The organism is Candidatus Amarolinea dominans (assembly GCF_016704685.1).
GTDB classification, from domain to species: Bacteria; Chloroflexota; Anaerolineae; order SSC4; family Amarolineaceae; genus Amarolinea; species Amarolinea dominans.
On record NZ_JADIZS010000020.1, the window covers coordinates 1 to 57,671 of the forward strand.

Sequence of the window (57,671 nt, forward strand, 5' to 3'; positions counted from 1 at the left end):
CCTCGTGCAGACCGATCTCCAACGCCGCGCCGCTGGCCGGCTCACCCGTGCGCGGGATCAGGATGAGGCGGTCGCCCTCCAACAGGTGCAGGGTGCAATCGCTGTAGCTCAATGCCGGGCCGGTCATGATCTGCGCGATGCGGTCGCCAATCTGCTGGCGGTCCGGGGTGCGGCTGAGCAGTTCGTTGACCTCGAAGATGCTGGTCAGGCGCTGGGTCTGGCGCAGGTTGGAAATGGCGGTCGCCACCTGGCTGGCAATGGTGGAGAGCAGGTCGCGATCATCATCGCTGAAGCCAGCCTGGTCCAGCGCGCCCTCTGGCGTCAGTTTGTTGAGCACACGCAGCACGCCAAAGGTGTGGTAGGCGTCATCCAGCGGCACAGCGATCAAGTGCTGCGCCTGGCCGCTGCGCAAGATGTCGCGATAGCGCCGGCGATGCGCCTCGATCACCAGCGGGCAGTCGTTCACCTGATTGCAGGCCACGGCCTGGCCAAAACGTGTCCCACGCTCCTGGTTGGCCTCGGCAGTCAGGTCATGTGGATCGCGGCTGGCCGCCGGCGGCTGACCGCCCTGGGCATGGCAAGGGCAATTGTCCGGATGCACAGGCGGCTGGGCGCAGCTCGCCAGGCCGGTCAGCCCTTCACCCACGCGGTAGATTTCGTCTGGAAACAGGCCGTCATCCTGGCCATCGCTGTCCTGGCGGCGCAGGACGCCGTCCTTGAGCAGGAAGATCGAAGCTGTTTCAGCCCGCAACCGCGCCCGTGAGGTGACCACGGCGTGGTGCAGGACGGTCTGCAGGTCAAGCTCGCGATTGAGCGACCGGCTCAGCTCGTGCAAGAGGGCCAGGCGCTCCTTGCGCTCTTCCGCCTGCTGCCGCACCTGTTCGTACAACTCAGCGGTCTTCAGCGCCAGCGCGGCCTCGTGCGCGACGGTCTGCAGAAAGGTCTGGTCGGTCGGACGAAAGCGCTCGGCCAGCGACGACTGCACGCTGATCAGGCCGATGACGGCGTGCTCATACTGGATGGGCACGATCAGCGCGGCGCGCATGACGCGGCTGCCCGCGGGCGCAGCGGCCGGCGGCGGCAGGTTGTTATGCAGGCCGGCGACCCCGCTGCTCCACACGCCGCGTTCCAGGTCTGCCAGCGCCTGGGTGACGGTCTCCCGCGCATGGGTACTGCCCGCCTGCACCGGCTGCTCATGCACCAGGCGCAGGCGCGTCTGCACCTGACCCACAGTCAGATGCAAGGTTTTCAGCGCGGCCTCAAGCGTGGTCTGGCAGACGGTTTCCAGCGAAACCGGGTGGGTGGTGGTCTGGCCGATCTCACGCACCGCATCCATCTCAAGCTGGCGGCGGTAGTAGAGATCAGACTGATAGAGCGTCAGGGCCAGGCGATCGGCGAACTGCTGCACGACCTGCGCGTCGGCTGTGGGCAGACGCAGCGGTCCGCAGCGCAGCGTGGAGAGCTTGAGCAACCCCCACACCGTGTCGTTGTGGACCAGGGGCACGGCGAGGATGCCACCCTCCGGCGAGCAGGGTGCAACCGGCGCCACCGGGGTTTGCGCCTCCGCCGGATGATCCTTGCCTTCCGGCCGCCAGGGCAGTTCTCCGTAGGCCAGGGCCTGCGCCAGCCAGGATGCCGTTTCGCCCTGCCAGGGATCGCCGGCGCTGGCGCGCTGATATTCGATGGGTCTGACCGGCGCGCTGTGTATCCCGGCCAGGCGTTGTGCGAGACCCGGTTCCAGGTTGATGGCACGCGGAGAGGGCAGGCGCCACGCTTCCACCGCGGGCTGCACCAATTCCCGGCGCACGATCAGGCGGTTATTCTCACGGTCGAGGACGATCACGGCGGCGCTGTGATCGTATTTAATGAAGCGCTGCAGTTCATCCAGCAAGAAGCTATAGAGGTCAATCGGGTTCTCTTTGCGGTTGGCCTGTTCCATGATGCGCATCAGCAAACGCAGGCGGTGCGCATTCTGTTCATGCGCCAGCAGAACGCCAACCCGCCGCAGCCAGCGCTGTTCGCGGCCGGAGAACATGACGCCAGGCCGCAGCAGCGCCAGCACGCCGCTGGGCGCCTGGCCGCTAACGGCCGCCGGCAGGCCCAGGACCCCGCCGGGCAGTTGGGTGTTACCACCGGTCATGACCCGCGGCCATAGCTCGGCCGGCCACACGCAGCGGCCCAGCCGGTAGGTCAGATCGAAACGGTTGCTGAAAGGGTCGGCCAGCGCCAGGCAGATGGCCTCGGCGCCAAAGAAGGTTTGCACGCGGCGCAGGCCGGCCAGGCGGGCCTTGTGCGCATTGTCGGGCGCGGCCCACAGCTCGCCCAGTTCGAGCAGGAGCTGATGGGCGTCACTCGTGGAATGGGCCTGCGGATCGGGCGGCTCCGCAGCGAGATCGTCAGATTGAGTCGGCGGCAGGGGTGTCATGGTGTGCCTCGATGACAACCCCTGCGCGCCAGGCTGGCGCGCAGGGGTCTTGCAACAACGGGCGATCAGCTGACCGGGGGTGGATTACGGACTTCAGGCGTTGACGCCGGCGCCGGGGCGCGCAGGTTGGCCAGGCCCAGGGCGGTGGCGCGGGTGTTTTCTTCCGTGGCGATGAGCAACGTCAGCACGCCGCCGGCCGCATAGAGGATGACGAAGTAAAACAGGCCGCAGACGACGGGCAGCAATGCAGCAATCCACAGGGCAGCGGTCGGAATGGTCAGCTTGAAGCCGAGCACATTCTGATAGTTGCCGCCGAGAATGAGCGCCAGGCCGGCGGCCAAGCCCAGGAGCAGGCAGATGGCGGCAAACAGGCGCAGCATGAAGCTGGTGAAGCGCAAGAACCCGAAACGCTTTTGCATGACGAGCCTCCTGTTACTTGCTCGTTGCGGGCTGGATCTTTTCGGCGCCCTTGGCCAGCGGGAACTCCATGTAGATGGTCAGGTCAAGGTTGGCGATGAACGGGGCAAACTTCGCCACCAGGTCGAGCGCGGCCGGGTCTACGCTGCCTGTGCCTTTGGCCAGTTCCAGCGCGTTGGCCAACTCGGCCTCGCCCCAGCCAATCAGAGGCAGAGGGTCGTTGTTGACCGAGACCTGCAGACCGGCGCTGCTGGACTGAATCGTGATGAATTGAACGTTGGAGCGCATCAGGGACTGGATAGTGTCCGGCGTCAGGTAGATGGGCAGGTTGGTCAGCCCCATCTGCGCCAGGGCAGCGGCATCCGGGCGGAACATCTGGCCGCCACGGCCAATGACCTGCGGCGCGCCGGCGGCATCGTAGACGATGGGCAACTGTACGACGGCCGCGGCCGGGAGCTGCGCGCCGTCGGCCGCGGGCGCGGGTGGTTCCTGGTCTTCGGGGCGCACTTCGATCTTGGTGGCGCCGGCCTTGACGGGGATCATGAAGACCAGGTCAAGCCCGACGCTGCGCACCATGGGCAGAAGGGAAGGGATCCACTCAGCCAGGTGCATACCGTTGACTTGCGGATCGAACGTCTGCAGCATCTTGGCTGCATTTTGCAGTGTGTTCTGGTCCCATTTTACATATGGCAGCGCCTTCGAATTTACAAAGAGGTAAAGGCCATCGCCCCGATGCAGCAGTTCGATGTGCTGGATGTTGTTGGCCTGGAACTGGGTGACCTGCTCTGGGGTGAGCTGCAGCGGCGCCATGGGACTGCCGGTTAGCTTGGCAAGGTCGGCGAGCGACATGCCCATGACGGTGGGCGTGCCCTGTTCATCAATGTTGACGGTGATGCGGGGCAGTTCGATGAGGAACTCCTGGGGGCTGGTCTTTTCGCCTTGCGAGGTTGAAGGAACGGGACGTGTGCCACAGGCCGTGAGCACAAGCACTGTGACGAGCAACAGAGAGACAATCCATCCGAATCGCTTTGACACCATAGTCAATTCTCCTGGTCAGGTATGTTGGCGCCCGAGCTGCGCCGGCTTGAGGTTGTGCGGGGGAAGTGAGTTTGTTGTGGACAAGCACGCCGGGGAACGAGGCCGCCGAATGAATTCGGGGCGAAAGGGCGTTCCGCCGCCAGGTCGGCCTGCGCCGACCGCAGCTTGGCGGAGATGAATGGGGCGAGTGGGACTCGAACCCACACGGACGGTTAGTCCTTCGGTTTTTAAGACCGATGCGTCTGCCTGTTCCGCCATCACCCCAAGAACTGGCGCTGATCTGTTGTCAGGTTTATTCTACACGCACTGACAAAAAATGTAAAATGGCGACCACAAGGGGACACGTTGGACGGAGCGAACCGGGGGGGCACGTCACGCCGGCGGACACGGCTACGGAAAGCTTCGCGTCCTGGCGTTAAGATATCTTCACGTCAACACCCTGATCTGGTTCGCCTGCGGTCCCTTGGCCGTGTGCTCGATGCCGTATTCGAGCAGCAAGTTCGGTTCGATCGCGCCGGCGTCCGCGGGCAGGGCGTCGCGATGAAAGAAGAGGTCCTCGCCCGTGGAGCGGCTGATGAAGCCATAGCCGCGGCGCAAGTTGTACCATTTGACCAGGCCGCGCTCGCGACTGACCGCGGGCAGCAGTTGCGCACAGGCCGGGCACAGCCGTCGCGTCGGTTCGATGCCGCCCGCGGCGCGCTGCTCGCCGGCCGTCCAAATGAAGGGGATGCCGCAGCGTTGACATTCGCTGGTGCGATCTCTGTATTCGTGCATGAAGGTCTCCTGGGGGGTTGAACCGCCAAACTCCGTTTGACAGATACCCGGTTCTGGGCTAAAATTGGCGCGTGGTTGGCGACGTAGCCAAGTGGCAAGGCAGGGGTCTGCAAAACCCCGATCGCCGGTTCAAATCCGGCCGTCGCCTCTCAACCGGCTTCCGGGATTCTCAGTCCCGGAAGTTTCTTTTTGCGCAGCGACTCAGGCTGCCAGGAATACAGACAGGATTTACAGGATTGACAGGATGTTTGGCTCTCCTTGCCGATTGTTTTGCCCACCGCAGGGCGAAAATCCTGTTCGTCCTGTCAATCCTGTCCAAGTTGGTGCGCCATGCGTTTTCGGAAAAAACCGCAGAGATGAGCAGTTACCTTTTTCCTGTGATTGAACTTGTGCGGCCGGACGAATGGGCTGCGGGGGTATTTTAGCCTATTTCGGTGGTATGGTACAATCGGTCGCCGGCGACGCCAGCAATTCCTAATGTAACACACACTTGACCACAAGGAACGCATAGAACACAAAGAAACGGCAGAAGATGCGCGGATTGGCGGGGTCTTTGTGCTCTTTGTGTTCTATGTGGTTGAAAGATCGCTCAAACTTGGAATTCCTGCGGCGACGCACGCATGACAAACCGGCGCCGTGAGCGGATGCGCTGGTGGGGAAACTGCTCCGAATCCTGGAAACGATAGTGCGCGAGGAAGATCAATGATGGTGATGCAACGCATACGGTTTACGTATACGAAGGGTGAGCCGCTGAAGTGGATTGGGCACCTCGACCTGGCGCGCGTGTGGGAGCGGGTGCTGCGACGCACGCAGCTGCCGGTGGCGTACACGAAGGGCTTCAATCCGCAACTGCGCATTCAGTTTGCCTCGGCGCTGCCGGTGGGCTGCCGTGGTCGCGCGGAGCTGGCCGATTTGTGGCTGAATGAGCCGGTAGCGCCGGCCCAGTTTGCGGCCGAGTTGCAGCCCAAGCTGCCGCCGGGCATCGAGATTCGCGATATCCACGAAGTTGATCTGCACGCGCCCACGTTACAGGCGTTGATGTGGGCCGCGGATTATGTGGTTCAGATTTTGCCCGAAGGCGCGGTGGATGTGGCGCAGGCGGTCGGCCGCTTCACAGCCGCGGCGCAGGTACTCAAACAGCGCGCCCGCGACGGCAAGACCTACGACTTGCGGCCGCTGATCGAAGACCTGCGCGTGGAGGGTACGGATGACGAGGGCTGGGTCCACCTGGCGCTGCGCGTCAGCAGCCGACCAGGCGCCACCGGCCGCCCCGATGAACTGCTGGAGGTCCTCGGACTGACCGATTGCGCACGCCGCATCGAGCGCACGCAGCTCATCCTGGCCGCGGAACCTGACAAATCCGCCGGCGCACCGCGTGACGCAGACGCCGCGCTGGCCTTCGACGCGGACAGCGAGCGGGAACCCATCGCCAAAGTCCTGCCCGCGCGCCTGACCCGCACAGGCTGGGGCGGCTTCGACTAATAGAAATTGTCAAAAACCGCAAATTGGGTATTGACAAGTCGCTGACCGTGTGCTATACTCCGATCAGTTAAACGCTTAAATGACCGTGTGCCGCCGAATGAATTGCGGCACTATTTTTTACACAAGGAGTTAAACGTTTAACATGGCGGGCACGACGACTATTCGCGATGTGGCCCGGGAGGCTCATGTCTCCATCGCCACGGTTTCTTATGTGCTGAACGACTCCCGGCGCGTCACCGAAGAGACGCGCCAGCGCGTGCTCGGCGCCGTGACCCGACTGGGCTACCGCGCCAACATCACCGCTCGCAATCTGCAGGCCAACGAGACCCGCCTCTTTGCCTATACCTGGCAACCCAGCCCGCCCGACCAGTTCAATCCCATCCTCGACAGCTTTCTGCAGGCCGCAGTCGCGGCCGCCGCCCGCCGCGGCTATCGCTTCCTGGTTTTTCCCACGGCGACTATCGCCGATGAACTGGCCACCTATCAGGCGTTGATCCTGGAAGGCCAGGTGGACGGCTTCGTCCTGTCCAACACGCATCTGGAGGATGAGCGGGTGCGCTGCCTGTTGGATGCAGGCTTTCCATTCGTGGCCTTTGGCCGCTCGAACCCGGGCTGGGATTTCTCCTGGGTGGACGTGGATGGCACGGCCGGCGTGCGCATGGCTGTCGAACACCTGCTTGCACAGGGGCACCGGCGTATCAGTTGCCTGTCCTGGCCGGCGCCTTCGTTAGCGGGCCAACATCGGCTGAATGGTTTTCTCGCCGCCATGCAAAAGGCGGGGCTGGCAATAGATCCGGCCTGGATCGAGCGCGCGGAAAACACGTACGCGGACGCTTACGCCAGCACCCGACGTCTGCTGGCGCTCCCGCCAGATCGTCGCCCAACGGCCATTGTGACGATGTCTGACCTGATGGCGATCGGTGTCATCAACGCGGCCTGGGATGCCGGCGCTGAGCCGGGGCGTGAGCTGGCGGTCATCGGGTTCGACGATGCGCCCGTTGCGCGCTTCCTGCGACCGTCGCTGACCAGCCTGCGCCAGCCAATCGCCGAGGTGGGGGAGCGCCTGGTAGGCATGCTGGTTGACCTGTGCCGCGCACAGCGCAGCACGGAACACGAGGTACTCTTGCAGCCGGAACTCATTGTGCGGGCATCGAGCGACTTCCATGTGGAGAGCTAAGCAACTGTGAAACTTGAAGCGATCATCTTCGATCTCGACGGCGTGATTACCGACACCGCCGAATATCACTACCGGGCGTGGCAGCGACTGGCCGATGAAGAGGGATTGCCCTTCAACCGGCAGATCAACGAACATCTGCGCGGGGTCTCGCGCCGCAGCTCGCTGGAGATCATCCTGGCGGGCCGGCCGGCGACTGAGGCCGAGATCGCCGAACTGACCGAGCGCAAGAACCGCTATTATGTCGCCATGCTCGCCGGGGTCACGCCCGCCGACCTGCTGCCTGGCGCGGTGGATCTGCTGCGGGAGTTACGCGCGGCCGGCGTCAAGGTGGGTATCGGCTCTGTCAGCAAGAACGCGCACACCGTCCTGGATCGCCTCGGCATCTGCGATCTGTTGGACGCCATCGCCGACGGCTTCAGCGCCGAACGCAGCAAGCCCGCGCCTGACCTCTTCTTGAAGGCCGCCGAGATGCTGGGCGTGCGCCCAGCCTTCTGCGCGGTGGTAGAAGATGCCGCGGTGGGGGTTGATGCGGCGCTGGCCGCGGGCATGTGGGCGATCGGCCTGGGGCCGGCGTCGCGGGTGGGTCATGCGCACGCTCGCTTCGAGAGCCTGGCGGGGGTGACGTTGGCCGCCATTCGCACGGCCCTGCAGGACGCCGCGTGGACGATTGCGGAGCCGATCTTCGTACCGGACTCGCAGAGCCACATGGAAACCGTGTTCACCATCGGCAATGGCGCCATGTGCAGCCGCGGGGTTTTCGAAGAGGGGTATCCGGGCGCTATGCCGGCCTGCTTCGTCCACCGCGTGTGGGACGACATGCCCGTCAACTACACCGAATTGGCGAACATCCCTGCATGGTGGGGCGTGGACATCTGGGCCGATGGCGAGCATTTCCGGCTCGATCGCGGCCAGGTTCTGGGTTACCGTCGCCAGCTCGACCTGCGCACCGGCGCGCTTTCACGGCAGGTGCGCTGGCAGCCGCGGGAGGGCGGGCCAGTGCTGGAACTGGACTTCGAACGCTTCATCAACCTGGCCGATCCCCACGGCGCGGCGCTGCAGGTGACGATCACGCTGGCCGAGGGACAAACGGCGCTGCGCGTGCGCACCGGGGTGAACGCGCATGTGGAGAACACCGGGCTGCTGCATTGGAATCTGGTAGATCAGGTCGCGGGCCTGGACACGGCAGCCGTGCAGGTGCGCACCCGCGCCACCCAAACCGATCTGGCGGTCGCCATGGCGGTCAAGCTGTCAAGCGCCGGGCCGTGGCAGTCCAGCCGCTGCGACGCGGAGGGTCAGCCCGCGACCGAGTATCACATGACTCTGACCGCGGGCGCAAGCGCAACGCTGCACAAGTTCGTGGCGGTGGTCAGCAGTCACGATGCCCCCGACCCGCTGGCGATCGCCCAGGCGACAGTGCAGGCCGGCCAGGCTGCCGGGTATCGTGCCTGGCGGGCGGCTAACGATGCAGCCTGGGCCGAAATGTGGGCGGCCTCGGATGTGCAGATCGAAGGGGACAACGAGGCCCAGATCGCGCTGCGCTTCAACCTGTTCCAGCTGCTCATCGCAGCGCCGCAGCACACCGACCGCGCCAGTATCGGCGCCAAGACGCTCAGCGGTTTCGGCTACCGGCACCACTCCTTCTGGGACACCGAAATTTTCATGCTGCCCCTCTTCACCTTCACGCAGCCGGCCCTGGCGCGCCACATGCTGATGTACCGCTGGCACAACCTGCCGGCCGCACGCGCCAAGGCAACGGCGAACGGTTTTGCGGGCGCGCAGTTTCCCTGGGAAAGCGCTGACGACGGCCGCGAAGTGACTCCCACCTGGGTGCCCCACGCCGCCGATCGCAAGCAGCTCATCCGCATCTGGACGGGCGACATCGAGATTCACATCACGGCCGACATTGCCTACGCGATCATGCAATACTGGCAAGTGACCGGCGACGACGCCTTCATGCGTGATTACGGCGCCGAGATGGTGCTGGACGGCGCGACGTTTTGGGCCAGCGCGGCGCAACTCGAAGCGGATGGCAAATACCACTATCGCAATGTGATCGGCCCGGACGAATATCATGATCGGGTTGACGACAACGCCTACACCAACACCCTTGCCCAGTGGCACCTGGAGACGGCGTTCAACCTGCTGGCCTGGCTGAAACGCCAACACCCGACCCGGCACGCCGAACTGGTCGCGGCGCTCGACCTGACCGAGGCCCGCCTGCGGCACTGGGATGACGTGCGTCGGCGCATCGTCCTGCCCGGCGATCCTGCCAGCGGCCTGATCGAGCAGTTTGCCGGTTTCTTCAGCCTGCGCGATGCAGACCTGGCGATGCTGCGCGACCCTGGCCGCAGCCGGTCCATGCAAGGGCTGTTGGGCATCGAGGGGTGTGCTGCCACTCAAAACCTGAAGCAGCCCGACGTGTTGATGCTGCAATACCTGCTGCCCGAGCGCTTCTCGCCCGCGCAGGTGCGCGTCAACTGGGAATACTACGACCCGCGCACCGACCATGAGCTTGGCTCCAGCCTCGGCCCCAGCATCAGCGCGGTGATGGCGTGCCGCATGGGTGAGCACGAGCGGGGACACCAACATTTCCTGCGGGCGGCCCGGGCTGATCTATTGGACGTGCGCGGTAACGCGGAGGATGGCATCCATGGCGCCAGCGCGGGAGGGCTATGGCAGGCAGTGGTCTGCGGATTTGCCGGCCTGCGGCTGACGGAAAGCGGATGGGAGATCGCGCCCAGCCTGCCTGATGGCTGGACGCGCCTCGCGTTCAAGTTCTACTACCGAGGCCGGTTGGAGAGCGTGGAGATCACGTGTTGAGAACCCGAGCCGCCTCAAGGTCCTGGCAGACGGGGAGGCGACTCGGCAGCAGCAAGCCTACGCAAGCGTAGGCCCGGCGCCGGGGCCTATTCTAAGCATAGAACCGGCGCCGGTCAAAACGGATACAGGAGTCGTTGAAAAAGATACAAAAGGAGGTGCAAGAAGGCACAAGAAAGGGTACGCCAAACAAGATTTTGCAAGCTATTCGCTGATTTCTCTCCAGGAGGAGAACCATGAAAACGTATCGTTATAGAACACTGTTGATCGTGATCGTGCTGGCGCTGATCGTGGCGGGCTGCGGGCCCCAGGCCACCCCGGCGCCGACCACGGCCCCGGTTGTTGAAGCGACCAAAGCCCCGGTTGCCCCGGTTACCCCGGTTGTTGAACCGACCAAAGCCCCGGCATCCACCTACGGCCTGAAGGCCTTCGAGGTGGAAGCGGCGCGAAGATCGTCTTCTCAGGCTGGGGTGATGAGACCGAGCAGAAGATCTACCGAGATTCCATCGCACGCTTCGCCGCAGTCTATCCTGACGTCACGGTGGATTTCCAGCCGATTCCGGCGGACTTCCAGACGAAGGTAAAGGCGATGATGGCCGGCGGCACCGCGCCGGACGTGCTCTACGTGGACGACCAGTTGATGACAGCCTTCGGCGCCAGCGGCCAGCTTCTGGCCCTGGACGAGGCCATGGCCCAGGCCGGTACGACACGTGACGACTTCATCGGCGCCCTGCTGACCATCTTCACGCTGGATGGCAAGACCTACGCCCTGCCCAAGGACTGGGGCACGTTGGGCCTGGTTTACCTGCCCGAGGCCTTCAAGGCTGCCGGCATCGCCGAGCCGACCGAGACCTGGGGCTGGACTGAGCTGAAGGCTGCGGCCGAGGCGATTCAGAAGACCGGCAAGTTCGGCGGCTTCTGCATGGGCCCTGACTGGGCGCGCTTCGCCCCCTTCGCCTTCGGCAACGGCGGCGCCTACGCCAACGCGGACAACAGCGCTCCCACCCTCGACACGGCTGAGATCAAGGACGCGGCGAAGTTCGTGACCGACCTGAAGACGGCCGGGACGATCGTGACCGCGGCCGATGTCGGCGCGGGCTGGTGCGGTGAGGCCATCGGCAAGAAGCTCGTGGGCATGACCTACGAGGGCGGCTGGATGGTCAACTTCATGCGCCAGAACTACGCAGACGTGACGTGGAAGGCCGCGCCGCTGCCGACCGGGTCGAAGGGCAAGGCCGATGTGATCTTCACCAACGGCATCGGCGTCAACAAGGCCACCAAGTTCCCCAAGGCCGCGACCGCTCTCGCCATCTTCCTGACCAGCCGCGACAACCAGGCGGAGATCGTCAAGACCGGTTTCGCCTACAGCACCCACCCCGACCAGCTCGACATGGTGGTTGACGCCAACGACAAGGCCATCGCCCAGGGCGGCACCTTCAAGCTGACCCGCGTGGCCTACTGGGGTCCCAACACCGGCAAGGTGAATGATGCCGTCTCCAAGGCCCTGGAGCGCATCTACCTGGGCGACCAGACCGTGGATGAGTCGTTCAAGCAAGCCCAGAAAGAGGCTGCTGAATTCCTGACCGGCGGCGGCGCGGGCAGCGGCCCGATTGCACCACCGGCTGCGACCCTCAAGAAACTCGACGTGGAAGCGGGCGCGAAGATCGTCTTCTCAGGCTGGGGTGATGAGACCGAGCAGAAGATCTACCGCGATTCCATCGCACGCTTTGCCGCAGTCTATCCTGACGTCGCGGTAGATTTCCAGCCGATTCCGGCGGACTTCCAGACGAAGATGAAGGCGATGATGGCCGGCGGCGCCGCGCCGGACGTGTTCTACGTGGACGACCAGTTGATGACGGCCTTCGGCGCCAGCGGCCAACTTCTGGCCCTGGACGAGGCCATGGCCCAGGCCGGCACGACACGTGACGACTTCATCGGCGCCCTGCTCACCATCTTCACGCTGGATGGCAAGACCTACGCCCTGCCCAAGGACTGGGGCACGTTGGGCCTGGTTTACCTGCCCGAGGCCTTCGAGGCTGCCGGCATCGCCGAGCCAACCGAAGCCTGGGGCTGGACTGAGCTGAAGGCTGCGGCCGAGGCGATTCAGAAGACCGGCAAGTTCGGCGGCTTCTGCATGGGCCCTGACTGGGCGCGCTTCGCCCCCTTCGCCTTCGGCAACGGCGGCGCCTACGCCTCCGACGATTTCAAGACAGCAACCATTGACACAGCCGAGATCAAGGACGCGGCGAAGTTCGTGACCGACCTGAAGACGGCCGGGACGATCGTGACCGCGGCCGATGTCGGCGCGGGCTGGTGCGGTGAGGCCATCGGCAAGAAGCTCGTGGGCATGACCTACGAGGGCGGCTGGATGGTCAACTTCATGCGCCAGAACTACGCAGACGTGGCGTGGAAGGCCGCGCCGCTGCCGACCGGGTCGAAGGGCAAGGCCGATGTGATCTTCACCAACGGCATCGGCGTCAACAAGGCCACCAAGTTCCCCAAGGCCGCGGCGGCTCTCGCCATCTTCCTGACCGGCCGCGACAACCAGGCGGAGATCGTCAAGACCGGTTTCGCCTACAGCACCCACCCTGACCAGCTCGACATGGTGGTTGACGCCAACGACAAGGCCATCGCCCAAGGCGGCACCTTCAAGCTGACCCGCGTGGCCTACTGGGGTCCCAACACCGGCAAGGTGAACGACGCCATCTCCAAGGCCCTGGAGCGCGTCTACCTGGGCGACCAGACCGTGGATGAGTCGTTCAAGCAAGCTCAAACCGACGCGCAGAACGCGTTGGACGGCAAGTAAGTCACATCCGAGGCAGGGGGATGGGGGGATGAATGAGATTCCCCGATCCCCCTGTCTCGCCCGAGAAGACGAGAGGAGGTGCAGCATGACAGCAACTGGGGTGCGTTTGCCCGCATCAGAACCTGGCAGTAGCGGGCGAGCACTGGCCGCAACCGCCGCCTTTCTCCTGGTGGCGTTCATCACGTTCGGGGCGGCGCTGATCTCCGCGCCGACCAAAGGCATCAGGATTTTCCCCTTAGGCCCGTACATCAATGAAGCGATCAACTCGGGCCGTTGGTTCGTCATTGCCGGCGCCGTGTTAGGGATTGCGTTAGGCGCCATCGCCGCGATTACCGTCTACCGGACCTGGCGCAACCGGGGCCAACGCCAGGAGATGCTTGCAGCTTACGTCTTCCTGGCGCCGTACCTGATCATCACCGTGGTCTTCACGGTTGGCGTTCTGCTCTTTGCGCTCTACATCGCCTTTCACAAATACGACATCTTCACAGCGCCGCAGTTTGTCGGGCTTGATAACTTTGCCAAGGCGTTCAGGACGAAGGATTTCGTGCAGTCGCTCGTCAACGTCTTCTGGTATGCGTTGGTGGTGACCATCGTCCAGACCGTGTTCGCGCTGCTGATGGCGATCTTGCTCAACAGCAAAATGCGTGGCCGTGAGTTCTTCCGCACGATCTTCTACACGCCCAGCGTCACCTCATCGGTCGTCATCTCCATGATCTTCTGGTGGCTCTACCTGAAGACCGGATACCTCAACTTCGGCCTCGAGAAGTTGATGGGCATCTTCGGATTGGAGTGGACGCGCGTCGAGTGGCTGAACAACCCGCGCGGCCTGTTCCAACTGATCGCCATGGCCTTCGGGGGCAACATCTCGTCCGACCTGTGGTACCTGCGCGGGCCTAGTGTCACCTGGATGGCGATCATGTTCCAAAACATCTTCACCACCATCCCCACCTTCATGCTGATGTTCCTGGCCGGGCTGCAGGACGTGCCGCCCACCCTGTACGAGGCGGCATCTATTGACGGCGCCACCAATCGCCAGCAGTTCTTCAAGATCACCGTGCCCATGCTGCGACCCGTGTTGCTGCTGGTCATCGTCCTCAGCACCATCGGCACGCTGCAGATCTTCGACCAGGTGAAAATTCTGACCAGCGGTGGCCCGCTGGGCACGAGCTTGACGCCGGTCTACCTGGTGTACCGTGAGGCTATCGGCACGCAGGGTGAGATCCAAATGGGCTACGCAGCCGCGATGGCGTTCATCCTGGCTATCATCATCTTCGTCTTCACATTCCTGCAGCGCCGCTTCATCGAGAGCGGCACTGAGCAGTATTGAATTGAATGGATAGGAGGAACATCATGGCAGTTGCAACCGCGCCCCGCATGCTCCGTGTGCCAACCTCGGAAGAGGCCGCGCGTACGCGGCAACGCCAGGCGGCGCTGAAGTATGTTCTGCTGGGCCTGATTGGCATCGTCTCACTGACGCCGTTCATCCTGGCGTTCTTGGGAACGTTCAAGACGGACGCCGAGATCATCGCTTATCCACCCAAATTGCTACCCGATCGCTGGCTGGTGCAGAACTGGATCAAGACCTGGGGCACCAATTTCGGGGAGGGCGCCACCTTCCCGCGCTGGCTGGCCAACACCGCCGTGGTTGCGGTTGGCTCCGCCATCCTGCAGGTCGTTGCCTGTTCGATGGCGGCCTACGCCTTCGCCCGCCTGCGCTTTCCGGGCAAAAACGCCGTCTTCTCCTTCATGCTGGCCAGCATGATGATCCCCGGCGCCGTCACCCTGATCCCCGCCTATGTGGTGATGACGAAAATTTCCTTCGTGAACACCTACTGGTCACTCCTGGTGCCGGGGGCGATCAGCGCGGGCAACATCTTCCTGCTGACCCAGTTCCTCAAGGCGGTGCCGCGCGAGCTGGAGGAAGCCGCGTTCGTGGATGGCGCCTCGCGCTTTCGCATCTACAAGGACGTGGTGCTGCCCCTGGCCCGGCCGGCGCTGCTGACGGTGTTCATCTTGCAGTTCCAGGGCATGTGGAACGCCTTCATGGCGCCGCTGCTCTACTTGAACACACCCAAAATGTGGGTGCTCAACGTCGCCATCTCCAGCTTCCAGCAGCAGTACAAGGCCGCGTGGAACCTGACCCTGGTGGCCGCCATGTTCAACGCCATCCCGGTCCTGATCCTGTTTGCGTTCTTCAGCCGATATTACATCGAAGGGGTCAGCTATGCGGGGCTGAAAGGGTAGAGATCAGAGAGCAGAGATCAGAGATCGAAAATCGGAGACCGAAGATCGAAAATCGAAAATCGAAAATCGGAGTGCCACACCTCCTTCAGCTTTTCGCCCGCGCCATCCGTCTCTGGTGGCGTGAATTTCTCTTCCTGCTGGTGCTCAACCTGGTCTGGCTGTTGGCGCAGGCGACGGTGGTGCTCGGCCCGCCGGCGACGGCCGCGCTGGTGGCAGTGGCCGCGCAGGTCGCGGACGATGAACTGGTGGATTTCGGCGATTTCTGGCGCGCGCTGGCCGCGAACTTCAGGCGCGCGTGGCTTTGGGGCGCGGCACAACTGGTCGTCTACGGGGTGCTTGGCTTCAATTTCGTCGCTTATGCTAAAACAACGGATTGGCCGATCCTGGCGCTGCGCTACGCGTGGGGACTGCTGGCGCTGGGCTGGTTTGTGCTCAATCTCTACTACTGGCCCCTGAACCACGCCCAGACCGACAAACGCTTCACTACCACCCTGGGCAACGCCGCAAAAATGGCGCTGCTCAATCCGGGTGCGACGATCGTCTACGCGCTGCTGGCGCTCGTCCTGATCGTCAGCAGCACCCTCTCTGGGCTGCTGCTGGGCACCGTGCTCGGGGCGTGGCTGGCACTCTGGGGGGTGTTGGTTGTGCGCCAATTGCTTGGCAGGCAACCGCGCCGGTGATGGCCGTGGTGCAAATGCCCTGTCTGACCGGCGGTTATTTCGCCACGAACTGACGTGCAGCAGGAGTTTCAGCACAGACATCGAGGAGATCCATCAGCCATGAAGTTACAACGACATCCCGGCAACCCCATCTTGCTGCCCGACCCGGCCTCCGACTGGGAGTGTTATCATGTCTTCAATCCCTCGGTCATCCACCACAACGGGCTGTTCCACATGCACTACCGCGCCCAGGGGCTGGACTGGGTCAGCCGCATCGGTTACGCGGTGAGCGCCGACGGGGTGCATTGGAACCGCCTGCGCCGGCCGGTGTTAGCGCCGCAAGACGGCACTGACTCGCGCGGGATCGAAGACCCACGGGTGACCGCGTTGGACGGGGCATTCATCATGTGCTACACCGCCTACGGTCGCGAGTTCCATGGGACGGGCAACCCCACCCACGCTGGCGGCGGCATCTTGCCCATGCTCGCCCGCAGCGAAAACCTGATTACCTGGGAACGTCTCGGCCCGCTCGTGGTTGGGGAAGACAACAAGGATCATGTCCTGTTCCCGCGCAAAATTGGGGGACGCTACGCGGCCTTGCACCGGCGCCGACCAGACGTTTGGCTGGCGACCTCCGCTGACTTATGCACCTGGCATGAGGCCGACATGGCGCCGATTTACGGCCCGCGCGCGGCTGAGAGTCGGCCAGAGATCACGGACGGCGGCTGGGACTCCAAGAGCATAGGCAGCAACGGCGTGCCGATCGAGACGGCGGCCGGTTGGCTGTGCCTCAACCACGGCTACGATGCCAATCATGTCTACCGCTTCGGCGTGATCCTGCTCGACCTGGAGGACCCGACGCGGGTGATCCGCCGGCCCCAAGCGCCGATCTTCTGGCCCGAGGAGTTGTGGGAACTGCGCGGCGACGTGCCAAACGTGGTCTTTTCCTGTGCCAATGTCGTCGTAGGCGACACAGTCTACGTCTATTATGGCGGTGGGGATCACGTGATCGGACTCGCCACATGTGGGCTGGCTGAATTATTGGACTATGCTCTGAAAGGGTAGCACGACCGCGGCTGCGTGGAACGTCACGGCGTGAGCGCCAATTGACACATCGCGGAGCGGCTGCTATAATTCTTGCCAATTAGCCGGCAGGCACTTGGCCTGCCGCCTTTTTGGCAAAAAATCAGTTCAGCAAAACTGCTGCGCAAGCGGCAATCCAGCATATCGTTGCGCCAGTACAAAGTCCGGGCCTCTGCGCCTGGCGCGTAACGGTGAAGGAAGCAAAAAGAGATGTTTGCAATCGTTGAAACGGGTGGCAAGCAGTACAAAGTGAAGGCGGGCGATGTCATCGAGGTCGAACTGTTGCCGGTCGCTCCCGGCGACACAATCGAACTCGGGCGCGTGCTCCTGGTTGCGGATGGGGACGAGGTCAAAGTAGGCACGCCGGTTGTCACGGGTGCGTCTGTCAAGGCAACCGTGCTCCAGGAAACGAAGGGACGCAAGGAGATTGTCTTCATGTATCGTCCCAAGAAGCGTATCCGTCAAAAGACCGGCCATCGTCAGAAGTACACGCAGTTGCGCGTGGATGAAATCGTACTCTAGGACGAGTTGATAAGTCGGAATTAGGGCCGAGTAGGAGAAACTATGGCACATAAAAAGGGCGGTGGCAGTAGCCGCAACGGTCGTGACAGCAACGCGCAGCGCCTGGGCGTGAAGCGTTCCGATGGACAGCAGATCAACGCTGGTTCGATTATCATTCGCCAGCACGGCACCGCGGTCAGGCCAGGCATCAACGTCGGCGTTGGCCGTGACTTTACCCTGTTCGCTTTGATTGATGGCTTCGTCAAGTTCGAGCCGCATTCCAAAGACCAGAAGCGGGTCAGTGTCTATGCACAACGGGCGCTGCCTGCCGCGGTCCGGAGTCTGTCCGACCAGCCGTCTGGCCCAGTCGCCTGACCGGGTCAACGCAGCGTCAAGTGTAATGCTATTTCCCAGCGCCTTTGGGTCGTGGTTGGGAACCATGACCGGTCAGGGGCTGGAAGAAAAGAGGTTTCCCAATGCGTGAAAAGATTCATCCAACCTACTATCATGATGCACAGGTCACCTGTGCGTGCGGCAACACCTGGATTACCGGGTCGACGCGCAAAATGCTTCGCACCGACGTATGCTCGAACTGCCATCCCTTCTTCACCGGCGAGCAACGCATCGTTGACACCGGCGGTCAGGTCGAGCGCTTCATGAAGCGCCTGGAGACAAAGACGAGCAGGGCCGTCCAATTGGAGGCGCAGCGCGTGGTGCGTCAGCAACAGCAGGATTCGACGCGCCTCGCCAAGCGCCGTGGAGACGCCTAAAATCGTGACCCGCACGCAGCCGCCAACGACTGCGTGTGGCGCCAACGACGGTTGCCAAGACAGAGACGAAAGACGAAGGCCGAATCGGACCCTACGATTCTGTGTCCTTCGTCTTTTGTTTTGGAAGAACGGGAATTTTTTGCCACGAATTCCACGAATTTTCACGAAGTGATAGTTCGTGTCATTTGTGGCAGAGAAAATTTGGCATAGACAACGGAGAGAGATCATGCCCTTCATGCAGCCCAAAGGGGGTTGGGTCGAACTGATCTGCGGCAGTATGTTCAGCGGCAAAACCGAGGAGTTGATTCGCCGCGTGCGCCGTGCCCAGATTGCCAGGCAGAATATACAGGTTTTCAAGCCCCAGATTGACAACCGCTATGCGGTCGCGCGCGTGGCGTCGCATAGTGGCCTGCAGTGGGACTCACACACCATCAACGATCCCGCCGAAATCTGGGACTTCCTGGCGGCTGAGACCAATGTCGTCGCCATTGATGAAGTGCAGTTCTTCGACTGGACCGTGGCCGACATCGCCTCCAGCCTGGCCGACAAGGGGCTGCGGGTCATCTGCGCCGGCCTTGATCTCGACTTCCGCGGTGAACCGTTCGGCCCCATTCCGCTGCTGATGGCCCAGGCCGAGATGGTGGACAAGCTGCACGCGATCTGCGTGCAATGTGGCGCACCCGCCGCGCGCACCCAACGCCTGATTGACGGCCGGCCGGCCAACTACGATGACCCCGTCATCATGGTCGGCGCCAATGAAGTCTATGAGGCGCGCTGTCGCGACTGCCACCAGGTGCCGGGCAAACCGGGTCGTTAGTGAGTCGTCAGGACTTGTCGAAGAGTCTGTTTCCCGTTCTTTCCCGGTAAAACGTGAGCACGAGCGGGAATTCGTTTCCTGACAAGTCCATGGATCAGAAGGGTTGGGATTTTCGATGGTCGCTGCCTGGTTTCAATGCTTCCGGGGTTGCCCGGGCAAGTATTCTCTGTACGATGTCATGTACACCTGCCCTACCTGCGGCGGGCTGCTGGAGGTCGCGCACGACATGGCGGCGCTGCGTGCGCGCAGCGCCGCGGGCTGGATGTCACTCTTCGAGCGTCGCGCCAGCACCACGCAATGGCCGTATGGTTCGGGCGTTTGGGGCAAGCGCGAGTGGGTGATCCCCGATCTGGCGGACGACAACATCGTTTCGCTGTTCGAGGGCAATTCCAACCTCTTCTGGGCCGAGCGTCTGGGCAAGCAGATCGGCCTGCCTGATCTGTGGGTCAAGATGTGCGGCAACAGCCACACCGGTTCCTTCAAGGACCTGGGCATGACGGTGCTGGTCAGCGTGGTCAAGCAGATGATCGCGCGCGGGCAGCCGATCCGCGGTGGCCTGCGCCTCAACCGGCGACACCTCAGCCGCGCTGGCTGCGTATGGCGCGGCGGCCGGGATTCCAACGATCGTCTTCCTGCCGCAGGGCAAAGTCAGCGCCGCGCAGTTGATTCAGCCGATCGCCCATGGCGCGCTGGTGCTGGCGCTCGATACCGATTTCGATGGCTGCATGAAAATCGTGCAGGAAGTCACGCAAGACAACACGATCTACCTGGCCAACTCCATGAACTCCTTGCGCATCGAAGGCCAGAAGACGGTGGGTATCGAAATCGTGCAGCAGTTCGACTGGGCCGTGCCAGACTGGATCATCATGCCGGTGGGCAACCTGGGCAACATCAGTGCGCTGGGCAAAGGCCTGCTGATGATGAAAGAGCTGGGGCTGATCAACCGGCTGCCGCGGCTGGTGGCGGCGCAGGCGGCCAGGGCCAACCCGCTCTATCGCAGCGCGCAGACCGGTTTTCAGGAAAAGGTCGTCATGCAGGCGCAGCAGACCCTGGCCTCGGCCATCCAGATCGGCAACCCCGTCAGCTACGAGAAAGCGGTCAGGACGCTGCAGGCGTTCGAGGGCGTGGTGGAGCAGGCCACAGAACATGAGCTGGCCGACGCGGCCGGCCGCGCCGACCGCACCGGTATGTACACCTGTCCCCATACCGGCGTGGCGCTGGCTGCACTCTTCAAGCTGGTGGCACGCGGGGTCATTCAATCTCACGAACGGGTCGTCGTCATCTCCACGGCGCATGGCCTGAAGTTCACGCAGTTCAAGATGGGCTATCACGAGGACACCCTGCCCGAAGTCGAAGCAGTGGCCGCCAACCCGCCCGTCTACCTGCCTCCAGACGCCAGGGTGGTCAAAGAGGTGATTGCCCGGCGCATTGGGTGAGATGGGATACGCGCGTGAACAAGGCGATATCAAGCGACCGGCCATCAAGACCGGTCGCTTGTTCACTTCGCTGGAAGGTCAATCAATGGGCGTGCGCGGGAGTTCTGGATGTGTGTGCCGAACCGCAATTCAAGCCCCAACTCAATCGCTGCCAGGAGTTCGACGCGAGAACCCTGCTCCATCCCCTGCTCCATCCCTTGCTGGATGCCCTGCTGGATGCCCTGCTCGATGCCCCTCTGCATTCCAATTCGTTCGACGCTTGTGATGTATGGCATATGCTCTGCCTCCTCAATCTCTGACTTTGCCCAAAATCTGATCAAGCCATTTCTGATCCAATCAATGAAGCGAACAGGTTGACAATATCTTGTTGCTGAACCGCGCCGGTCAAACGCCGTCAGCCAAATTTTGCGCAAACGTTCATCAAACCGTGATGGGCCATGACGATTACGGCAAAGGGGTTGCTGCTGGCTTCCAACTCGTCCCATCGTGCCCGGTAATCAAGCAGCTTGACCGCGGGAAACCTGATGCCAATCTCGCAGTCCCACAGTTGTAACTGAACTCAGTCGGGCGCCAGGTGCTAACACTGCAGCGGCGACCGGACCGGTCATACAGACGATAATTATACACGTACATGCGCTCGGCGAAGCTGGACTCAGTCTGGCTCTGCACCTCGACATGAACAAGCACCCAGATTTGTACCTGCCCCTGGCATTGCTTGGCCAGGAACTCGTGCTTGGTCAACGTCGCCACAGGAAGATGGCCAAATGCGCTCAGCCTCTTGTTGATCGGAATCTGATCGTTTTTCTCAGGTCCCGGGGTGCCACGTTGGTCTCAGCACACCCTGACAGGGAACTCGTTCGCACCGGGTTTATCTGCTCAGGAAGCGTGCGTGCTGTCCGCACCTCCACCTGGCGCAAGATGTAGGTCGCGTCGGCCACGGTGGTGCTGTTCCATGCTGCCAGGATGCCGGCCGGCTCCACGGGTGTGGTGATCTCCACGGTCAGCGGCAGCCACACATCGGGATCGGGCGCCTGCCCCAACTCGACGCGGTAACTGGCGAAGGCCGCGCCATACGCCGCGCCGCTGATGTCCACCACACCCGCGACCGTGTCACCGTCCAGCGGTTGATCCAGGCGCAGCACCAGGGCATCGCCCGGCGGCGGCGTGGCAGTGACCCCCGGCGTGGGCGTGACCGTCGCTTCTGCGGTAGGCGTTGGCGTCGCCAGGAAGTCGGGGGTCGGGGTAAATGTGGGCAGGAACTCTGGCGTGGGCGTGAACGTCGGGAAAATCTCCGGCGTGGGCGTAAACGTCGGCAGGATTTCCGGCGTAGGCGTGTCTGTTAGCGCGGTTGCGCCGACAAACAGGCGCACGCGGGCTTCGAACTCGCGGCCGCTGCGATCCCACACGCGCACGCGCAGGGTGAAGGGGCCAGGCGCCAGGCGGGTGGTGTCCCAGCTTGCCAGCGGGCCGCCATCCACCGGTGTGAAGAACGGCCCTTCCACATGTCCCCAACCGAGCGGATCGTGGCCTTCGCCGTACTCCACATCATAGCGATCGAAATCGGGCAGGGATGTCTTGCCGATCAACATGACCGACCCGGTCACTGTTTGACCCTCTGCCGGCTGCTGAATGAAGATGTCGGGCGCCTGGCAGTTGGTGGCCACCTCCGTGGGCGGCTGCGGGATGCCGTGGTCAATCGCCCACTGGCGCCCCTCCGGCGGATAGACGACATAGTCGCGTAGTTCCACCAGTTGCTCAGGACATTCGGGCGGCGCCAGAAACTCCTGCTCACCCGCCTTGAAGATGCGCACCTTGCGGTGGATGTCGAACTCGGCGCTCAACGGCCCGCGGCCCTTGACGAACACCTCGGCGCGGCGCACAGGGCAGGTTGCGCTGGGCACCGTGCCTGAATCGGCGCACACCTCGATCAACTCGATGTCGGCCGGCACAGGGAAGGGCAGTTGCGGCTCGTCCTTGAGGGCCGTCGCCAGGAAGCCGTTCCAGATCGGCCCCGCGCCGGCCACGCCGCTGACCCCCTGCATCGGCGTGCCGTCGCTGTTGCCCACCCAAACGCCCACGGCCAGGTCAGGCGTGTAACCCACAGTCCAGTTGTCGCGATAATCGTTGGTGGTGCCGGTCTTGACCGCGGCCGGACGGTCGCCGGGCAGGCGCAGGCTGCTGTTGGGGCCAAACGCGGGCGTGCGAGCCTCGTTGTCCGCCAGGATCGAAGTAATCTGATAGGCGTAGTTGGCCGGCGCGGCCCGTTGCCCGGAAACCGGTTCGATGAGCAGCGCGCCGTGCGGCTGATTGGCGGCCTCACGGCAGGGCGCCGCGCTGACCTCCTCCACTCCCTGGCCGAGCAGTTGTCCGTTCGCAGCAATCACGCATTGGATCGCCACGGGCGGCACGCGCACCCCTTGATTGGCCAGCACGGCATAGGCGCCGGTCAGTTCCAGCAGCGTCACCTCACCGCCGCCCAGGGTCAGCGACAGGCCATAATCGCCGGTCGTCAGGCTCTTGACCCCCAGGCGGCCGGCCGTCTCGATCAGCCGCGGAATGGTGACGTGCTGCAGGGCCTTGACCGCCGGGATGTTGTAGGAATTCGCCAGCGCGCTGCGCACCGTCACCAGGCCGTGCTCTTTGTCATCGTAGTTCTTGGGCACGTAAGGCGGGCGGCCGGCGCCATCGGGAAACTCGGTGCTGATGTCCATCAGCGTGGTGGCGGGCGTCCACCAATCCTGATCCAGTTGCAGGACGGTCAGGTAGGTCAACGGCTTGATGGCCGAGCCGGGCTGGCGCGGGCTGATCGTCACGTTGACCTGGCCGGATATCTCGGCCGCGTTGAAATCTACGCTGCCGAGCATCGCCAGAATTTCGCCCGTCTGCGGTCGCAGGGCCACCAGCGCGGCGTTGGTCACGTGCTGCTGCGGCGTGAAGCGGGCAATGCGCGTGCGCGCGGTCTCTTCGGCCAGCTTCTGCAGATCGTTGTCAAGCGTGGTGTAGACCTGCAGGCCGCCCTTGTACAGAATTTCCGGGCCGTAGGCACGTTCCAGTTGCTCGCGCACGTAGACCACAAAGTGCGGCGCCTCGAAGGTGTAGTGCAGCGGCACCAGCGGAATGGACTGCGCATCCCAGGCCAGCCAGGCTGCGTCCGCCTCCTGCGGCGTGATGTAGCCCTCCTTGACCATCAGGCGCAGCACCACGGCCTGGCGCGCCCTGGCCCCGGTCGGGTTGGTGTACGGGTCATAGTAGGAGGGCGCTTGCGGCAGACCGGCCAACAAGGAGGCTTCGGCCAGGGTCAGGTCAAGGGCCGCCTTGCCAAAATAGGTCTGGCTGGCCGTCTCGATGCCATACGCAGCGCTGCCGTAGTAGATCTCGTTCAGGTAAATTTCCAGGATGCGGTCGCGCGGGTAGGTGCGCGTGATTTCGGCCGCCAGGATCGCTTCTTTGACCTTGCGGCTGATCGTGCGCTCCGGGGACAGGAAGACCAGCTTGACCAACTGCTGGGCAATCGTGGAGCCGCCGATGACCGCCTCGCGTGCGCGAATGGCCCGCCAGACGACACGCGCCAGGCTGATCGGGTCAACGCCGAGATGCTGGTAGAAATTGGCATCTTCGGTGGCAATGGTGCCCTGGATCAGGCTGGGCGCCATCTGGTCAAGCTTGACGAGGGAGCGGCGCCCGGCGCCCGAATCGAACACCTCGTTCAGCGGCTTGCCGTTACGGTCATAGATACGCGTGCTGACGAAGAGCGCCGCGCGATCCTGCAGCTCATCGGGCGCCGGCAGCTCGGACGCCAGCAAGACATAGCCGATGGCGCCGCCGGCCGTGAAGAGCAGGCCCAGGATGGTGCTGATGATGAGTGCGATCAGGAATCCGTCGGCGAACCGCCCGCGGCCGGCGCGGCTGCTGCTTGGCCGCGGCGGCTCAGCGCCTGGCAGGCGTGGCGGTGGATTCCCGTGCCCGGCCGGTCGTGTCAGCACGGGCGGCGGCTCCGGCGGAATCACAGGCGAACGCATCCAATCAGGCAGCCCCTGGTTCGGATTCGCTAACAGTGAGCGGGACGACTGCCCCCAATTCGGGTTATCTTCACCTGGCCTCATGCCTCACTCCTTGAAAGAAACAAGTTTTATCTTTCTTTTTATCTTTCTTGCACAAACGTCAGTTCCCCGCCCACACCGTGAACTCCGACTGCGGGCCGAAGCGGATGTGCGCGGCGTGCGGCAAGGGTTGGGTGACGTGCGGCGTCAGGCGCTGCCCGTTGACCAGCGTGCCGTTACTACTGCCCAGGTCGCAGATGCTGAGGTGGCGGCCGTCCCATGTGATCAGCGCGTGATGACGGCTGACCTGGTCGTCGTTGGCCAGGATGATGACGTTGTCAGGGGTGCGCCCCACGGAGTTTTCGCCCGGACGCAGGGCCAGCCGGCCGCCGGTGGAGTCAACGAGAAAGGCCTGGACGGTGATGGGGGGCGGCGCGGCGGGTCGCAGCGGCGCGGCGGCTGCGGGGCGACGCACGGTAGGCGGGCGGCGCAGCAGCAAAACGAGGAGTACGATACTGCCGATGAGGCCCGCGAGGCCCAGGCAGGTGGCCGCGCCGAGCACCACGATGAGCGCAGACGAGGTGCGGCGGGCACGCGGCGCTGAGGGTTCAACCGGCGCGGGCACGACCGCGACGGCCGTGGCGGTGACGCGCACGATGGCCGGCGGCGGCTCGGTGGCGTTGGCCGGCGGCGTGACGGTGGCCGGCGCAGCAGCATCGGCCGGCAAGGCCAGGCTGCCAAAACCGGTGGCCATATCTGGCCCCGCGACGTCCAGGTCAAGCGCATGGGTGGTCAGATAATCGCGCACGTCGTTTGGCGCCAAGGCGGGAAAGGCACTGAGCACCAGTGCGGCCGCGCCGGCCACATGGGGCGCGGCCGCGGAGGTGCCGGGAAACGAATCGGGCGCATAGCTGTCTGTGGTGACGCGATCGGGCGCGACGATTTCCGGTTTCAGGCGCTCATCATTGGTCGGTCCCTGCGAGCTGAAGTCTTCCAACTCCTGCGTGTCCCAGCGCATGGCGCCTACGGTGACAGAACCACGGGCATCAGCCGGTGTGCTCAGGCTGTAGGCTGCGGAGGGAAATTCGATCTCCCCGTTGAGCGCGAACAGATCGAAGGTCACGGGGTGCGTGGCGCCGGCTGCCTTGATGAGAATGAAGTAGGTGGCAGCATCCAGGTCGGTCAGGCGAAAGCCCTCGACCGGCAGATCGCCGGCCTGCCCCGTCTGCGCATCTCCCGATGAGGCCACGGTCTCATTCTGTGCGTTGACCAGGAAGAGATCGAAATCCTGATCGTGATCTTCCCAGTCGTTCCAGTTCAAGATGATGGTGGCGTCGCCGCGGGTCGGCGGGCGGTAGGCCATCGCGTTGGTGCCGTCGGGGAATTCGTGCAGGCCGTCGCCGTTGCTGTCGGTGAAGACGCCGCGGTAGTGCTCCGTGCCCTCGTTGCCGCTGGCGTTGACCCACACCACGCCCTGGGCGACGGCGTTGTCCACAATTTTGGCCTGGCGGCCACTGCCATCCATCGGCCCCAACGAGGACCCGGCCGAATGTGAGATGATGTCAACGCCCTGGGCCAGCAGCCAATCCACGGCGCGGCCGAGGCCGGTTTCAGTGCCGCCGTAGTAGGCCAGGAACAGTTCGGCATCGGGCGCCATCGCGTGGATGATCTCGGCGCAGGCGGCGCCGTGTACTTCGCCCGTCGCATCGGGTTCTTCATCCGGCACAAATGAGCGTGCGGTCACTTGCGCCGGCAGCGCCCCTCCCAGGAGCGTCCGGTAGCCATCGAAGCCCAGGTCGAGCACGCCGATCTTGATGCCCTGGCCGGTGAAGCCGGCGCGGTGCCAGGCTGCGGCGCCGGTCACCTCCACCCCTTCCATGGCAATGGGCGCCAGTTCAGAAGCTGACGCCGGCGCAAACCTCGGAATCCACGACGGGCGGGCGGGGGCATTGGCCAGGGGGTGAGCCGGCAAACGGTTGACTTGCGTGGGGAGAGGCAGGCGCAGCTTGATGATATGGTCGAGCTGGGTCAACTGCTCGAACAGCTTGCCGGCATCCTCGTTCTGAGCGAATTGCTCGATCAGGCTCATGGGCACGGCGATGTCAATCAAGTCCTGGTAGCTGCCTTCGATGATGATGCCCAGGGCCTGCAGCTCGGCCGCGACGCCGGCCGTGTTGGCCGCGTTGTCAATGACCAGCGTGATGCGCACCTGGTCCCTTTTGTTGAGCAGGGCGCGCTGTTGAGCCAGCGCGCGCGCCGCGTCCACGCCGCCGCGCTCGAAGGCCAGCACGAACTCTTTGTAGACCGAACCGAGCGATGCGTCCTGCAGCAGGCGGCCAATCCGCGGGTAGCGCGCGGCCAGCTCTTCCAGGGAGGGAGCCGGCGTCAACAGGCGGTCGCTTGACGGATCGAACGCGGGTTTGGTGGCGGCGGGCGTCAGCCACGGCTGGGCGACCGTCCACAGGCCAACGCCAGCGGCCGCCAGCACCAGCGCGCTGATGGCGATGAGGCCAATCAAGAAGCGGCGGTTGTGCAAAAGCGATGAACGCATGAACAGTACCTCTTACGGCTTGGCTGTAGCCGATCGCAGGTAACGACATCCTACGTATGAATCCAGAACGGCTTGGCCTCCTGCCCGGTGCGCTGGTAGGGATCGAGCTGCACCACGGCCACGGTCCAGTAGACGTCAATCCAGTCGTCGGTCGGAATCTCCTGGACGCCAGGCGTGGCGCGGATGGAACCAACATACAGGGTGTAGACATGGTTGGGGTTGGCGACGTAGGGCACGGGTGGCGCGACACCTGGATGATCGGGGTTGTTGGCTTTCCACATGCGCAGTTCGAAGCCCTCGTTACTGCTGAGTGCGCGCCCCGTCCATTTCCATTGGAAGTTCTCCGAGTCCCGCGGCCACAGGGTGTAGCCGTCCACGGGCGACTGGAGGATGGGGGTAGTCGCCACGTTGGCCGGTCGTGAGGTCGGCCGGCGGGTCGGCGCGGCAGGAACGGAGGTGCCGGTTGGCGTTGCGCTTGGCCGCGGCGGCGTGGTCGCGGTGGGCAGCGGCGGCGAGGTGGGCAGTGACGTTGCGGTGACGATGACGATGATGGGGGTCGCCGTCGGCAAATTGGTCGTCTGGCCCTGATCGGTGCGACTGCCGAGCGGCGTTACCGTGGCGCCTGCGACCGGCGGATTGACGGTGTTCTCTGCGACTGCCGGTGTGGCGGGCACCGGCGCCAGGGTTGCGGTGGCGATGGCGACAACAGTCGGTTTTGCGGTCGAGCGGCCGCCGGAGGCCATGCTTAGCGCCACGATCAGCAGTAAGACAACGGCGCCGCCGCCCAGGGCGAACCATCCCCAGACCGGAAAGCCGCGCGCGGGGCGCGGCGCGGTCTGCGGCCGCGGGGTGGAGATGCGGCCACCGGCGGGGCCTGTGCTGCGCGGTTTGCTGTCGGGGCGGCGGCCTGCAATCACGGTGGGCGGCGCCAGGTTGGTATTCACGCTGCGCAGCGCGCCTTCGATCTCCTGCTGAAACGCGACAATGCTGGCGGGGCGGCGCCCTGGCTGCGTCTCCAGCCCATGGACCAGCGCCGCTTCCAATGCCGGGCTGATGGCGATGTTCATCTCGCGCGGTGACTTGAGCACCATATTCGCGATCGCGCGCTGGATGCTGTCGGGTGGCGTCTCCCCGGTGAAGAGCGCATAGAGGGTTGCAGCCAGGGAGTAGATGTCCGAACGCTGATCGGTATGCGCGGCGCCGTACTGTTCCGGCGGTGAGAAGCCGGGCGTGACGCCGAGGGCGCCGGTGGCGGTGCGCTGCTGCTGCGAGCCTACCTTGCTGAGGCCGAAGTCCACCAGTACCGCGCGGCCGTCCGGTGTCATGCGAATGTTCTGCGGCTTGATGTCACGATGAATGATGGGCGGGTTCTGGGTGTGCAGGTAGTTGAGCGCATCGCAGATCTGACTCAGCCACTGCATCACTTCCTCGGGCATCAAGCGCCCGCGGCTGCGCAGCATCTCGGCCAGGTTCATGCCTTCGACGAAATCCATGACCAGGTACTGAACGCCCTGCGCTGTGATGAAGTGATCAATGACACGCGGCAGATTGGAATGACGCAGGCGGGCCAGCACCTTGGCCTCCTGTTCGAATTGGGTCTGCGCGTCGGGAGTGGTCAGGTTATTCTCTTTGAGCGCCACCCACTGCTCCAGGCGCATGTCCCAGGCCCGGTAGACGGCGCCCATCCCGCCCTGCCCCAGCATGCGGTCCAGGCGATAGCGATTTTCGAGAATGGATCCAGGGTTCAGAGCCATTTTTTCTTCTCCACGGCAGGGGAAAGCGGTCGTGTACTCAGTTTGGCGCTCTCAGCGGGCTTCGAACACGGTGCAGGAAACAACAACGATGAGATGCAGGAAGCACCGGTCTCGAAGCAGCATGGGCGGCGCCAGATGACCGCATTATACCGCAGATCGGCCAAACATGCACGTGGGCAGAAATCCGGCGGTAATCCCCTCGACCTCGTCGAAGCCGCCGTCGTTTGGTCCCCCAGCAGTTCCAAATGTAGCCATCCATGTGACTGGCCAGCGCCAGGCCGTCCTGGTGGGCGCGACGCGTCCCGTAGGGACACCGCACACTCGTAGGGACGCCTGACCTTAGCGAGGATTGCGGGCGGCCTCATTCAATCGTCCCTACGGGACGACGGGTGTGGGGGCATCGCTCGCTCAAGTCAAGGTGCCCCTACGGGGCGCCGCATTTCCAAATGTGGCTCTCCAACGCCCACAATCCCTCTTGCTGCCCACCTATCTCGGGGATTTTGGGCCAAAACCGCCCGAACGAGGAGCGCAGGCCCATTTACGGGCAGCCATTCCGGGTACATTTGGAATTCCTGTTGGTCCCCTCAATGGCTTGACGAGAGGCCCGGGCGGGGGTAAAATCTAATCGGCAAACAGGCAAAGGATGCGCTCTGTCCTCTATGACCTCAGTGAGCTTGATCCAGCGCAACAGAAGCAACTTGCTGCTGTCTTGGATGGTCTTCTCGCGATGGTGAGAGGCCAGAAGCGCTTATCTAACCACGAATAGTGAATCGTAATGCTATCAACAGGTGGAGGCAAGAGTATGAATCATAACCACCAAGATGTATTGGGCGAGCTTTACCGTGTTTTGGATTTCAAGCCCGGCGAGAATTTGGTTTCACAGATACAAACCGATGAAGTCTACCAGTCAATGCTCTTCAGGCAGGCAAAGCAAAAACTGGGCGCGGATGCGGTTTTCTTTTTCAAGCCGCGCGGTAGCAACATCAGTGTCCCCTACATCTACTTTCGCCGCCTGGAAGCGCAAGACCCCCGGCAAGTATCGGTCGAGATCGCCGAACTCCACAAGTTGGCCTGGAATATGGGCAAGGCGCCTTTGCTGTTTGTTGTGCTGACTGATGGGCGAATCCTGATCTACAACACCTTTCAAAGCCCTACCGATCCCGTTCCTGGAGTTGAGTATGGAACGGGCCTCATTGATAGTTTGGATATATACTCTGCGGCAGAAGGTGAACGGCAGCGGCTGCTTGCCTATCGCCGTTCGGAGCTAGAATCGGGACGGTATTGGCAGGTAAATCGAGATCGCTTCGATCCCAAGCAACAAGCGCACTATACCCTTCTCAATCACCTTAAGATTACGCGGCGCAAGTTGCTTAGTTTGCTGTCTGAGAGCATGCCCGCAGCTACAGCCGCAGAGATCGTTCATAGCCTGCTCGGGCGTTCAATTTTCATCAAATACTTAGAGGATCGTAGAGATTCCGCTGGGAGAAATGTGTTTCCCGAGGGTTTCTTCTCGGGTTTTCGGCACGGTGCAACATGCTTCATGGACGTGCTATCCGACAAGGACGCTACGTATCGTTTGTTTGATTATCTCAACGCAAAGTTTAACGGGGATATGTTCCCTATCCAGGAAACTGAAAGGGACCGTGTAACAGGCGAGCATCTGCTGAGGTTACAAGAATTTCTCACCGGAGAGCAAGAGTTGGTTACAGGGCAACTCAGCCTATGGAAGTTCTATTCGTTTGATGTCATTCCGATCGAGTTCATCAGCAATGTGTACGAGGAATTCTTCCACATTCAAGCTGCCGACGCCACGGAAGGCTCGGCCAAGAATGAGACCCACTACACCCCCCATCATCTTGTCGAGTTTCTCGTTGACGAAGTGTTCCCGTGGGATGGGCAGAAAACCGCTTTCACCATCTTGGATCCAGCATGCGGATCAGGGATTTTTCTCGTTGAGATCTACCGCCGTCTCATTGCGCATTGGTTCCAGGCTCATCCAGATCAAAGCAGTATCACGCCATTTCAACTCAATGATCTGCTGGTACAAAATGTTTTTGGTGTTGATCTTAATCCAGAAGCCATCCGGGTAGCGGCCTTCAGCCTGTACCTGACGATGTGCGATTTCCTGGAACCCCGTCAAATCTGGGAGGATGTTCGCTTCTCACAACTTCGTGGTCATAACCTGTTCTGCTCTGATTTCTTCGCGGATGACCTGGAGTTCGTGAAGCGGAAATATGATCTCGTCATCGGGAATCCCCCATGGGCAAGCAGGCTTACCCATGCTGCGATACAGTATCGTGCGCGCATGAAAACCGAGCACCCTAAGCGGGAATTTGCCCCCGACAATCAAATCTCGATAGCATTCCTCTGGCGCGCCGCTGAGTTCTGCGAGCAAGATGGCCGCGCCTGCCTGATCATGCCGAGCAAGGGGCTTCTGTTCAACCGATCTAACCCCCACAGAGTTTTTCGGAAGGAGTTCTTTGCGCGCTACAACATAAAAACCGTCATCAACTTTTCGGTGATTCGCCATGCTCTGTTCAGCAAGGCGGTCGACCCAGCTACCGCGATCATTTACGCACCTTCCGAGCCTGACGATACCAAGCCGATTCTGTACTGCACTCCAAAACCCGCTCATTCTCTCGTTGATAAATGGCAGTTCGTGATTGACTCACAAGATATCGCTATGCTGCCGCGTTCTGAGACACGAGAAGATGACGTTATCTGGAAAGTGGCAATGTGGGGGGGGCCTCGAGACTATGCGCTCATCAAGCGGCTGATGTCCCCTGCGTACACAACTCTCGGCCAGATTTGCAAAGATAGACAGTGGGTAAATGGAGAGGGTGTCATTGTTGGAAAGGAAGCACAACGGAAAAACGATGCTTCTTGGTTGGTTGGCAAACCCTATGTCGAGGCAAAGAGCCTGAATCGCTTCGCGGTGAACGAGGCGGCTTTGCCATTGTTTGAAATATCCAAGCTGCAGCGGCCCAGGCCAGATCAAAAGGCGATATTTTCCGGGCCTCACGTTCTGCTCAAGCAGAGTCCGCTGACCGGTGAATCAGGGTTCAGGGCAGCACTGCTGTTGGGTGATGCCGTTTTCAGACATTCCTTGATCGGAATAAACGGGCCAGTACATGATTTGGATCTTCTCGTAGAGTGCTGCATTGCGCTCAATAGTCGTGTTCCCCTGTACTTTGCGATGATGTCAAGCAGACGATGGCTGGTTGAGCGTGATGAACTCGAAGAAGCAGAGGTCATGACCTTGCCCATGCCAAAAGACCGCTCTAATCAGCCTGTCACCGTCGGCACGCTTCGCGCTCTCTCACAAGATCCCGATTGGGAGAGCAAAGTGGCTGCTCTCACGGAAGGTCTATTTGGTTTGACCAGGGATGAGCAAATACTGGTTGATGACGCGATCAATTTTACGCTTGACTTTTTCCGGTGGAAAGGCAATTCAAAGGCGGTAAAACCGACATTCAGCCAAACGGAGGGCGATCGCCTACTCAAAGAGTATCTCGATGTGATGATCTACACGCTTGAGGGATCATTTGGAAAACCTTTTACTACCACGATTTTCGAGCATGGTGATTCTCCCCTGAGAGTTGTTGCGGTGAAACTGTCCGAGACGGGTGAGTCAGGTATTCCCAGAATCACGATCGAAGGCTCTCAACCTGCACTGGATTTGGCTTTGCAGAAGGCAGATGAATTTCTCAAAGAGCGTCGCTTGCCAAATGTATTCATACAGCGCAATGTCAGAGCTTACATCGGGAAGACCATTTACGTGGTGAAGCCGGATCAGCAGCGATATTGGACAAGAGCAAGCGCCTTGAGAGACGCTGATGAGATCTATGTAGACATCATGCAGGCATGGAGGCCATCTTTATGAGCCTCCACGATCTCATTGGCCCCCAACCACTGCAACCAATCGAGCTATCGCGAGCGCTTGGCCCCGATGGGGTGAAACGACTCCTGGAGCTAATTCGTGATGCCTACTTCGATCTCGTCCAATCAAGAAAGATCAACCGATCCATGGACGAGAACCAGATAACCGAGGAGTTATGCATCCACATTCAGAAATGCCAGCGTCTGAGCGGAATCTTGCCCTCGGTTTATGTTATTCACGAAAAGCAGGATAGGACCCAAGCGAAGAATACAGGGAAGGCTCCTACTGTGGACTTTTGTTTCCGCGGGGAATGGCGGGATGATGTCTATTTCGGGGCTGAATGCAAAATAGTCGAGGCAGATAACAAAAAGTTGTGTGAGGAGTTTGTCTCGAACGGTGTCATGAGATATGTAGCAGGCAAATATGGGCAGGCGTTTCAAGAAGGCGCCATGCTCGGGTACATTCGCAGTACCGAATGCGAGGCTGTTGCCGCCGAACTACGCACTCGGATGGAACAGCTCGATGGTTCTCCATCGCTGCATCGGTCAGACCTCCTATTGCCCTTTCAAGATTACCATACTTCATGCCATCAGCGAGTGGTCGGTATCACGCCTCTTTTTACGATTCATCACCTTTTGTTCTTGTTTGCGACTTGAGCCCATTTTGCACCAATAGCCAGAGGCGTGTTTTTGGCAAATGAAAGCTCGGCCAGGAATACCCGGCGCCCATCGTGGATCATGGCGCGGCGCGTGAGCGGACGCTGGCCGCGTATCAACGGGCGACCCAGGTCGCAGCAACGGCTACGAAGCCTGCCCGGCCCAGGCTAACGCACTTGCAAGCGCCGGATGCAAAAGGTCAAAGGACGTACGATGTTCAAGATGGCACCCTGCACCACAGGCATGGGCAAAGTCGAAGCCACAAGCATCGGCTGGCGTCTGCGCCTGCCGCCGACGACCAACGGGGTGTACAGCAACGCGCAGCTCGATGATTACCAGGGACGCCCGCGACGCGCCTTCCCCTGGCGCCCGCCGTTGACGTTGACGATCCGCGCGCGCTTTTCGCACGAAGCCGGTGAGCTGCGCGGCACGGCCGGCTTTGGCTTTTGGAACAGCCCCTACCCCACCGCAGACGCCAGACTGCCCGCGCTGCCACGGGCCGTCTGGTTTTTCTACGCCTCCCCGCCCTCCAACATGGCGCTGGCGGCCGGCGTGCCCGGTCATGGCTGGAAGGCCGCGGTGATGGATGCGCAGCGCCCGCTGTTTTATCTGCTGGCGTCCGCGGCGCCGGCCGGATTTGTCCTGATGCGCTTTCCGCGCCTCTACCGCGCCCTGTGGCCGCTCGGTCAACGTGCGCTGGGGGTTGCAGAAGCCGAGGCGCGGGTTAGCCTGACCGCCTGGCACACCTACACCATAGCATGGGGCGCGCAGCAGACGCGCTTCCTGGTTGACGGCGCCGAGGTCTTGCAGACGCCCAGGTCGCCGGCCGGCCCGCTCGGCCTGGTCATCTGGCTCGATAACCAATACGCCATCGTGACGCCGCAGGGGCGCTTCCGCGGCGGCCTGCTCACCACCGAGGCCGAGCAGTGGCTGGATGTCGAAATCAGTTAGCCGCGGCGGGCGGTACATCGGCCAGTTCAGCGTAGATACGCACCGTCCCCTCCTCCAGACTCCAGATCTGCGTGGCAAACTGCTCGATGAAGTAGCGGTCGTGAACGATCGCCAGCACCGTGCCGGTGAACGCGGCCAGCGCCTGCTCGAACCGGCTGCGCGACGGAATGTCCAGGTGATTGATCGGCTCATCCAACAGCAGGAAATTGCAGCCCAGCGCCACCAGGTGAGCCAGGGCGAGCCGCGTCCGTTCGCCAAAGCTCAGCAGATGCACCGGCGTAAAGACCGCATCGCCCGCGAAGAGAAAGTAGTGCAGAAAACTACGCACCTCGGTCTCGTTCATGGCCGCTACCCGGCGTATCGTTTCCAACGGCGTGCTGGCCGGGTCGAGCAGTTCCTGTTCCTGGGCAAAGTAGCCCAGGCGCACCCCCGCGCCCAGGCGCACATGACCGGCGCTGGGCGCCAACTGCCCCTGGATGATGCGCGCCAGGGTCGTCTTGCCGCTGCCGTTGCGGCCAATCAACGCCACACGTTCGCCGGCGCGCAGGGTCAGGTTGACGTCATGAAACAGTTCCTGGGCGCCAAAGCGTTGGGCCACGTCGGTCAACACCAACACCTCACGGCCGCTCTCTGGCTGCGCACCAAAGTCGAGTTTCATCTGCCAGGTCAGCGCCGGCTTCTCGATGCGCTCCTCTGAGTCGAGCAGACGCTCCAGCCGCCGGCGCTGCACCGTCATGCGGCGGGCAATGCCCAGGGCAATTTTGCGTGTGGCGAAGTCAATCGTCCCGTGCTCGATGTTGCGCGCGTGCGATTCCTTGTCCGCAATCGTCGCGGTCATCCGTTGGATGAACTCCTGCTGCTCCCTATACGCGGCCAGGTGTTTGGCCCGTGCGCTTTCTTTGGCCAACATATAATCGGTGTACGCACCGGGATAGGCGGTCAGGCGATGGGTCTGCTCGTCAATCTCCAGGATGGCGTTCACCGTGTGATCCAGGAAGGCGCGGTCGTGCGACACGATAATCACCGCGCCATCATAGCCAGCCACGAACTGCTCCAGCCATCGCAACGCGCCGATGTCCAGATGATTGGTCGGCTCATCCAACAGCAGAAGGTCGGGGTACGTCAGCAGCAGGCACGCCAAGCCCAGCCGCGTCTTCTGGCCGCCGCTGAGAATCTGCACGGGGGTGGCCGCTTCCAGCGCGTGCAGGCCCAGGCCGGTCAACACCACATGGATGCGTGTCTCGATGCTGTAGCCGCCCAGGCGCTCGAAATCAGCCAAAGCCAGGTCATAGGCAACCAGGATGGCGTCAAGTTCGGCGCCGGACGCCTGTCCCATGGCCGCGGCCAGGGTTTGGACCTGCTGCTCGGCCGCGCTGAGCGCGGCGCTGGCCTGCCTGAGCATATCGTCAACCGTGGCATCAGCGGTGTAGACCAGTGCCTGCGCCAGGTAGCCGACGCGCACCGGCCCCGGCCCCAGGCGCACGCTGCCACTGTCGGGCGCCTCCTGGCCCAGGATGATGCGCAGCAGCGTGGTTTTGCCGCAGCCGTTAGGGCCGATCAGCCCGACGCGCCCGCCGCGGTTGGCGGTGAAGGAAATGCCGGTGAGGATGACCTCGCCGGCAAAAGACTTACAGATATGACTCACTTGCAGCATCACAGCCCCCCTTGCGAGGGTGTCAATTCCCGCCCGATCGCGATCTCATGCCGCCGAGCTGGCCCGCTTGCAGAAGAGCTGATACTCGTCGCGGCTGCCGTAGAGCGCGCGACCCGCGCTGGCGCCGGCCAGTTCCCAGCCTTCGGCGCCGAGCTGATTGAGATAATCGTGCAGCAGCGGCTGATCTTCCCAATTGGCAATCTTCTCGCCGTTACGGTAGCGCGGCCGCCAGCCCTTGTATTCCTGGAACGAAATCACCAGGTATTCCCAACGCCGGGGCGCGACGGTGGCCTTTGGCGCCAGGCTTACAGGCTCTTTCGCCGCTGGTTGCGCGGCGGCGCGGCGGCCGGTCTGCTGGCGGGTTGCCGGCCAGTTGTGTCGCGCGGCGGGGGCGCGGCCACCACAGGCGTCGGCCCTGATGCACCTCCGCCCAGCAGTTCACCCAACAGGTCAGGGGTTTGTTTACGCTCGGTCATCACGTGTGATCCTTTCTACCAACGCCTGGTAATCCTCCGCGCCCGGTGAATGAGGCGCAAACTCGAAGATACTCTGCCCGTAGCCCGGCGCCTCCGACAGGCGCACGCTGTAGCGCACCGGCGCGCAGACCTGTTCGCCGTAATGGCTCTGCAGTTGCTCCAGGATTTCCGCTGACTTGCGCACACGCCGATCGAAAAACGTAGGCAAGATATAGGCCAGGTGCAGGGCCGGATGATACTTCTGGATGGCGGCCAGGCTCGTGCCGAATTCGATCAGCCCTTGCAGGGTCAGCACCTCCAGCGAGACCGGCGCCAGGACCTCGTGCGCATAGAACAGGGCATTGACGGTCAGTGCGTCCCAGCCGGGCGCGGTATCCAGGATGGCGAAATCGAACTGGTCTTCGTACACCGTCAGCGCCTCCGCCAGCACCTGTTCGCCGCCGAAGTCGCGGCGGGTGATCTGGCGCTTGAGTCCGGCCAGGGCACGACCGCCGGCCAACACCGCCAGGCGTTCACGCGCGGGAAGTAGCGCCTCTGCCGGAGTCGTCTCCCCAGTCACCAGGTCAGCCAGCCCCAGCATGGCCTGCACGCCCAGGGCCTTCGTCACCTGGCCCTGTGTATCCACATCCACCAACAGGACCCGCTGCCCGGCCAACGCCAACCCGGCTGCCAGGTTGACGGCCGTGGTCGTCTTACCCACACCGCCCTTGGAGAGGGCAACAGCAATTTTACGCATGCAGGATGCCTCCAGTTGAACAGTTACGGATAATTTTAGGGCTTGTCAAGAAACAACTTCCTGTTCTTGTCCGCATTTCGGTCAGGAAAATGCGGGAACCTATTCTTTGACGAGCCCTTAGTATACCACAAAGCAGGCCAACCCTTCAACAGCCGGCGACTGGAAGTCGCTGCAACCATCGCAAAGCCTGCCTGCGCAGGCTGGAAACGACAGCCGACGAAGGTCGGCTTCGCAACCGTAGCAGCGGTTTCAACCGCCGGTCGCCGGTCGCCAAAAACAAAAACAGCCTGCGGGGTTTTGGAAACCCCACAGGCCGTTCTGTCAATTGTCTTGACGACTCAGCCTACCCGGGATAGAGACAGGATTGCAGGATTGACAGGATATTCCAACCTCCGGCGCCGATTTGTCTTGCCCACCACAGGCCAAAAATCCTGTTCATCCTGTCCAGATCGGCCTGCAAGGCCTCCCTCATCTGTTCTACGGCGCGACGTAGTCCTCCGTCTCGCCGTAGCGGAAACCGCCGGCCGGCCCGTCGCCCACGCTGTTGAGCGCAAACGGCGCCTCGCTCAGGGTGATGCGCATCCACTGCGCCTTCGGCTCCGGTTTCCAGGCCCGGAAGGCCGGCGTGGTCAGCGTGTAGGTGCCCGGCCCCAGGGTCAGGGCCAGGTTCTGCACCGTCCACTCCGGCGCCGTGTTGTTACCGCCGCAGTTCATTGTATCGTCCCATGCGGCGTCGCGATTCCAGTCGAACCAGACATTGACGTAGCGCGTGCGCCAGCCGCCGGCCACCGTAACGGTGTAGGTAAAGCTCGTCAGCCCGCAGTGCGGCAGGTTGATGCTGGACGGCGTCACCCCCTCATCGTACTCATCCCGGTTGGACAACCCCGGCGGCGTCGGCGGGTCCAGATTGGGCCAGTCCGGGCCATCTTCGTCGGGAATCAGGTCCGCGTCATTTTCTTGGCTGACCCATGCGCCCAGCCAGGCGTCGGATCGGGGGTAGCGGTGCATGGGGCCATACGGCGCGCCCAAGTCCGGATCATACACCGTGGGGAACGCGGCGGTCACCGCGGGCGGACCGGTGTAGGCCACCATGCTGGCGCCGTAGTGATTGGTGGAGTCGGGCGCATCGCCCACATCCCGATAGAGCGGCGCGGCCAGGGGGAACCACCACCACCAACGGGAGGGCCACCACCACCAGGCGCCCCACCAGTTCCACCACCACCACGGGCCCCACCAGCCCCACCAGATCCAGTTCAGCCCCCACCACCAGGGGCGCAAGGACCACGATGACCACCAGGGCCACCAGTTCCAGCCCCAAGACCACGGCCACCAAGCCCAGCCGCCCCACCAGTACCAGGGGCCCCACCACCAGGTGCCCCACCACCAGGAACGCCAGCCCCACCACCAGGGCCACCAGAAGCGGCCGCCCCACCAGGGCCACCAGCCCCAGCTGAACCACCAGGGCCACCAGAAGCCGCCCCACCACCAGGGCCACCACCACCAACCCCAGCCTTGCCACCAGGGGGAGCCCCATCCGCCCCAGTTGAACCACCACCAGGGCCACCAGAAGCCGCCCCACCACCAGGGCCACCACCAGCGCCACCACCAGCCGCACCACCAGCCCCATTTGAAGGGCCAGTACCACCACCAGTGCCACCAGCCGCGCCACTTGAACCACCACCAGGGCCACCACCAGCCGCCCCACCACCAGGGCCACCACCACCAGCCCCAGCCAAACCACCAGGGCCACCACCACCAGTTGCCCCACCACCACCAGGGCCAGCAGAAGTTACCCCACCAACCCCACCACCAGCCGGACCACCACCAGCGCCATTGCCACCACCACCAGCCGCCCCACCACGGGTTGGCCGGCCACCACCAGCGCCACCACCACCAGCGCAGTCCGAACCAGCCCCAGGGGCCATACCACCAGCCCCACCAGCCGTACGGCCGATAGAACCAGGCGCCCACGCCCCACCACCAGGGATACCAGAACCACCACTGTTCGCCGGTCGGATCGTTGTACGTGGTCGGGTTGTTGCCCACGTAGGTGTACAACGGCATCACCGAAAGCAGTTCCAGCGGGTGCTGCCAGCAGGCCGGGCATTGCGACAGGATCAAGCCTTCGTAGATCGGGTCGGGCTGCAGGAAGCGCCCTGCCGTCGGGTCATAGGTGCGCGTGCGGAAGTCGTAGCGACTACTGGTGCGGTCGAGCGGCCGGCCGGTGAACAGCAGGTTGTTCGGCGGCGCCGCGATCGTGCCCGCTTCGCTGTACAATTCGCCGAACGCCGTGTACTCATAGCGTTTGACCACCGCCCCCACCTGGTCAATGATCTGACGCGTGGAGCCGAGCGCATCGCGCAGGAAGAAGTGAACCGTGGCGCTGCCTGGCACGATGCGCGCCACCTGCTCGTCAATCTCCTGGCCGAACAGATAACTGGCGCTCAGCGTGGGCACGCCGGTCGCGTTGCCATACTCGGCCACCACATTCGGCCCATCGTACAGATAGCCCGTGCAGTTGCTGCCCCCGCCGTTGCAGTCCAACACCTTATTGCCCAAGGCGTCGTAGGCATAGGTGCGTGCGTCGCCGGCCAGCGGATTGGCGTAGGCGGTCTGACGGCCGCCGGGATCATAGGCAAACTGCTCCGTCAAGGCCGGGCCGAGCACCGACTGGCGCATCTGCAGATTGCCGCGGCCATCATACAGGTGCTGAATGATCTGCGTCGGCGGCCCCCCGCCCTCGTATTGTAACGTCTGCGCAATCTGATGCGCAGCGTCATAGAACGTATCGGTGCGCACACAGGTCGTGCCAGGGATACAGCCGCCGCTGATCTCCTCCCGGCGCACGCGGTTGCCCACGTTGTCGTAGGTGTATTGGGTGTCATAGGCGGTTGGGCCAGGCGGAATCACCTGCACGCGCGTCTCGCGCGTCAACCGGCTGTGAGTCAACGGGTCGTAAGTGTATTGCAGTTGCGTCGTCTGGCTGCCCTGCTCCACTGTCTCCTGCAAGCGGTTGCCGTTGGCATCATAGGTGTAGAGCAAGCGTGAGAGCTGCACCGTGCAGCCTGCATCCTGGCAATGACGCACCTGGCTCAAGCGGCCGGCGCCGTTGTAGCTGTAGACTGCATACCCCACCGCCGCGCCGTTCTTCCTGAAGACAGACTGCGTGACGCGGCCTTCCAGGTCGTAGGTCTTGCCCTCTGTTGTGGTCAGCGTGCCGCCGTTGTCGCTGCGCACCATCTGAGTCAAACGATTCTTCGCGTCCCAGGTCATATCCACCTGCGCGGGCGCGGTCAGCCCCGGCAGTTGATAGGTCTTGCGCGTTGGGTTGCCCACCGCGTCGTACTCATAGCCGATCATGGCTGCCAGCGTGGGCGAGATCACCTGCGCGGTTTGCACAACCCGGTTGCGCGCATCGTAGGTGAACGTGGTCTCCGTGGTCAAGCCGCCGCTGCCGTTGAAGTGCCGGGCCGCCGTGGCATTGCCGACCGCGTCGTACGCCTGCTCATCGTGGCTGCCATCGCTGTAATCGGTACGCGTGATGCGGTTCTGATTGTCGTAGGTGTAGTGCGTGATGCTGCCGTCCGGCGCGATCTTGTCGGTCAGGTTGCCGAGCAGATCATACTGATAACCCGTCAGCCGGCTGAGTGGATCCGTGCTGCTGGTCAGGCGCCCCAGGTCATCATAGCCATAGACCCACACCCCACCGTTGGCATCGGTCATCTGGGTGCGGCGCCCGCGGCTGTCATACTGGAACAGGGTAATGTACCCCCCCTCCACCTCCTGCACCACGCGTCCCAACGCATCGAGCGTGGTCTGGATGCTGTTGCCTAGCGGCGCGATCATCCCCGTCTGCCGACCGGCCGGGCTGTACTGAATCTGCGTCGTCTCCGGTGGGCCGCCAGTCGCACGCGTGGCTTGGGTCAAACGGCCGTCGGTATCATAGACAAACTGCGTCGTCTGTCCCACCGCGTTGATGACGGCCGTCGTATGGCCGAGTGCATCGTACTGCAACTGCGTCATGCCGCCCAGGGGATCGTTCACCTGGGTCATGCGATGGGCGTAGTCATAGCTGAAGTTGGTGGTTTGGCCGCGCGCGTTCGTCAGCGCGGTCACGTTGCCGCCAGCGTCATACGCATAGGTCGTCGTCTGGCTCAGGGCATCGGTCTCGCTGAGCTTGCGCCCCGCAGCATCGTAGGCGAAGGTTTCTGTGCGGCTGAGCGGGTCGGTGACCTGAATGATGTTGCCCGCCAGGTTGTATTGGTAGACATTGGATTTGCCGTCCGCGTTCGTCACCTGCGTCACACGGCCGATGCGATCCAATTGAAAGGTCGTGGTTTGGCCGACTGCGTTCGTGATCGTGCGCGCCCGGCTGGCATCATCGTAAGCCAGAGTCGTCGTCTGCCCCTGCGGCGCCATCACCTGCACGGGGCGGTCGTGACCGTCGTAGGTCACCTGGGTCATCTGCCCGGCCGGATCGGTCATGCGCACCATGCGATTCGCGGCGTCGACCATGTACTGGGTGGTGTGGCCGGCCGCGTCCTTTGCTGCCAGCTTGTTGCCGCGACCGTCGTAGGTGTACTCGGTCGTGCGGGCGTCAGGATCGGTGGCCGCGGTGAGATTGCCCAGCGCGTCGTACACCATCTGTGTCACGCCGCCCAGCGCGGCCGTGATGCGTGTCTGGCGGTCGAACGTATCATATTGGAACGTGGTGGCGCCGCCGCCTGGCTTGGTCTCACTCACGCGGCGGTTGAGGTTGTCAAAGGTGAAGGTTGTGGCATTGCCGCCCGCGTCCATCGCCTGTGTCAGATTCCCATCGCCGTCATAGGTATTCTGCGTGACCGCACCCAGCGTATCCACAATCTGCAGCGGCTGGCCGCGACCGTTATTGATGAACTGCGTCGTGTGGCCCAGCGGGTCGGTGGAGCTGAGCAACTGGCAGGTCGTGGCGCTGTAGGTGTTGCTGGTCACCGCGCCCTGCGCATCCTGCACCGACGTCTGGTTGTTGCACAGGTCATAGGTGAAACGAGTCTCCAGGCGCTCGGTCGCGGCCGGGTCCGGGTGTGCGGACTGGATGCGCAGCAGGCTGCCGCGGCTGTCGTACTCGTAGTGATTGCCGTCTCCGCCGCCCAGGTGCTGCAGATTGCCGCGACTGTCATAGTCGTACAGGATGACCATGCCGGTGGCGCTGTTGCTCACCTGGCTGATGCGGCTGCTGGTGGGCGCGTACATCACCGTGGTCATGCGGCCCAGGGGATCGGTCACGTCGGTCTGGCCGACCGCATAATTGTAAGTTTGCGGCAGCAAGGTGTCCGGCCGCTGCAGCGAGATCAGGCGCGCCAGGCCATCGTACTGATACTGGGTCATTTTGCCAATCGCGTCAGTGTCGGTTTCCAGGAGATCAACACCGGTGTAGCCATAGGTGCGCCAGGCCGCGCCAAAGCGATTGACGCTGGCCAAATCGCCGCCGCCGTAGTTGTAGTTGACCTGGCGGCCGGTATGATCGCGAGCCTGGCGCAGGGTGCCATTCGTGTTGTAGAGAAATTGCAGCGACATGCCGGAGGTGCTCTCGGCTTGGGTCAGGCGTCCGCTGCTGGGTGCATAAGTCAGCATGTAGCCATTGCCGCTGCGGTCCATCACGCTGGCCAGGTAGCCCGGCGCAACCAGATCGGCCAGCGGGCGGAACTGATAGATCAGGCCATCACGCGTGCGCAACTGCGGGCCGGCCGGGTCGGCGATGATCTCGCTGAAGACGCCATCGGCCTGATAGCCTGTCCACAGTTGATAGGCCGGCAGCACGTCCGTGCAGGGCAGTGCGAACGCCGCGGCCACGGTCTGCACATCCACGATATCGGTGCGGTTATCGGCCGGCAATTGCACGTCGAAGAAAACATCGAAGAAGGAGTCGCCAAGCTGCGTGCCCCAGCGTTCGGCGTCCAACTGCACATCGAGGACATCAATCGGCGTTGCCGTGCGGTTGACATCCTGGCGACAACTGTTCAGGTAGTCAATGGTCTCGCCATCGCCCTTGTGCAGGCGCAGACCGTTGCTGGTTGTTTCCAGGTAGACGTTGAGGCTGTGTGTCCATTTGCGCCCCATCGGCGCGAGGGTCGGCGCGGCCTGGCTATTGTAGGCCACCTGCAAGCCAAAGGTGGGGCCAACGCCGTTGAACTGGAAGTGCGTGTCGCTCAGGAGCAGGTTGCCGTTGGTGACATTGGCCCCATCCATCATCTGGATGGGGACGTCGGCCGGGTTGCCGTTCTCCTTTTGGCCCATGCCCAGGCCATTGCGGCCGGCCGGCGGCAACAGAGTCGGCAGCGTCGGTGCGGTAGGCATGGCGCGCACCGCTTGATCGGCCTGCGCCAAAGGGGTCATCGTCAACGTCAGAATCACGAGCCAGGTCAGGACAAGATAGATGCGGCGAGTGCGTTGAGACATGCGAACCTCCGAGAATCAATCCAGACTTCAGTAGAACCATCGGAATGAGCGGCACATCGGTGGGCATCGAGACGGCGAGCAGGGAGCACGAAGCGGGAGACCAGAGCTTGATGAGTGCGGGGAACAGGAAGGTATCAACCAGCAAGCGAACGGTCGAAGAGAAAGACAAGAAAATAATCAGTACGAGCGCAAATTCTGACGGCGGGCCACAAGTGTCTGTTACACACCAGATGTGCTATACTGCAAGCGGGAATAGACTTCACTTTACCGCCTAAGGAAACAGGCGCAATTCGTGCCCGCTTGCAGTATACAATGGCGTCGAAGAGGCGTCGCAGAGGCGTTAGCAGAAACGCCTGAGGACCGTAATAACCCGAAAGGAGCCACATCGAGAAGCAATGGCACCATGGTGGAAGAATCAACGTGGCGAGTGGTTTGTGATCATCCAGGGCGTGCTCTTGGCCCTGGTGGTGTTTGGTCCCAAAACAGCGCCCGGCCTGCCGGCCTGGTCAGGCCGTTGGGCGGCCGGCCTGGCGCTGACGGGCGTGGCCCTGGTGATCGCAGGCGGTCTGTTGAGCAGCAGCGCCGTCTTTCGGCTTGGCTCCAACCTCAGCGCGCTCCCTCATCCGGTGGAGGGCGCCAGGCTGGTCGCCTCCGGGCCGTACCGATTCGTACGCCATCCGATCTACGCAGGCATCATCCTGGCGGCGCTGGGCTGGGGCCTGGTCAACCGCAGCACCCTCGGCGTGTTGTACGCGCTGGTGCTGTTCATCTTCTTCGACCTCAAATCCCGTCGCGAAGAATTCTGGATGCGGCAAAAACTGGCGAACTATGGCAATTACCAGGCACGCGTGCGCAAGCTAATCCCGTTCATTTATTAGCCGGACCGACAGCTGGGCAGGTGTATCCAAAATCCGCGGTTACCAGGCTGATGTCCACGACATTGACCACGCCGTTGTTGTCCAGATCGTAGAGCGGATCGTTGCTCAGCCAGCTCAGCGCGCTGGCTTGAATGTCGGCCACAGTGACTGCCAGATCATGATTGAAATCGCTTCTCAGTAGACACAAGCTCTCCACGGCGCCGCTATCACAACGCGCCGCTCCGTCGCCATCGCCATCGCGGGGACGCGCCATGCCCGTTTGATCAGTCGCTTCGCAGGCCGCACCGCCACTGCCGGGCGCGGCCGGATTACCGCGGTCAATCAACCGGCTGCCGGCCAGCGGGGCATGGGTCAGGGTGGCGCCGCCGTGGTTGCCCAGCGGCCCCACTTTGGCATTGAGCGGACTGGCAAACGTTCCAATCTGGTCGCCGGGCGCCGCGGACAACCCGCAGCCGTTGTTGTTGCCAATCAGGTTATAACCGAGCGACGTGGGTGAGCCGTTGCAGTCTGGAATCAGGTCCGCCACGCCTTCGTGGTTGCCGGCCAGCACGGTGTTCTGCAAGGTCAAGATGCCGTTGGAAATATGAACGCCTCCGGCCCCGTTCCCGCCGCTGAGGTCCGAGTTGCCCAGGTTGGCCGTGATCGTGACGTTGCTCAACCTCACATTGCCAGCCATAAAAATCGCACCGCCAGCATTGGTGGCCCGATTGCCACTCAGAGTGCTGTTCTGCAACAGCAGCAGGCCGCCAGCGCCGATGTTGATGCCGCCGCCAGATGCACTATTGATGGCGGTGTTGCTCAGGATGGTGCTGGCCGTGATGGTCACCGTGCCTGAAGCGTCAATGCCACCGCCGTTGCTTGAATCGGACGTGTTGAGTTCAATCGAGCTGCCGCTGATCGTCAGATGCGAGGTATTCAGGCCAAAAATGCCGCCCCCGGCCGGACTCACGCTGTCGCGCACGACGCTGTCCACCAGCAGCAGACGGGTGTTAGCCAGCAGCATAAAACCGCCGCCCGCCCCGGACAGCATGGCATCGCCATGACGTATCGTCACACCGCTGATCTGCATCGTGCTGCCGTTGGTCACGAGATGAAAGACCCGATCCAGCGCGCCGCCGTCAATGACAGTCGCCGCGGCCCCGGCGCCGATTAGCGTCAAGCTATCACGGATGTCAAGGTCGCCCGTGGCAGCCAGGTTTTCAGCAATACCAGGAATCGTGAGCGTGTAGGTGCCGGTGGGCAGCATAATGGTGTCCGCGCCGGCGAGGGCGTTGGTTTCCTGAATCGCCGCGCGCAAAGTACACTGGTCGTTCGGCTGCGCACTGGAATCACAACTGCCATCGCCGGCCACCAGATCCACCGCATCGTTCACGCTGTTCACCGTAAAAATCGCGGCCGGCACGCTGACCACCGTGCTACGCGGGGAATCATGCCAGCCAAACAAGGCGCCTAAAAGCGCCATCACCAGCAGACCGATCTTCATGGTATTCTCCTTTTATTGTCTGACGATTGCTTGAACTCACGCGATCTGGTAGGGCGGGCCATGGATAGTGCGCTGCCCGGCCGTCGCATCGGAGATGACAACCGTGAGGGGAGTCGCATGTGCCGCCACGCGTTCTTCGGGAAACCAGCGCCGCCCATCTTTCACCACGATCAGGAGACCGTGTTCATCACCCATGGCCGTGAATGTTGCGGTGGGATGCTGACGATACACCGGAAGGTGTATGCTTGTCTGTAATCTCTCTACAAGGTGCAGAACATTATCCACCGCCAGGCCGATCTCGCTGATGCTGAGCAGGCTGGTCGCGCCGAACGCGCGCGTCGCGGGGCTGGGCAGGTCATGGCGGGCAATGAACTCGCCGATGTTGCCGTCGCGGTCGGCAAAGTAGATGGCATGGGCGTTCCAGGCGCTGAAGTCGAATTCGTCCGCGCCGCTGGCGTCGGTGAGGAGCGGCACGCGCGCCGCCAGCCAGGCTTTGGCCTCGGTAAACTGCCCCTCGGGCATGTTGAAGGCGAAATGATAGGGTGCGGGCGTGGGTGTCGCCGCGGCCGCAAAGATCAACGTTGATGAGCCAACCTGCAGCGCAACCTGGTCAGCGTCAGCGGTCAGCAGGGGAAAACCGAGCAGGTGGTGATAGAAGTCCCGCTGCTCCTGCAGGCGATTTGTCTTCAGACGTAACTCGTGAATGTTCATGCGTAGCTCCTCTTGCCGCCTCAGACGGTCGTTGCCAGGTCCACCAGCGTCGCGTTCAACAGCCTGAGCAGCGGCGCAACCGGCGCCAAGACGCCGGCGCCCTTCTTGCCCGCGCTGATTTCGATCTGGTCGAAGAGGATGGCCGTTTCATCTACGAACACGTCATAATGCCGATCGAGCAGAGCCAGGGGCGAGATGCCGCCTTTCTCCAGGCCGGTGATGCGTTCCGCCTCCCTGTGCGGCGCCATCTGCATCTTCTTCTCGCCCGCGGCCGCGGCCAGCTTCTTTAGATCGAGCTGGCTGTCGCCAGGCAGCAGGACCAGGATCGGTTTGGCCGCCGGGCGATCTGGCATGACCACCAGAGTCTTGAATGTTTGCTCCGGCGGCAGGCCAATCACCGCGGCCACCTCCGCCGCCGACAGGTGCTCCGGCACGTCGTAGTAGAACGCGGTGTAGGGGATGTTGTGTCCCTCCAGCACGCGCATCGCCAGCGTTTTCTGATTCCTGGACATGATGCCCGCCGCCTACCGTCCCAGCAGGGTGCCCAGGCTGACGCCTGCCAGCACGCCCAGCAGCCCCAGGCCGGCGACGAGGCGCGTGCGCGACGCGCTGCGCACGTCGGTCATCACCTGCGGCCCGCTGAACTGTTGCGGCGGCGCGTACTCTGGCCGCAACAGTTCGCCCAGGATGAAACCGGTGACCAGGCCGCCGATATGGGCGTAGTTGTCCACCACGCCGCTGGTGATGCCGTACACCAGATTGATGCCGACAACCACCAGCATGCTCTGCAGCATCTGTTGGCCCGGCTTGCCGAAGAGCGTGCGATAACGGCGCAGATAGGCGATGAACGCGCCAAGCAGCCCAAAAATGGCGCCCGAAGCGCCGGCCGCAAGCGAAGTCGAGAACAGGTAGCTGAACAAATTACCGTAGAGGCCAGCCAGCAGATAGATCGCCAGGAAACGCCCGCGACCAAAGAGCCTCTCGATCTGCGGCCCCAGTTGATACAGCGAAAAGCTATTCATCAACAAGTGGAAAAGACCAAAGTGCAGGAAGGCTGCGCTGAGCAGGCGCCACCATTCCCCGGCGCTGATGAGAGCGTTGTACTTGGCGCCGAAAAGCAGCATGAACTGCCCATTTACGGTCGCGTTGCGTTCACCGAACACCATCACGCCAATGACTTCCAGGATCAGCCAGATGGCGACATTGGCGCCAATCAGGACATAGCTCCACAGCGGTGGGTGGGTTGGCAAGGAAATTCGCCGCAAGCCAGACACGTCACCGCTGGTCGGTGGCGGAGGCGGCGCTTCTGAGAATGGAAATGTCATGTTCACAGCTCAACCGGTTTCCAATGGACGCGGCACTTTTCAGCCGCGATGATCGCCATGATCTGGCGCGCGGTGTCAGCCAGGTGATCTTCCTGGTTGACCACCACATAGTCGAATTCGTTGACGCGCTGTAGCTCCTTGCGCGCGGTGGCAATGCGCAAGCGAAGTTGATCTTCTGATTCGGTCTTGCGCCGCTGCAGGCGCATCACCAGCTCCTCTTCGGACGGGGCGGTCATGAACACGGTGATAGCGCCCGCCACCAAGCGGCGAATCGTGGCCGCGCCCTGCACGTCAATGCGCATGACCACATCGCGGCCGCTGGCGAGCGCGTCACGCACATGTTTTTTCGGAATACCCTTATAATCGCCGTAGACCATGGCGTATTCGAGCAGTTCGTCGTTGTCAATCATCGTGGCAAAATCAGTCATCGAGATGAAATGGTAGTCCACGCCATCGGTTTCATACTCGCGCCGCGGTCGGGTCGTCGCCGTCACCACAAAATAGAACGGGGTGCCCATTTGCTTCATGGCATCCAGTGTCGCATCCTTGCCCACGCCCGATGGCCCGCTGATGATGATCAGCATCGGCCGCGGCCGCCGCAAATTGTGATACCATTCCATCAGTTCGTCGCTTACCATAGGTTTCCTTTGGAATCTCCCCTGGAATCTCCCCTGGAATCTCCCCTAGAATCTCCCCGATACATGGGGCCACGCGGGGGCCGGCGGAGGTTGACAGCTTCCCGGTTGCGATTATAATCTCACCGTCCGTGCAAAATCTGACCCAAAACGAGTTGATAATGCCAATTTACGAATACCAATGCCACCAGTGCCAACGGCGGGTCAGCCTGCTGTGGCGCACCATGTCCGCTGCGGCGGCCGGGCAGCCGGTCTGCCCACGCTGCGGCAGCACCCATCTGAGCCGCCTCATCTCCAAAGTGGCGCTTCTGCGCTCCGAAGAAAGCCGCCTGGACAACCTGGCCGATCCCAGCAGCATGGGAGACCTGGACGAAAATGACCCTAAGTCCCTGGCGCGCTGGATGCGCAAGATGAGCGGCGAAATGGGCGAAGACCTGGGTGATGAGTTCCGCGAAGTCGTGAATCGCCTGGAGGCCGGAGAAGACCCGGAGGAGATCGAAAAGACCATGCCCGATCTGGCTGGGCCGGGCGGCGGCGACGATTTTGGGGTCATGGACTAGGGGCTTGCCCACGGCCAAGTTCCCGTTCTTTCTCGGTAAAGCGCGGGCAAGAACGGGAAGTTATTTTTTGGCAAGCCCTCGCCTAAAATTTCTCGAACCGTTCGACGCTGAACACGAACACGATGGCTCCCCCGACCGCCACTTCGACCGGAATGGGGATGTGCAACTCGCCCGGTTCCATCACCGGCGGCAACGGGTTGACATACTGCTTACGTGTGTGTGAACCTTCGCGAATCAGACCCAGGGCTTCTTCCATTCGCTCATCGTCTACGCCCAGGATGATCGTCGAGTTGCCCTCACGCAGAAAGCCACCGGTGGTGCTGATAACCGTGGCGCTGTAGCCTCGCTGCACCAAACGATCCAACAGGCCTCGTGCATCATCGCTCTGCACAATCGCCAACAAGAGTTTCATACGCGTGCCTCCTCTGGAAAACCGGGGAACTGACTGCGATCACTCCGGGCAGGTGAACTTCGACCTCGCGGCCCCGACGTGCAGGCGCCCGTCGGGCCAAACGCTCACCGTCCAATCTGCACACACGCTCCCCACTCTCACGGTCATCCCAGGTGCGCCGCCACCTCCATGCGCAGGGTCGCCTGCAGGGCCTCGACCGGCTGGGTTGCGTCCAACAGGCGCCAGCGTGCCGGTTCAGCCTGGGCCATGTCCAGGTAGCCGCGGCGCACGCGCTCATGAAAGGCCAGCGTCTCCTGCTCCATGCGATTCCACTCCTCGCCCGCGCCGACCCGCTTGCGTCGCAGCCCCACCTCCACCGGCAGGTCAAGGCAAAAGGTCAGATCAGGCCGCAAACCACCGGTGGCAAAGTCGGTAATGAGGCGCAGCGTCACGAGATCGAGCTGGCGCCCATAGCCCTGGTAGGCGAGGGTGGAATCGGCATAACGATCGCAGAGGATCACACCGCCACGCGCCAGGTGTGGACGGATGATCTGGCCCACAACCTGCGCGCGCGCCGCCGAAAACAGGAGAATTTCGGCCTGCGGCTGCATCTCCTGATGAATCGTATCCAGCAGGATGGCACGCACGCGATCCCCGATGGCGGTCCCGCCCGGCTCCCGCGTGGCCAGCACCAGCTGACCCTGCGCACGCAGCCACGCCGCCAGCAGTTGAATCTGCGTGGTCTTGCCGCTGCCCTCCGGCCCTTCGAACGTGATGAACAGGCTCAAGGCTTACTCTCGATAAATGCGCACGCGGCGCTGCGGCTCACGGCCAAAGCTGTTCGAAACCAGGTTGGCTTCGCGAGCCATCTGATGCTGCTGGCGGCGCACAAAGGACGCCTGCGGGGTCAGATCTACCGAAACCGCGCCGCCCAGCACGCGTTGAATGGCCTGGCTGGTCTCGTCCACGGCCACCGCGAAGGTGTCCACCGGTTGTGCGGGCAGACCAAAAACGTCAGCCAGGCAGGTTTCCATCTGCGTCACCGTGTTGGAGCGCAGCACGTAGACGGCGATTCCGCGGCGTTCAGCCTCGGCAATCGGCTGCGGCTGCTTGCGGTAGTAGTTCTTGAGGGTGATCACCATGTCGGCTTCGCGCAGGTCTTCCACAATCTGCACCGGCACATGCAAATTTTGTGCGGCCTGACGCAGGCGCTGCTGTCCTACCCCATAGGCGTAGATGCGCCGCGTACGCAGATTGCCGCCATTTTCGGCGGGCCGCGTCAGGGGCATGGACAGCGGCGTCGGCTTGCCAAAGACCGTCATCTCGTTATCGTCGCTGCCGCCGCCATCGCCGCGACTGGTGGACGACCATTGCGACTGACGCACCAACGAGCTGCTGGTGGCGCTGGTCTGCATCCGCTCGACATGAACGGTACCCTCGGGATCGCGCCAGCGTAACTCGGCTGGCAAGGCGCGGGCGCGCAGCAGCGCATCCACCGCGGCCCCCACGTCATGATGAATGAGCAGGCGCTGGCGATCCTGAATCTCGACCAAAATATCAAAGGTGGGTGGCGCGCGCCGTTCCAACACCGATTTCTGCGTCCCGCGGCGCCGAGCCTCTTCGTCGCTCAAGGTCACGCTTTCGATGCCGCCCACCAGGTCTGACAGGGTTGGGTTGAGCAGCAGGTTTTCCAGCGTGCCGCCATGCGCGGTGCCGATCAACTGCACGCCGCGTTCGGCAATGGTGCGCGCCGCCACAGCCTCCTGCTCGCGGCCAATCTCGTCAATGATGATCACCTCGGGCATGTGATTTTCCACCGCTTCGATCATCACCTCGTGCTGCAACGAGGGCGTGGGCACCTGCATGCGTCGCGCCCGGCCAATGGAGGGATGCGGAATATCGCCGTCGCCGCCGATTTCGTTCGAGGTGTCCACGATCACCACACGCTTCTTGTCGGCCAAGACACGCGCCGACTCGCGCAGGAGCGTGGTTTTGCCCACACCAGGACGCCCCAACAAGAGAATACTCTTGTCGGACCTGATGATGATGTCCTCGATAATGTCAATCGTGCCGTACACCGCGCGGCCCACCCGGCAGGTCATGCCGATGATGTGGCCCTGGCGGTTGCGCAGACAGGAGATGCGATGCAGCGTGCGTTCGATACCGGCGCGGTTGTCTTCGGTAAACTCACCGATACGCGACACCACGTCTTGCAGGTCAGCGGCGCTGACCTCTTCCTCGCTCAAGACCACCTCGAACTCGATGAAGCGTGCTTCGGGCAAACGGCCCAGGTCAAGCACCACCTCCAGCAGTTCGTCGCTATGATTCTGAGTGCGTAACGCCTCCTGAATCCGCCGCGGTAGCACGGCCAACAGCGCATTCAGATCATCCGTAATTTTGTGTTGACTCATCCTTCGTTCGACTAGTCCTACAGTCCTACAGTCCTACAGTCTTACAATGATCGTATGTGCAGCATAAAAACGCTGCTTGCCAATCCCGGCACCGGCATCAGCACCGGCTCTGTTTCCCGGACCCGCACCACCAGGTGTTTGACCAGCCTGGTGCGACGCAAGTAAGGGTGAAAGTTGCGCTCTTCGAGCATCGTTCGCAGTCCGCCTTGATAATCACGCAGTGCCAGATAGATGGGGCGCGCCTTGTGCGCGGACCGCACGGCCGTCAGGCACCAATCCACGAGGCGACCGGCCGTCTGCGCATCGCCGTCGCCACTCCACAAACGTAGCCAGTGCCCGGCCGGGCCAGACACTATCTGCACCGCCGCGGCCAGGGCATCAGCGCCGCCGGCCACATAGCCCTGGGCATGCAGGCCCGATTCCCACCAGGCCGGGAGGAAGCCTTTGCTCTCACTCGCCGCGGGGCCTTCGGCATGCTGCACCACAGGCGGGGTGGTGGCATGGTACAAGCGTTGAAAAGCCCAGGCGTCCGCATCCTGCTGCCGACGGATGCCTGCGTCCGCGTCGGCCGGCCTGGCACTCGGTCCTCCATCCAAGCGAAAAATGGTTTCTTGGGTGTAGGGCACAAAGCCCACCTGGCGCAGCACATCGGCCTCACGCCCGTCCGCCGGCACACTGGCAAAGATGCGCTGCACACCATGATGACCCGCCCCCAACGCCATGCGGGTTAGGAGGCGCACCCAAATCTCGTCTGCGTCTGGCTGCTCGCTGGTCAACGCTGGCGCCAGGGCCAAAATATCGCTTTCGGGCCGTTCTGGCCGCTTGAGAACCTGCACAAAGCCCTGTAAGGGCGCACTGTCCCCAGTTTCCTGCAGGACGTAGGTGGCAATACCGATGCCGCGCCAGGGAAACGGCGACATCATGGCCACAGTCAACGGGTCGCGCGGACGCGTCAAAGCATGCACCATGTCCAGGCGTTCGATGCTTGGCAACAAACGCTGGAGCAACAGACTGTGACGCAGGCCAAATTGCTCGACCACCCCGTTGACGGCTCCTCTGGCTTTCCACGGTAGAATGGGGTTTATGGAGTTTATGCTGGAATTTTACACTGCTTTACGTCGCGTCGCAAGAATGGCGGTTGCGACGTTTGGCCCCGTGCAAGCGTCCCAGATCGAAGAGCACGCGGGCCTAATCATCACCCTCGTCCTCTTCGCCCAAAACCACATCGTCCTTCATGAACTCACGCAGCACGACCGTGGCATAGGCGCCCTTGGGCAACGTGAAGCGCACCCAGAGTCCCCCACCAGCGGCAGACAAGTCGGTTGCATCCAGCTCGACGCGATCGAGCAACAAGCGGCCCAAGCGCCGGCCGCCATCCACATCCGCCTTCTTGAAGGCAGACGGCGGCAGTGCAGCCTGCGCCAGGATGCCGGCTTCGAGAGCCGCGGCTGCCTCGGCGGCCGCCTTCATTTTGGCCCCAAAGAGCGGACCGGTAAAGCTGATCTCGCCGGCCTGAAAACGCGGCTGCTCGCGTTCCAGGTCTTCGACAACGAACAGGCCGCCGGTGCTGTGCTTCTTTGCCACGTCGCCGGCCAACAGATGAGAGAACGCGCCCAGGGCGATGCGCTGCTCCAGATAGCGGTTGAACAGATCAGATTGAAACGCCGAGATCAGGAAACGGCGCAGCCAGCGTTGGCGCGGGCCGCGCCCCAAGAGCACCTCATGTCCACGCGTCGCGTTGTCGCCGTCCTGGCCGAAGCGTTGAGCGCCAAAGAAGTTGGGAATGCCGCGGACGTGCAGCGCAGCCGTCACCGCCTCGGCCCGCGCTAAGGCGTCCGGCAGGACGTCCGCGATGAAAATGGCAAAACGATTGCCCAGCAGATGTCCGGTGCGTAGTTTGTTGCGGTGACGGCTGACCCAGTTGACCTCGAAGGGCAGTTCGGCGGCAATGCGTGCGGCGGCGTCCTCGGCCGGCACCCGCAGGAGCGAAAAGGTCTGCGTCGTCAGCGCCTGACGGTCTTTCAAGCCGGCGAAACCGATATCGTCCACGTGCAGATCAAAGAGGCGGGCCAGGGCCAGCGCCACATCGCGCGTGTTCCAGCCGCGCCGCGTCAGGTTGACGTAGAGATGATCGCCGTCGCCACTTGCGTCATACAACGGGATCTCTGTAACCACAAAATGCTCAGGCGACTGCTTGAGTGTCCCGCCAATACCGGGCAGGTCGGATGTGATGGTTGGTAATGTCATTCGTTGCTTACACCAGGCTAGAATCGTGACTGGCATGATTGTAGCGCAGAGCGCCAGCGAACGCAAAGCCAGGCGCGGCGTCAGCCGGCGCGCCAACTCGATGCAGCCAGCGCGCGCTCAATGCGCATCGGCATGATTGAGCAGCTTCAAAAACTCGTTGCGCGTCTGCGGATTGTTGCGAAACGCGCCACGCATGGCGCTCGTCACCATGCGCGCGTTGGCCTTCTTGACCCCGCGCATGGCCGCACACAGATGCACGCCCTCGCAAACGACGGCAACTCCCAGGGGGTTCAGCACTTCCTCGATCAAATCGGCAATCTGCATCGTCATGCGCTCTTGCACCTGCAACCGCCGCGCGTACATCTCCACGATGCGCGGAATCTTGCTCAGGCCCAACACCCTGCCACGCGGCAGGTAGGCCACGTGCGCCTTGCCCATGAACGGCAGCATGTGATGCTCGCACAGGCTGTAGTAGTCAATATCCTTGACAACCACCATTTCATCGTAATGCACCTCGAAGATGGCATCGTTGATGAGTGCCGCCGGGTCCACGTGATAACCGGCCGTCAGCTCTTCGTACATTTTGGCGACGCGCAGCGGGGTTTTGACCAGGCCCTGCCGTTCGGGATTTTCGCCAATCGCGGTCAAGATGCTGCGTACCGCCACCTGGATATCGGCATCAGCCCAGCCCGGCTCATCCTCGATCAATTCAGTGCGAAAGGCGTCGAAATCGTCTACATTGACTTTCATGGGATTCATGTTGTTTTGCTCGCTTTCTGAAACCGTGATCTGTGGCTATTTGACCGCCAGCAGATGCACATCGTCACGGCGCAAGATGTCAGTCCGCTGGCGAAATGGCGCCGCGATGGCACTGAGGGTTTGACCCGTCTCTGGATGAAAGAATTCGGGCGCCAGGTCCGCCAATGGGCACGCCAGGTAGGGCTGTGTCAGGATATCGGGATCAGGGATGTGGCGCTTGCCTACAAGAAGAATGTCGAGGTTGAAGAGGGCAATGTCAAGGTCAATCGTGCGCGCCGCATTGAGATTGGCGCTGCGCGCGCGCCCCAACGCCTGTTCGATGGTGAGAAGCTGCTGTTTGAGGGCGACCGGCGCCAGGTTGGTGCTCAGCAGCACGACCAGATTCAGGTAATTGGGCTGGTCAGGGTCGCCCGCGGGTAACGATTCATACACCGGCGAGACCGCGACCATTTTACCCAGGGCTGCCAGGCGTCGCAGAGCATCGGCCAGATGCTGCTCCGGCTCGATGTTCGACCCCAGGCTGAGAAAAACGGTGTTCACGGCCGGGCGGGCAGCGGCGGCAGATCGAAATCGGCCCGCGTGCGCTCGATCTCAACGCCCACCGAACGGGCAAAACGCAGCGCGCCCGGCTTCTCCACGCGCACCTGCACCCGCTCGACGGCAAACTCGGTGAGGATCAAACGCGCAATCTCAGTCGCCATCTTTTCAACCAGGAAGAACTGCGACTGTTCCACCAGCGCGATGACGCGCTTGCTGGCCGTCTTATAGTTGACGGCATCGCCAATGTCATCGCTGTTTCCAGCCGGCCGCAGATCGGCAAACATCGTCAGATTGATGAGCACATCCTGCGGATGGGTGCGCTCTTCGGGATTGATGCCGATGATGCAGCGTAGGAGCAAATCACGTACTTCCACCCGGTCCAAAGCCATCATCCGCCCTCTTTCTTGAACAGTGCAAATTCCACGATGCCAAAGCGGGCGCGGCGCACCAGGCGCAAGCCCCGGTCGGCAAACAGCGCCTGCACACCGTCGGCATCCCAAAAATGGATACCGCCCCGGCGCGCCAGACCCTGCAAACGCCGCGGCCACGCCGCGCCGCTGCTCAGCAGATGCATCGAAAAGTAGGGTGCGCCCGGCTTGAGAACCCGGCCGGCCTCGGCCACCACCAGCTCTGCCATCTTGAACTCGTTGAGAGAGCCGCCGCAAACAATGCCATCCAGTGAATCGGCCGCAAACGGCAGCGATTCCCCTTCGGCGCACAGCAGATGAACCGTCGCGGCCAGTTGGGCCTGGCGCACCTTGCGCGCCGCCGCCTGCAACATGCGCGGGGAGCTGTCCAGCGCAATGATTTCCCGATCAAGACCGCGCGGCCCCGCCAATGCCCGCGCGTAAAGACCGTGTGAACAGGCCAGATCCAGGAAGACTCCGCCCTGCGCATCGGCCAGCCACTCGTTCAGCAGGGCCAGTTCGCGCTCAAGGCCCAAGGGTTGCCCGCTGAGCAGACTGAGAGAACGACGCCGCCACAGGTCTTCATAGCCCCAGGCTACCGGCGCCCAGAAATTCGTGCGCTGAGCTGCGGTCAGAAAATGGGGACCGCCCGGCAGCAGGTTGAGCACGCCGTTTTGCACGGGGTAGCGGGAGCCGCACGACTCGCAGCGCACGGCCTCGGTTTCGGTCCGCCACTGACGTTCCGCACACTGTGGGCACACCACCCAGTGTAGTATTTTTTCATCCATTGCCCGCCCCTCGATCCGCGTCCTGGCTCAGGGAGCCACGCCTCGGTGAACTCACCGCCATTATACAGGGCAACTTACGCCATGCCCAACTGGGCCTGCTGCTGCAGGACGGAGGCGAGCGCCTTGCGCGCCCGATGCACCCGCATCTTCATCGCACTGAGGCCAATGCGGGTGTTGGCCGCCATGTCCTGATAGCTCAAACCCTGCAACTCGCGCTGCACGATAGCCTGCCGATGCGATTCCTCCAATTTTGACAACGCGCTGTGAACCACGCTCGATTGTTCCTTGTGCAGATACGCCTGCTCAGGCGTGGGCGAATGCCGGCTCAGCAGTTCGCTATCCACCGGCTCAGTCTCGGCGAGATCACCCCACTCGATGTCAGCAGCCTGCGGGCGGCGGCGGCGTTTTTCAATGGCATCCAGACAAGCATTGACAGCAATCCGATAGAGCCAGGTGCTGAACCGCGAACGGCCTTCGAAACGGGCCAGCGAACGGTACACCTTGACGAAGATTTCCTGCGCCTGATCTTCGGCTTCCTCCCGACTTCCCATCATCCGCAACGACAGGCCAAACACCTTGCCCTGATAGCGTTCCACCAAAACCTCGAACGCCTTTGCATTGCGCTGCGGATCACTCACAAACAGTTGAACCAACGTGTCATCGCTCAACTGACTCAGATCATGCTGTTGACTATTGCTCGCCATTTTTTTATCTCCTACGCGTGCCTTGTGCCCCGAAGGTTATGCTTGCAGGGCACTTCACTCTTGTTCTACCCTCATACAAGTATTATACCGTGTTGTTCTTTGTTTGTCAAATGTTTGATTAAGGAATGTATAGCTCAAAAATGCCCCATGCAGCCGGCCAGCCCCAGGCGACCGCCACCTGCTGCACAGTGATGACTTGACCGCCCTCCACCATCCAGGCGGGCGCTAGAGCCTGGCTTGTCGCCGGCGC

The 57,671-nt window shown here is 62.4% G+C and carries 44 protein-coding genes, 2 tRNA genes and 3 pseudogenes; 20 read left to right on the plus strand and 29 right to left on the minus strand.

Annotated elements, in window-relative coordinates:
- The 5 genes from IPF85_RS14070 to IPF85_RS14090 form a co-directional block, all read right to left on the minus strand.
- The coding region (locus IPF85_RS14070; RefSeq protein WP_343408714.1) for a GAF domain-containing protein at positions 1-2,425 on the minus strand (2,425 nt) is incomplete at its 3' end.
- Between the two features lie 65 nt (positions 2,426-2,490).
- On the minus strand, positions 2,491-2,844 hold the full coding sequence (locus IPF85_RS14075; RefSeq protein ID WP_343408715.1) for a hypothetical protein: 354 nt from the start codon (positions 2,842-2,844) through the stop codon (positions 2,491-2,493).
- Positions 2,845-2,857: 13 nt separating this feature from the next.
- The gene (locus tag IPF85_RS14080; protein WP_343408716.1) at positions 2,858-3,880 is read right to left on the minus strand and encodes a hypothetical protein; all 1,023 of its coding nucleotides are present in this window, start codon (positions 3,878-3,880) and stop codon (positions 2,858-2,860) included.
- A gap of 179 nt (positions 3,881-4,059) precedes the next feature.
- Positions 4,060-4,144, minus strand: a tRNA-Leu gene (locus IPF85_RS14085).
- Between the two features lie 162 nt (positions 4,145-4,306).
- Entirely contained in the window at positions 4,307-4,654 is a 348-nt protein-coding gene (locus tag IPF85_RS14090) for a cold shock domain-containing protein (RefSeq protein WP_343408717.1), read from the minus strand.
- Between the two features lie 77 nt (positions 4,655-4,731).
- On the opposite strand from IPF85_RS14090, the gene IPF85_RS14095 reads away from it, so the two are divergent.
- The 15 genes and pseudogenes from IPF85_RS14095 to thrC all read left to right on the plus strand — a co-directional run bounded on the left by IPF85_RS14095 (position 4,732) and on the right by thrC (position 20,446).
- A tRNA-Cys gene (locus IPF85_RS14095) sits at positions 4,732-4,802 on the plus strand.
- Between the two features lie 554 nt (positions 4,803-5,356).
- Positions 5,357-6,136 carry a TIGR03936 family radical SAM-associated protein gene (locus IPF85_RS14100; RefSeq protein ID WP_343408718.1) on the plus strand — a complete coding sequence of 260 codons (780 nt, stop codon included), beginning with the start codon at positions 5,357-5,359 and terminating at the stop codon, positions 6,134-6,136.
- Between the two features lie 142 nt (positions 6,137-6,278).
- The gene (locus tag IPF85_RS14105) at positions 6,279-7,313 is read left to right on the plus strand and encodes a LacI family DNA-binding transcriptional regulator (protein ID WP_343408719.1); all 1,035 of its coding nucleotides are present in this window, start codon (positions 6,279-6,281) and stop codon (positions 7,311-7,313) included.
- A gap of 9 nt (positions 7,314-7,322) precedes the next feature.
- Positions 7,323-10,133, plus strand: a pseudogene (gene pgmB, locus IPF85_RS14110) (beta-phosphoglucomutase); the annotation flags it as partial.
- 233 nt (positions 10,134-10,366) lie between these two features.
- Entirely contained in the window at positions 10,367-10,714 is a 348-nt protein-coding gene (locus IPF85_RS14115) for a hypothetical protein (RefSeq protein ID WP_343408720.1), read from the plus strand.
- Positions 10,636-12,936: an extracellular solute-binding protein gene (locus IPF85_RS14120; protein ID WP_343408816.1), complete on the plus strand. Its 2,301-nt coding sequence runs from the start codon at positions 10,636-10,638 to the stop codon at positions 12,934-12,936. The genes IPF85_RS14115 and IPF85_RS14120 overlap by 79 nt, the downstream gene beginning before the upstream one ends.
- A gap of 85 nt (positions 12,937-13,021) precedes the next feature.
- The gene (locus IPF85_RS14125; protein ID WP_343408721.1) at positions 13,022-14,263 is read left to right on the plus strand and encodes a sugar ABC transporter permease; all 1,242 of its coding nucleotides are present in this window, start codon (positions 13,022-13,024) and stop codon (positions 14,261-14,263) included.
- Between the two features lie 23 nt (positions 14,264-14,286).
- A complete protein-coding gene (locus IPF85_RS14130; protein WP_343408722.1) occupies positions 14,287-15,180 on the plus strand; it encodes a carbohydrate ABC transporter permease in 894 nt (297 codons plus the stop codon).
- Between the two features lie 71 nt (positions 15,181-15,251).
- A complete protein-coding gene (locus IPF85_RS14135; protein WP_343408723.1) occupies positions 15,252-15,860 on the plus strand; it encodes a DUF624 domain-containing protein in 609 nt (202 codons plus the stop codon).
- Between the two features lie 99 nt (positions 15,861-15,959).
- Positions 15,960-16,904, plus strand: coding sequence for a glycosidase (locus IPF85_RS14140; RefSeq protein ID WP_343408724.1), 945 nt, complete (start codon positions 15,960-15,962; stop codon positions 16,902-16,904).
- Positions 16,905-17,132: 228 nt separating this feature from the next.
- The gene (gene rplU / locus IPF85_RS14145) at positions 17,133-17,444 is read left to right on the plus strand and encodes a 50S ribosomal protein L21 (RefSeq protein WP_343408725.1); all 312 of its coding nucleotides are present in this window, start codon (positions 17,133-17,135) and stop codon (positions 17,442-17,444) included.
- Positions 17,445-17,486: 42 nt separating this feature from the next.
- A complete protein-coding gene (gene rpmA / locus IPF85_RS14150) occupies positions 17,487-17,798 on the plus strand; it encodes a 50S ribosomal protein L27 (protein ID WP_343408726.1) in 312 nt (103 codons plus the stop codon).
- Positions 17,799-17,899: 101 nt separating this feature from the next.
- A pseudogene (gene rpmE, locus IPF85_RS14155) lies at positions 17,900-18,100 on the plus strand (50S ribosomal protein L31); the annotation flags it as partial.
- 319 nt (positions 18,101-18,419) lie between these two features.
- Positions 18,420-19,010, plus strand: a complete 591-nt coding sequence (locus IPF85_RS14160; protein WP_343408727.1) for a thymidine kinase — start codon at positions 18,420-18,422, stop codon at positions 19,008-19,010.
- Positions 19,011-19,125: 115 nt separating this feature from the next.
- Positions 19,126-20,446, plus strand: a pseudogene (gene thrC / locus IPF85_RS14165) (threonine synthase).
- A 62-nt stretch (positions 20,447-20,508) separates the two neighbouring features.
- Here the strand turns inward: thrC and IPF85_RS14170 are convergent.
- The 4 genes from IPF85_RS14170 to IPF85_RS14185 all read right to left on the minus strand — a co-directional run bounded on the left by IPF85_RS14170 (position 20,509) and on the right by IPF85_RS14185 (position 28,791).
- The gene (locus tag IPF85_RS14170) at positions 20,509-20,721 is read right to left on the minus strand and encodes a hypothetical protein (RefSeq protein WP_343408728.1); all 213 of its coding nucleotides are present in this window, start codon (positions 20,719-20,721) and stop codon (positions 20,509-20,511) included.
- 495 nt (positions 20,722-21,216) lie between these two features.
- Positions 21,217-24,549 (minus strand): transglycosylase domain-containing protein, encoded by a 3,333-nt coding sequence (locus IPF85_RS14175; protein ID WP_343408729.1) that lies wholly within the window; start codon positions 24,547-24,549, stop codon positions 21,217-21,219.
- 58 nt (positions 24,550-24,607) lie between these two features.
- Positions 24,608-27,037: a S8 family serine peptidase gene (locus IPF85_RS14180; RefSeq protein WP_343408730.1), complete on the minus strand. Its 2,430-nt coding sequence runs from the start codon at positions 27,035-27,037 to the stop codon at positions 24,608-24,610.
- A 50-nt stretch (positions 27,038-27,087) separates the two neighbouring features.
- Complete coding sequence (locus IPF85_RS14185) at positions 27,088-28,791, minus strand: protein kinase (protein ID WP_343408731.1); 1,704 nt, start codon at positions 28,789-28,791, stop codon at positions 27,088-27,090.
- A gap of 802 nt (positions 28,792-29,593) precedes the next feature.
- Between IPF85_RS14185 and IPF85_RS14190 the strand changes: the two genes are divergently transcribed.
- From IPF85_RS14190 to IPF85_RS14200, 3 genes are all read left to right on the plus strand, one after another.
- Positions 29,594-32,674, plus strand: coding sequence for an N-6 DNA methylase (locus tag IPF85_RS14190; protein WP_343408732.1), 3,081 nt, complete (start codon positions 29,594-29,596; stop codon positions 32,672-32,674).
- Positions 32,671-33,327, plus strand: a complete 657-nt coding sequence (locus IPF85_RS14195; protein ID WP_343408733.1) for a hypothetical protein — start codon at positions 32,671-32,673, stop codon at positions 33,325-33,327. Before IPF85_RS14190 ends, IPF85_RS14195 begins: the two co-directional genes overlap by 4 nt.
- 213 nt (positions 33,328-33,540) lie before the next feature.
- Complete coding sequence (locus tag IPF85_RS14200) at positions 33,541-34,278, plus strand: hypothetical protein (RefSeq protein WP_343408734.1); 738 nt, start codon at positions 33,541-33,543, stop codon at positions 34,276-34,278.
- Here IPF85_RS14200 and abc-f read toward each other — a convergent pair.
- From abc-f to IPF85_RS14225, 5 genes are all read right to left on the minus strand, one after another.
- Positions 34,271-35,932, minus strand: coding sequence for a ribosomal protection-like ABC-F family protein (abc-f, locus tag IPF85_RS14205; RefSeq protein ID WP_343408735.1), 1,662 nt, complete (start codon positions 35,930-35,932; stop codon positions 34,271-34,273). The two genes, IPF85_RS14200 and abc-f, sit on opposite strands and share 8 nt — an antisense overlap.
- Before the next feature lie 45 nt (positions 35,933-35,977).
- Entirely contained in the window at positions 35,978-36,190 is a 213-nt protein-coding gene (locus IPF85_RS14210) for a hypothetical protein (RefSeq protein ID WP_343408736.1), read from the minus strand.
- A gap of 47 nt (positions 36,191-36,237) precedes the next feature.
- Positions 36,238-36,408: a hypothetical protein gene (locus IPF85_RS14215; protein ID WP_343408737.1), complete on the minus strand. Its 171-nt coding sequence runs from the start codon at positions 36,406-36,408 to the stop codon at positions 36,238-36,240.
- A complete protein-coding gene (locus tag IPF85_RS14220; RefSeq protein ID WP_343408738.1) occupies positions 36,395-37,144 on the minus strand; it encodes a ParA family protein in 750 nt (249 codons plus the stop codon). The genes IPF85_RS14215 and IPF85_RS14220 overlap by 14 nt, the downstream gene beginning before the upstream one ends.
- A 477-nt stretch (positions 37,145-37,621) precedes the next feature.
- Positions 37,622-43,582 carry an RHS repeat-associated core domain-containing protein gene (locus IPF85_RS14225; RefSeq protein ID WP_343408739.1) on the minus strand — a complete coding sequence of 1,987 codons (5,961 nt, stop codon included), beginning with the start codon at positions 43,580-43,582 and terminating at the stop codon, positions 37,622-37,624.
- A 395-nt stretch (positions 43,583-43,977) separates the two neighbouring features.
- Between IPF85_RS14225 and IPF85_RS14230 the strand changes: the two genes are divergently transcribed.
- Complete coding sequence (locus IPF85_RS14230) at positions 43,978-44,460, plus strand: isoprenylcysteine carboxylmethyltransferase family protein (RefSeq protein ID WP_343408740.1); 483 nt, start codon at positions 43,978-43,980, stop codon at positions 44,458-44,460.
- Here the strand turns inward: IPF85_RS14230 and IPF85_RS14235 are convergent.
- From IPF85_RS14235 to IPF85_RS14255, 5 genes are read right to left on the minus strand one after another with little or no spacing between them, the layout of a single operon-like run.
- On the minus strand, positions 44,450-45,943 hold the full coding sequence (locus tag IPF85_RS14235; protein ID WP_343408741.1) for a choice-of-anchor Q domain-containing protein: 1,494 nt from the start codon (positions 45,941-45,943) through the stop codon (positions 44,450-44,452). The two genes, IPF85_RS14230 and IPF85_RS14235, sit on opposite strands and share 11 nt — an antisense overlap.
- A gap of 36 nt (positions 45,944-45,979) precedes the next feature.
- Entirely contained in the window at positions 45,980-46,654 is a 675-nt protein-coding gene (locus IPF85_RS14240) for a hypothetical protein (RefSeq protein WP_343408742.1), read from the minus strand.
- Positions 46,655-46,674: 20 nt separating this feature from the next.
- Positions 46,675-47,166 carry an aminoacyl-tRNA deacylase gene (locus tag IPF85_RS14245; protein WP_343408743.1) on the minus strand — a complete coding sequence of 164 codons (492 nt, stop codon included), beginning with the start codon at positions 47,164-47,166 and terminating at the stop codon, positions 46,675-46,677.
- 12 nt (positions 47,167-47,178) lie between these two features.
- Positions 47,179-47,979 carry a rhomboid family intramembrane serine protease gene (locus IPF85_RS14250; protein ID WP_343408744.1) on the minus strand — a complete coding sequence of 267 codons (801 nt, stop codon included), beginning with the start codon at positions 47,977-47,979 and terminating at the stop codon, positions 47,179-47,181.
- Between the two features lie 2 nt (positions 47,980-47,981).
- Positions 47,982-48,617, minus strand: a complete 636-nt coding sequence (locus IPF85_RS14255) for a guanylate kinase (protein ID WP_343408745.1) — start codon at positions 48,615-48,617, stop codon at positions 47,982-47,984.
- Positions 48,618-48,775: 158 nt separating this feature from the next.
- On the opposite strand from IPF85_RS14255, the gene IPF85_RS14260 reads away from it, so the two are divergent.
- Entirely contained in the window at positions 48,776-49,174 is a 399-nt protein-coding gene (locus IPF85_RS14260; RefSeq protein WP_343408746.1) for an FmdB family zinc ribbon protein, read from the plus strand.
- An 82-nt stretch (positions 49,175-49,256) separates the two neighbouring features.
- Here the strand turns inward: IPF85_RS14260 and IPF85_RS14265 are convergent, their stop codons facing one another.
- From IPF85_RS14265 to IPF85_RS14310, 10 genes are all read right to left on the minus strand, one after another.
- A complete protein-coding gene (locus tag IPF85_RS14265) occupies positions 49,257-49,586 on the minus strand; it encodes a cyclic-di-AMP receptor (RefSeq protein ID WP_343408747.1) in 330 nt (109 codons plus the stop codon).
- 143 nt (positions 49,587-49,729) lie between these two features.
- Complete coding sequence (tmk, locus tag IPF85_RS14270) at positions 49,730-50,353, minus strand: dTMP kinase (protein WP_343408748.1); 624 nt, start codon at positions 50,351-50,353, stop codon at positions 49,730-49,732.
- Between the two features lie 3 nt (positions 50,354-50,356).
- On the minus strand, positions 50,357-51,976 hold the full coding sequence (locus tag IPF85_RS14275) for a R3H domain-containing nucleic acid-binding protein (RefSeq protein ID WP_343408749.1): 1,620 nt from the start codon (positions 51,974-51,976) through the stop codon (positions 50,357-50,359).
- 41 nt (positions 51,977-52,017) lie between these two features.
- Positions 52,018-53,016, minus strand: coding sequence for a hypothetical protein (locus IPF85_RS14280; RefSeq protein ID WP_343408750.1), 999 nt, complete (start codon positions 53,014-53,016; stop codon positions 52,018-52,020).
- Positions 53,017-53,164: 148 nt separating this feature from the next.
- The gene (locus IPF85_RS14285) at positions 53,165-54,223 is read right to left on the minus strand and encodes a tRNA pseudouridine(13) synthase TruD (protein ID WP_343408751.1); all 1,059 of its coding nucleotides are present in this window, start codon (positions 54,221-54,223) and stop codon (positions 53,165-53,167) included.
- Positions 54,224-54,340: 117 nt separating this feature from the next.
- Positions 54,341-54,982 (minus strand): GTP cyclohydrolase I FolE, encoded by a 642-nt coding sequence (gene folE / locus IPF85_RS14290; protein WP_343408752.1) that lies wholly within the window; start codon positions 54,980-54,982, stop codon positions 54,341-54,343.
- Between the two features lie 36 nt (positions 54,983-55,018).
- Positions 55,019-55,522 (minus strand): 2-amino-4-hydroxy-6-hydroxymethyldihydropteridine diphosphokinase, encoded by a 504-nt coding sequence (gene folK, locus IPF85_RS14295; RefSeq protein WP_343408753.1) that lies wholly within the window; start codon positions 55,520-55,522, stop codon positions 55,019-55,021.
- On the minus strand, positions 55,519-55,914 hold the full coding sequence (gene folB, locus IPF85_RS14300; protein WP_343408754.1) for a dihydroneopterin aldolase: 396 nt from the start codon (positions 55,912-55,914) through the stop codon (positions 55,519-55,521). The genes folK and folB overlap by 4 nt, the downstream gene beginning before the upstream one ends.
- Complete coding sequence (locus IPF85_RS14305; protein ID WP_343408755.1) at positions 55,911-56,717, minus strand: methyltransferase domain-containing protein; 807 nt, start codon at positions 56,715-56,717, stop codon at positions 55,911-55,913. The genes folB and IPF85_RS14305 overlap by 4 nt, the downstream gene beginning before the upstream one ends.
- Before the next feature lie 74 nt (positions 56,718-56,791).
- Entirely contained in the window at positions 56,792-57,421 is a 630-nt protein-coding gene (locus IPF85_RS14310; RefSeq protein WP_343408756.1) for a sigma-70 family RNA polymerase sigma factor, read from the minus strand.
- Positions 57,422-57,671: the final 250 nt, after the last annotated feature.

What these genes read in the sequence shown, in the direction of transcription:
- IPF85_RS14220 (WP_343408738.1), bottom strand. Translation starts at nt 37,144, where the DNA reads ATGCGTAAAATTGCTGTTGCCCTCTCCAAGGGCGGTGTGGGTAAGACG.
- IPF85_RS14200 (WP_343408734.1), top strand. Translation starts at nt 33,541, where the DNA reads ATGTTCAAGATGGCACCCTGCACCACAGGCATGGGCAAAGTCGAAGCC.
- IPF85_RS14190 (WP_343408732.1), top strand. Translation starts at nt 29,594, where the DNA reads ATGAATCATAACCACCAAGATGTATTGGGCGAGCTTTACCGTGTTTTG.
- IPF85_RS14250 (WP_343408744.1), bottom strand. Translation starts at nt 47,979, where the DNA reads ATGACATTTCCATTCTCAGAAGCGCCGCCTCCGCCACCGACCAGCGGT.
- IPF85_RS14240 (WP_343408742.1), bottom strand. Translation starts at nt 46,654, where the DNA reads ATGAACATTCACGAGTTACGTCTGAAGACAAATCGCCTGCAGGAGCAG.
- IPF85_RS14100 (WP_343408718.1), top strand. Translation starts at nt 5,357, where the DNA reads ATGATGGTGATGCAACGCATACGGTTTACGTATACGAAGGGTGAGCCG.
- abc-f (WP_343408735.1), bottom strand. Translation starts at nt 35,932, where the DNA reads ATGCTGCAAGTGAGTCATATCTGTAAGTCTTTTGCCGGCGAGGTCATC.
- IPF85_RS14195 (WP_343408733.1), top strand. Translation starts at nt 32,671, where the DNA reads ATGAGCCTCCACGATCTCATTGGCCCCCAACCACTGCAACCAATCGAG.
- rpmA (WP_343408726.1), top strand. Translation starts at nt 17,487, where the DNA reads ATGGCACATAAAAAGGGCGGTGGCAGTAGCCGCAACGGTCGTGACAGC.
- IPF85_RS14265 (WP_343408747.1), bottom strand. Translation starts at nt 49,586, where the DNA reads ATGAAACTCTTGTTGGCGATTGTGCAGAGCGATGATGCACGAGGCCTG.
- IPF85_RS14235 (WP_343408741.1), bottom strand. Translation starts at nt 45,943, where the DNA reads ATGAAGATCGGTCTGCTGGTGATGGCGCTTTTAGGCGCCTTGTTTGGC.
- IPF85_RS14125 (WP_343408721.1), top strand. Translation starts at nt 13,022, where the DNA reads ATGACAGCAACTGGGGTGCGTTTGCCCGCATCAGAACCTGGCAGTAGC.
- IPF85_RS14225 (WP_343408739.1), bottom strand. Translation starts at nt 43,582, where the DNA reads ATGTCTCAACGCACTCGCCGCATCTATCTTGTCCTGACCTGGCTCGTG.
- IPF85_RS14275 (WP_343408749.1), bottom strand. Translation starts at nt 51,976, where the DNA reads ATGAGTCAACACAAAATTACGGATGATCTGAATGCGCTGTTGGCCGTG.
- folB (WP_343408754.1), bottom strand. Translation starts at nt 55,914, where the DNA reads ATGATGGCTTTGGACCGGGTGGAAGTACGTGATTTGCTCCTACGCTGC.
- IPF85_RS14285 (WP_343408751.1), bottom strand. Translation starts at nt 54,223, where the DNA reads ATGACATTACCAACCATCACATCCGACCTGCCCGGTATTGGCGGGACA.
- IPF85_RS14245 (WP_343408743.1), bottom strand. Translation starts at nt 47,166, where the DNA reads ATGTCCAGGAATCAGAAAACGCTGGCGATGCGCGTGCTGGAGGGACAC.
- IPF85_RS14175 (WP_343408729.1), bottom strand. Translation starts at nt 24,549, where the DNA reads ATGAGGCCAGGTGAAGATAACCCGAATTGGGGGCAGTCGTCCCGCTCA.
- IPF85_RS14080 (WP_343408716.1), bottom strand. Translation starts at nt 3,880, where the DNA reads ATGGTGTCAAAGCGATTCGGATGGATTGTCTCTCTGTTGCTCGTCACA.
- IPF85_RS14075 (WP_343408715.1), bottom strand. Translation starts at nt 2,844, where the DNA reads ATGCAAAAGCGTTTCGGGTTCTTGCGCTTCACCAGCTTCATGCTGCGC.
- IPF85_RS14090 (WP_343408717.1), bottom strand. Translation starts at nt 4,654, where the DNA reads ATGCACGAATACAGAGATCGCACCAGCGAATGTCAACGCTGCGGCATC.
- IPF85_RS14170 (WP_343408728.1), bottom strand. Translation starts at nt 20,721, where the DNA reads ATGCCATACATCACAAGCGTCGAACGAATTGGAATGCAGAGGGGCATC.
- IPF85_RS14185 (WP_343408731.1), bottom strand. Translation starts at nt 28,791, where the DNA reads ATGGCTCTGAACCCTGGATCCATTCTCGAAAATCGCTATCGCCTGGAC.
- rplU (WP_343408725.1), top strand. Translation starts at nt 17,133, where the DNA reads ATGTTTGCAATCGTTGAAACGGGTGGCAAGCAGTACAAAGTGAAGGCG.
- IPF85_RS14305 (WP_343408755.1), bottom strand. Translation starts at nt 56,717, where the DNA reads ATGGATGAAAAAATACTACACTGGGTGGTGTGCCCACAGTGTGCGGAA.
- IPF85_RS14255 (WP_343408745.1), bottom strand. Translation starts at nt 48,617, where the DNA reads ATGGTAAGCGACGAACTGATGGAATGGTATCACAATTTGCGGCGGCCG.
- IPF85_RS14160 (WP_343408727.1), top strand. Translation starts at nt 18,420, where the DNA reads ATGCCCTTCATGCAGCCCAAAGGGGGTTGGGTCGAACTGATCTGCGGC.
- IPF85_RS14130 (WP_343408722.1), top strand. Translation starts at nt 14,287, where the DNA reads ATGGCAGTTGCAACCGCGCCCCGCATGCTCCGTGTGCCAACCTCGGAA.
- IPF85_RS14260 (WP_343408746.1), top strand. Translation starts at nt 48,776, where the DNA reads ATGCCAATTTACGAATACCAATGCCACCAGTGCCAACGGCGGGTCAGC.
- IPF85_RS14140 (WP_343408724.1), top strand. Translation starts at nt 15,960, where the DNA reads ATGAAGTTACAACGACATCCCGGCAACCCCATCTTGCTGCCCGACCCG.
- folE (WP_343408752.1), bottom strand. Translation starts at nt 54,982, where the DNA reads ATGAATCCCATGAAAGTCAATGTAGACGATTTCGACGCCTTTCGCACT.
- IPF85_RS14215 (WP_343408737.1), bottom strand. Translation starts at nt 36,408, where the DNA reads ATGACCGAGCGTAAACAAACCCCTGACCTGTTGGGTGAACTGCTGGGC.
- IPF85_RS14230 (WP_343408740.1), top strand. Translation starts at nt 43,978, where the DNA reads ATGGCACCATGGTGGAAGAATCAACGTGGCGAGTGGTTTGTGATCATC.
- IPF85_RS14180 (WP_343408730.1), bottom strand. Translation starts at nt 27,037, where the DNA reads ATGCGTTCATCGCTTTTGCACAACCGCCGCTTCTTGATTGGCCTCATC.
- IPF85_RS14115 (WP_343408720.1), top strand. Translation starts at nt 10,367, where the DNA reads ATGAAAACGTATCGTTATAGAACACTGTTGATCGTGATCGTGCTGGCG.
- IPF85_RS14105 (WP_343408719.1), top strand. Translation starts at nt 6,279, where the DNA reads ATGGCGGGCACGACGACTATTCGCGATGTGGCCCGGGAGGCTCATGTC.
- IPF85_RS14310 (WP_343408756.1), bottom strand. Translation starts at nt 57,421, where the DNA reads ATGGCGAGCAATAGTCAACAGCATGATCTGAGTCAGTTGAGCGATGAC.